Source organism: Pseudomonas sp. XP2 (genome assembly GCF_053557975.1).
The window spans coordinates 1-50643 of the sequence record NZ_JBNRIK010000034.1 but is presented as its reverse complement, the minus strand read 5'-3'; the positions used below and the strand labels follow the sequence as shown (position 1 = coordinate 50643).

The following is a 50643-nucleotide window of genomic DNA, read 5'->3' as shown; positions in this document are numbered from 1 at the left end:
GGGCCGGTACAGGTCAAACCCGCTCGATGGCCAGCGCCAGACCTTGGCCGACACCTACACACATGGTCGCCAGGCCCTTGCGCCCGCCACTTTTCTCCAGCTGATGCAGCGCAGTCAGCACCAGGCGCGCACCGCTCATGCCCAGCGGGTGCCCCAGAGCGATCGCGCCGCCATTAGGGTTCACCTGCGGTGCATCGTCGGCCACACCCAGCTCACGCAGCACCGCCAGGCCTTGGCTGGCAAAGGCTTCGTTGAGCTCGATCACGTCGAAATCACTCACCGCCACCCCCAGGCGCTCGGTCAGCTTACGCACCGCTGGCACCGGGCCAATGCCCATCACACGTGGTGCAACACCGCCGCTGGCCATGCCCAGCACGCGGGCGCGCGGGGTCAGGCCGTGCTTCTTCACGGCTTCCGCCGACGCCAGGATCAGCGCCGCAGCACCGTCGTTCACGCCCGAGGCGTTGCCAGCGGTGACTGTCTTGTCCGGGCCATTGACCGGCTTGAGCTTGGTCAGCGCCTCCAGCGTGGTTTCCGGACGCAGGTGCTCGTCACGCTCCACGATGGTTTCGCCCTTCTTGTGCGCAATGCGCACCGGGACGATCTCTTCGGCGAAGAAGCCAGCAGCCTGGGCCGCTGCAGCCTTCTGCTGGCTGCGCAGGGCGAAAGCGTCCTGGTCAGCGCGCGAAACCTGGTAGTCGTCGGCGACGTTATCGGCCGTTTCCGGCATGGAGTCCACACCGTACTGGCTCTTCATCAGAGGGTTGATGAAACGCCAGCCGATGGTGGTGTCTTCAAGCTTCATGTTGCGCGAATAGCCGCTTTCAGCCTTGCCCATGACGAACGGTGCGCGCGACATCGACTCGACACCGCCAGCAATCACCAGCTCCATTTCGCCGCTTGCAATAGCGCGGAAGGCGGTACCAATGGCATCCATGCCCGACGCGCACAGGCGGTTCAGGGTGACACCCGGGATGCTCTCCGGCAGGCCGGCCAGCAGCAGCGCCATGCGCGCCACGTTGCGGTTGTCTTCACCGGCCTGGTTGGCGCAGCCGAAGAACACTTCATCAACCTGGTCCCACTGCACGGCAGGGTTGCGCTCGATCAGCGCTTTGAGTGGCACGGCGGCCAGGTCGTCGGCACGCACACTCGCCAGCGCGCCGCCGAAGCGGCCGATGGGGGTGCGGATGGCGTCACAGATAAATACGTCGCGCATTAGGCTTCTCCTGCCACTGGCCATGGGCCGCGGCGGTACGTGTGGAGGCTACTGGTCAGGGTGCTTCGATGAGCCCAGATTAAGGAGACTGACGGTAGGCTTACAATCCGATAATCGACTATCCGTGCGATTATCGAACCATTTGTTACGCTGCTACCTATCTGCCTGCTGGGAGCGCTGCACGCCCCCCCTCGCTATTCAGGTCGCGTCGGCGTGGCTTACCAGCCCCTTCACGATCACACCTACGGTCGCCAGTGCCGCTGGCACCAGCAACGCCGTCAGTACCTGTTCGAAGTTCCAGCCCAGGCCCAACAGCGTAGCGCCGCTCCAGGCCCCCAGAATTGCACCAAAGCGGCCGATACCCAGCATCCACGATACACCCGTGGCACGGCCCTGGGTCGGGTAGAAGCGTGCTGCCAACGATGGCATTGCCGATTGCGCGCCGTTCACGCACATACCGGCAATCAGCACCAAGGTGGCCAACACGGTGATGTTGCCCAGGCTCTGCCCCACGGCGTATGCAAACACCCCGGCCAGCAGGTAGAAAATGCCGATCACCTTGTGCGGGTTGTAGCGGTCCATGGCCCAGCCCACACCCACGGCACTCAGCACGCCGCCAAACTGGAACAGCGCGCCGATAAATGCGGCCTGCTCCATGCTCGCGCCGCTGTCACGCATCAGGGTTGGCAACCAGCTGGTCAGCAGGTAGACGATCACCAGGCCCATGAAGTAGGTCAGCCACAGCAGCATGGTGCCCAGGCCATAAGTGCCGGAGAAGATCAGCGCAAAGACGCTGCGGGCGGCTACGGCCTTTTGCTCTGGCACGGTGAAGCTGCCCGCCTCGGCCACCACCTGCGGCGCAATGGGCGAAAGGGTCTTGCGTATCTTGTCGGTACCCCGGTTGCGCACCACCAGGAACCGCGCCGATTCCGGCAGCCAGACCATCAACACCAGCGCCAGAAGCAGTGGCAGCACGCCGCCGATTACCAGCAGGCTGTGCCAGCCATAGGCCGGGATCATCTTGGCGGAAATGAAGCCACCACCGGCCATGCCCAGGTTGAAGCCGCAGAACATGCTGGTCACCAGCAGCGATTTGAGGCGCTCGGGGGTGTATTCGGACAGCAGTGTGGTTGCATTGGGCATACCGGCACCCAGACCCAGGCCGGTCAGGAAGCGCAGTACCAGCAACTGGTCGACGTTGGTGGCATAGGCGGAGGCCAGGCTGAAACCGCCAAACACCAGCACCGCGCCCACCAGCACGCCTTTACGGCCGAAGCGGTCAGCCAACGGCCCGGAGCCCAGGGCACCGAACACCATACCGATCAATGCGGCGCTCATCACCGGGCCAAGGCTCGCCCGGTCGATGCCCCACTCCTGCGACAGCGCCGGGGCGATGAAGCCCATGGCGGCAGTGTCCAGGCCATCGAGGAAGACGATCAGGAAGCACAGCAACACGACCCGCCACTGGTAGCGGGAAAGCGGCTGCTGATTGATGAACGACTGAACGTCGAGGCTTTTGCCGACGTTGTTTTGCGCTTGGTTCATTGTTGTTGTCCAGAATGTTGGGCACAGCCAGACCACTGCACACGGGCAACCGGCACAGAGGACGATGATTGGGGGAATATGGCCTGCGTCAGCCTGGATACAACGGTACTGCGTGCGGGTGCGGCCGCAGCAGCAAGTGGACAGTATTCATGGTAAGTGCCTCTTGTATTTTTTGTTCGGTCGGCATGGCCGACCGTTGCGAGAGACATTAATCAGCGGGCGGCGGTGGCGCAATTCGCCCGGAGCGACACTGTGCGTTTATCGCACAAGAAACCGTTTTGCCTGTTCTAAATGTCAAAGGGGGGCGCTCCGCGGCCCCCTTCAATCTCAGCCAAACAACTGATGGCAAAGGTCCCGGCTGGCCGCCAGCAGGATCGGCAGGAAGCGCTGTTCCAGCTCACTGCGTGTCACCCGCCCCACATGGGTGCTCACGTTCAACGCCGCCAACACTTGCCCCGATGCATCGTAGATCGGCACGGCAATCGAACGCAGCCCCTGCTCCAGCTCCTGGTCCACCACGCACCAGCCTTGGGCGCGTACCTGCTGGATGCAGGCGAACAGTGACTCGGGGTCATGCAAGGTACGGCTGGTACGCGCCTTCAGGTCGGCACGCTCCAGGTATTCACGCAGGCTGGTGTCGTCCATGGCCGCCAGCAGGATGCGCCCCATGGATGTGCAGTAGGCCGGCAGGCGCCCGCCCACCGACAGGTCGACCGATATCAGCCGCTCCACCGTGGCCGAACGGGCTATATAAAGAATGTCGTCGCCTTCAAGGGTGGCCATGTTGGCGGCTTCGTGCAATTGGTCACTGATACGGTCGAGATAAGGCTGGGCAGAGATCGCCAGTGGCGTAGACGACAGGTAGGCGTGCCCCAGCGTCAGCACTTTGGGCAGCAGCGAATAGGTACGCCCGTCGGAGGTGGCGTAACCCAGCTTGATCAGTGTGTGCAGGCAACGGCGCACCGCGGCTCGGGGGATTTCGGTGCGGTGGCTGATCTGGGCGATGGTCAGGTGGCGCTTGCGTTCCTGAAAGGCCTGGATCACGGCCAGGCCACGTGCCAGGGAGGTCATGAAGTCTGGATCGCCGGTAAACGCCTGGATGCGCTTGGCCGGTGAAGCCACGATCGGCGGGGCCATGGCGGCCGATGGGGGTCGCGCCGGCTCTGGATTGACCGAATCATTGACCAGGGTTTCGTCACTCATCGCACACCTCAAAAAAAAACGCCCACTCGTTCGATTATCGAACAAACGGCCGATAATCGCAATTGACCGCTGACACGTTTGCTTATACCTTTCTCATGCCACTTGTGGCTTCTTTGGAGAGACTGGTCAGGTACCCACCGTAGAAGTCCCCAGGCAACGGCCTCGCCTCTTGGCGAGGCCGTTTTTCATTCTGGCGTCGCCCTGGCATTGCGGCGAACTTTTATCCGTCATGCCTTTCAAACTTGTACGAAGCGTCCGAACTGTTTCCGCCCCTGCCACTCGTTGCGTCAGGTGCTGTCAGGGTTCGGTAAATAACGATGTTCGGCGAATTATCGGTTGCTATAATCATTGCGCAGGCCCGGGCGCTAGCATGGCAGCGGCGTATTCCGCTGTATGTAGCCGTTGCGGCCAGCCAGGCATGTGCACGCTGCACATCGCATAACAAACGTCATCACACTTAATTCAGGTACTGCATGTGACGAAAGATGAACTGCGCGCAGAACTCGAGCGCCAGGCTGAACGTTACAAGGATGTTTACGGTGGTGAAGTCACCACTTACGCCGCACAACCGGATCCGGAACGCAAACCCTGGCGCAAACGTGCCAGCGTGCGCGACCAGGCGTTCAACCAGGAACTTGAACGCATTGAAAAGGAACTGCGCAGCGACAATCCCTGACCCGGGACCACGCCAGCGCGTCGTCGCCCGGCCAGCCCGGGCGAGGTCGATCTTTACCGCCTGACCGAAGATGAAATGGATTTTCACAAATTTCATACGACCGTTTGAATGATGACGAAACGGCCATTTCTTCGCTTTTTTGCCTGATTTCGCCAGGCTTTGCGCTTTTTAGCAGACATTTTCCTGCCTGATTGCCCCAGTTCGCATCCCATGCTCACGCCATGAAGATTGCCATCGGTCTGTAGCAGGTGCATCGATTGCCAAGGTTTTCTGGCATAATCCCGCCCCCCTATACCCGCCAGACAACCTTCATGATCGATTTATTCAGCGGACTGGATGCCTGGGTGTTGGTGAGCCTGCTGCTCGCCTTGACCTTCGTACTCGCCTTCGAGTTCATCAATGGCTTTCATGACACCGCCAATGCGGTAGCTACAGTCATCTACACCAAAGCCATGCCGCCGCACCTCGCCGTGTTCTTCTCCGGTGTGTTCAACTTCCTTGGCGTTCTGCTCGGCGGTGTGGGGGTGGCCTATGCCATCGTGCACCTGCTGCCGGTAGAGCTGCTGATCAATGTGAACACCGGACACGGCCTGGCCATGGTCTTCTCGCTGCTGGCTGCGGCCATCACCTGGAACCTGGGTACCTGGTACTTTGGCATCCCGGCCTCGAGTTCGCACACGCTGATCGGCTCCATTCTCGGTGTCGGCCTGGCCAACGCCCTTATCAACGACATTCCGTTGGGTGATGGCGTCAACTGGCAGAAGGCGATCGACATCGCCATGTCGCTGGTGGTTTCGCCAATGGCCGGCTTTGCCGTGGCGGCCCTGGTGCTGATCGGCCTGAAGTGGTGGCGCCCGCTGTCGAAGATGCACAAAACCCCCGACCAGCGTCGCAAACTCGACGACAAGAAGCACCCGCCATTCTGGAACCGCATGGTACTGGTGGTTTCGGCCATGGGCGTGAGCTTCGTGCACGGCTCCAACGACGGCCAGAAAGGCATCGGCCTGATCATGCTGGTGCTGATCGGTATTGTCCCGGCCAAGTTCGTCCTCGACCTGAACAGCACCACCTACCAGATCGAGCGTACCCGCGACGCTACCCTGCACATGAGCCAGTTCTACCAGCGCAACGCCGCCACCCTGGGCGAATTCCTGGCACTGGGCAAGGCCAAGTCCAGCGACCTGCCGGAGAAGTTCAGCTGCAACCCGCAGCAGACCGAGCCGACCATCGCCGCGCTGCAGTCTTCGCTTCAGGGCGTGACCGACTACCACAGCCTGGATGCCGACAAACGTGTTGAAGTGCGCCGCTACCTGCTGTGCCTGGATGACACCGCGAAAAAGGTCGGCAAGCTGCCGGGCCTCGAGGCCCGTGAAAAGGCCGACCTGGAAAAACTCCGCAAAGACCTTACCGCCACTACCGAATACGCACCATTCTGGGTGATCGTGGCCGTCGCCCTGGCCCTGGGCCTGGGCACCATGGTTGGCTGGAAGCGTGTGGTACTCACCGTTGGCGAAAAAATCGGCAAGCAGGGGATGACCTATGCCCAAGGCATGTCTGCACAAATCACTGCCGCCTGCGCCATCGGCATGGCCAACGTGTTCGCCCTGCCGGTATCGACCACACACGTGCTGTCGTCCGGTGTAGCCGGCACCATGGTTGCCAACAAGAGCGGCCTGCAAGGCGGCACGGTGAAGACCATCCTGCTGGCCTGGGTCCTGACTCTGCCGGCTTCGATGGGCCTGGCCGCCGGCCTGTTCTGGCTGGCATCCAAAGCCATTGGCTAAGTGACACCGCAATAGAAAAAGGCGCCTCATGGGCGCCTTTTTCACAGGAGTCATTCCTGTACCGGCGATAGGGCCGGTACAGGCAAACTACCTTTTCTTGCCCCCCAGCAACGACCCCATCAGCCCTCGCACCAGCTGTCGCCCCAACTGATTGGCCGCCTGGCGCACTGCCGACTTGATCGCCTGCCCCGCCGCACTTTGCAAGAAGTCGCCGGCCTTGTCGGCAAAGCTCTCCTCGTCCACCTTCGGTTGCGGCGCCGGCTCCAACGCCTCGCCCTTGCGCTGGGTCAGCCTCTCATAGGCCGACTCACGGTCCACCGGCTTGTCATAGCGCCCCACCAGCGGTGAAGCAGCAATCAGCGCAGCTCGCTCGGCCGCACTCAGTGGCCCGATACGCGACTGCGGCGGCGCAATCAGCACCCGCTGCACCATGGCAGGCGTGCCCTTTTCCTCCAAGGTACCCACCAACGCCTCGCCAATCCCCAGCTCGGTCAGCACCGCCAGGGTGTCGAATGCCGGGTTCGGGCGAAAGCCATCGGCCACCGCCCTCAGCGACTTCTGCTCCTTGGCGGTAAACGCCCGCAAGCCATGCTGTATGCGCAAACCCAACTGGGCCAGCACCGCATCCGGCAAGTCACCCGGTGACTGGGTGACGAAATACACCCCCACACCCTTGGAGCGGATCAGCCGCACCACCTGCTCCAGGCGGTCCTGCAACGCTTTTGGCGTACCGTTGAACAGCAAGTGCGCTTCATCGAAGAACAAGGCCAGCACCGGCTTGTCGGCATCTCCACGCTCGGGCAACTGCTCGAACAGCTCGGCCAGCAGCCACAGCAGGAAAGTCGCGTACACCTTGGGCGCCTCATGCACCAGCCGGCTGGCGTCGAGCAGGTGGATGCGCCCACGGCCATCCAAATCTGGCCGCAGCAGGTCCTCGAGCTGCAATGCCGGCTCGCCGAACAGCGCCTCGGCGCCCTGCTGCTCCAAGGTCGCCAGGCGCCGCAACAGCGCCTGGGTCGAGGCCGTGGTCATCAGCGCACTGTCTTCCCCCAGCAATTGTGGGTTGTCCTTCAGGTGCGCGAGCAGCGCCTTGAGGTCCTTGAGGTCCAGCAGCAACAGGCCCTCACGGTCGGCCACCTTGAAAGCTGCATACAGCGCCGCCTGCTGACTGTCGGTCAGTTCCAGCAGGTTGCCCAGCAGCAACGGCCCCATTTCACTGAGGGTAGTGCGCAGCGGGTGGCCGGACTGCCCGGCGATGTCCCAGAGGCTGACCGGGTAGGCCTGAGGCGTGTGCCCCAGCCACGGCATGCCGGCGATGCGTTCGGCCACCTTGCCCTGCGGCGCGCCGGCAGCCCCCAGCCCACACAGGTCACCTTTGACATCGGCCGCGAATACGGCCACCCCTGCGTCACTGAACGCTTCTGCCAGGTGCTGCAAGGTCACGGTCTTGCCAGTACCCGTCGCGCCCGCCACCAGGCCATGGCGGTTGGCCAGCCGCATCGCTTGCCCGACTGGCTGGCCATCTGGGCCAGCACCCACAACTATGGTCGAAGTTTCCGACATCTCTGCAATCCTCTGCTCAAGCTTTGCCTTAATTCGGCCGATACCTTTGGGTGATATTCGCCTTAATTAGAGAGGAACAACCGAAAAGGGACTTTTCGGGATGTTGCACTGCTTTGCGGCTCCACCCGTGCGAACGCCTGATATAACACCTTAGCGGAACCGATTACGCCATGAACAAAAGCCTTCGTTTCAGCCACAAGATTCTTTTGGCAGCATCATTGATCGTGATACTCGCCTTCAGCCTGTTCACGCTCTACAACGATTACCTCCAGCGTAATGCGATCCGCGCGGACCTGGAAAACTATCTCGCTGAAATGGGCGCCTCCACTTCGACCAACATCCGCAACCTGTTCGATGGCCGTATCAAGCTGGTGGAAAACCTGGCACAGAACATTGCCCAAAACCCAACCAACGCCGAAACCCTGATGGGCCAGAATGCGTTGATTTCCAGCTTCCTCACCGTTTACCTGGGCAAGGTGGACGGCGGCTTCAGCGTGCGCCCGGACGCAAAAATGCCCGATGGCTACGACCCGCGCACCCGCCCCTGGTACAAGGACGGCATGAACGCCACCGGCGCGACACTGACCGAACCGTACATCGACATGACCACCAACAAGATGGTCATTGGCATCCTCAGCAAGGTTTCCAGCAGTGTCGGCGTGGTCGGGGGCGACCTGGCCCTGGACGGCCTGGTGCAGATCATCAACTCGCTGAACTTCGGCGGCATGGGCTACGCCTTCCTGGTGAACGACCAAGGCAAGATCCTGGTGCACCCTGACCAAGACCTGGTGATGAAGTCGCTGTCGGACCTGTTCCCGCAGCACACGCCAAAGCTGACCGGTGAACTGACCGAAGTGCAGAGCGAAGGCCAGACCCGCCTGCTGACCTTCACCCCGATCACCGGCCTGCCTTCGGCCAACTGGTACATCGGCCTGTCGGTGGACAAGGACAAGGCCTTCTCGATGCTGAGCACTTTCCGCACCTCGGCGGTGATCGCCACGGTGGTGGCGGTGGTGATCATCATCGGCCTGCTTGGCCTGCTGATCAGCGTGCTGATGCAGCCGCTGCATACCATGACCCGCGCCATGGAAGACATCGCCGAGGGTGAAGGCGACCTGACCAAACGCCTGCGCATTCACAACCACGACGAGTTCGGCATCCTGGGCACCGCCTTCAACCGTTTCGTCGAGCGCATTCACAGCTCCATCGCCGAAGTGTCCTCGGCCACCGAGCAGGTCAACGAAGTGGCCCTGCGTGTCATCAGCGCCTCGAACTCGTCGATGACCAATTCTGACGAACAGTCCAACCGTACCAACAGCGTGGCCGCCGCCATCAACGAACTGGGCGCCGCCGCCCAGGAAATCGCCGGCAACGCTGCTCAGGCGTCGCAGCACGCCAGCTCGGCTCGCTTGCTGGCCGAAGAGGGTCAACAGGTGGTCGAGCGCAACATTGCGGCAATGAACCGCCTGTCCGACCTGATCGTCAGCTCCAGCGGTCACATCGAGACGCTGAACAACAAGACCGTCAACATTGGCCAGATCCTCGAAGTGATCACCAGCATTTCCCAGCAAACCAACCTGCTGGCGCTGAACGCCGCCATCGAAGCGGCCCGCGCCGGTGAAGCCGGCCGTGGTTTTGCCGTGGTGGCCGATGAAGTGCGCAACCTGGCGCACCGTACCCAGGAATCGGCGCAGCAAGTGCAGACCATGATCGAAGAGCTGCAGGTGGGCGCCCGCGCGTCGGTCGAGACCATGGACCAAAGCCAGCGCCACAGCCAGGACAGTGTGCAGATCGCCAACCAGGCCGGTGAGCGGCTGGACAGCGTTACCGTACGCATCAGCGAGATCGACGGCATGAACCAGTCGGTGGCCACCGCCACCGAAGAGCAGACCGCCGTGGTCGAGGCAATCAACATGGACATCAACGAGATCAACATGCTCAACCAGGAAGGCGTGGAGAACCTGCAAGCCACCTTGCGCGCCTGCTCGGACCTTGAGCAGCAGGCCGGCCGCCTGAAGCACCTGGTGGGCAGTTTCCGCATCTAAGACACTGTTTCGCGGGCACGCCCGCTCCCGCAACGGCTGACACAAACCTCAAGGTCTGTGCAGTCTCTGCGGCAGCGGGCGTGCCCACAAAGAAACCAACACCCGCCTCAGCCCTGGGCCGCCAAACCCCGATCGAACAAACTATCCTTCACACAGGTCAACCTGTAGGCGCGTCATCGCCGGATGACAAGCCCGAAGATGATCCTGGAGGGATGCTGATCGTGCACATCGCCGACATCACCATGTTCTATGCCCCGGCCAGCGGCGGCGTACGAACCTATCTTGATGCCAAACACCGCCGCCTCGACGCCATTCACGGCGTACGCCACAGCCTGCTGATACCCGGTGCCAGTGCACAGCACGCCGATGGCATCTATCAGGTGCCCGCCCCGCCTCTGCCATTCGGCAAGGGTTACCGCTTCCCGGTGCGCCTGGCCCCCTGGTGCAATGAACTGCGACGGCTCAAGCCCGACCTGATCGAGGTCGGCGACCCCTATCTGACCGCCTGGGCTGCGCTGGAGGCCCGGCGTCAACTCGATGTGCCAGTGATCGGCTTCTATCATTCAGACCTGCCGTTGTTGGTCAGCAACCGCATGGGCAACTGGTTCACGCCCAATGTCGAGGCCTACGTCAGCAAGCTATATGGCAATTTCGACCGGGTGCTGGCGCCCAGCCAGGTCATGGCCGACAAACTGCGCCGCCTGGGTGTACGCGATGTGCATGTGCAGCGCCTGGGGGTGGACCTGGCCACCTTCAACCCAGACCAGCGCGACCCGCACCTGCGCGCGCAACTGGGCATCGCTGACACCAGCCGCCTGCTGATCTATGCCGGCCGCGGCTCGCGGGAAAAGAACCTGCCAGTGCTGCTCGACTGCATGCAGCAGCTGGGTAGCCCCTACCACCTGCTGCTGGTGGGTTCGAACATGCCGGCCAATGTGCCGCGCAACGTCAGCGTGATCGACCACTTCTGCCCCGCGCCGGAAGTTGCCCGGCTGCTGGCCAGTGCCGACTTGCTGGTGCACGCCGGGGACCAGGAAACCTTTGGCCTGGTCATTCTTGAAGCGATGGCCAGCGCCATCCCGGTGGTGGCTGTACGCGCCGGTGCCTTCAGTGAAATCGTCAACGAACAGTGCGGCCGCCTGTGCCGCCCCAATGATGGCCACGCCATGGCGGCAGCCGTGCGCGAGGCGTTCGAGGCCGGCGTACGTATACTCGGGGCGCAGGCGCGCCGCCATGTGGAGCAGCATTATTCATGGGACAACGTGGTGTGCGGCCTCCTGCAGCACTACCACGCGGTGCTCGGCCACCCACTGCAGGTGCGCGCCCATGGCTGAGGCATGGCCGGCGTCGCGCAGCCTGATGCTGGTGCTGCATGACGTCGCGCCCGAGACCTGGCCAGACTATCAACCCTTCGTCGAAGCCGTCGACACCCTCGGCGGCGTCCCCATGACCTGGCTTGTGGTGCCAGACTTTCACCAGCGCAACCTGCTGCTGCGTTCGCCCACCTTCTGCCGCCTCCTTGACCGGCGCCTGGCCCAGGGCGATGAACTGGCCTTGCACGGCTACTACCATGCCGACAACAGCCCACCGCCCCGCACACCCGGCGACTACTTCATGCGCCGTATCTACACCCACGAAGGTGAATTCTACGGCCTGGACCAGCAGCAGGCCCTGCAACGGCTGGAGCGCGGCCTGGCACTGTTCCACCAGCAAGGCTGGCCTGTAGCAGGCTTTGTAGCGCCGGCCTGGCTGATGAGCGAAGGCACCCGCCAGGCCCTGCGCCGCCTTCCCCTGCGCTACACCAGCACGCCGCAGCACCTGTACCGCTTGCCGGACTTCACCGCGATCGAAGCCCCGGGGCTGGTGTGGAGTGCCCGCAGCGCGTGGCGCCGAGGGCTTTCCAGGGTGCTGTGCGACTGGCAATGCCACCGGTGGCGCAATGCCGAGACCCTGCGCCTGGGCCTGCACCCGGTGGACATGCGCCACCGTTCATCCCGGGACTACTGGCTGAACACCTTGCGCAGCTTGCTGGCTCAAGGCCGCGAGCCCCTGACCAAGTCGGCCTGGCTGGACCGCAAGGCCAGCGCATGAACCGCCTGGCCTGGCTGGGCCTGACACTGCTGGCGGCGGTGCTCGTGCCGATCCTGCTCGGTGGCAGCGAGCTGCTGCCGAGGCTACAAAGCTTCGATCCTGTGCTGATGCTCACCCTGCTGGGCATGATTCTGCTGTGCTGGGCCATCAACGCCATTCGCTTGCGCCTGTTGCTCGGCCAGCAGGGAGCCAGGCTTGGGCCCCTGCGTAGCCTGGGCGTGATAATGGCCACCGAATTTGCCATCTGCACCACCCCCGGTGGTAGCGGCGGGCCCTTGACCCTGATGGCCCTCCTGGCACGTGACCGCATCAGCGCGGCACGCAGCGGCGCTGTATTCGCCATGGACCAGTTGAACGATCTGGTGTTCTTCTTCTGCGCCATGCTGGCAATAGCTGGCTACGCGCTGTTCCACAGCCTGGGCCGCAGCCAGGAAAGCATGTTGCTGGGCAGTGCGCTGCTACTGTGCACAGCACTGGCCGGGGTGGTCGGGCTGCTACGCTATCGCCGTCAGGTCATGCGCTTGAACGGCAGGCTGCTGCGGCACCTGGGCATGAGCCAGCGGCGCAAACGTCGCTGGGCGCGCAAGCTGTTGCACTTCGTGCAAGCGCTGACGCAAACCTGGCAGCTGCCCAAGCGCACACTCAGCCTGGTGTTCACCTTGACCTGTGCACACTGGGCTCTGCGCTACAGCGTGTTGTACCTTGTCTTGAGGGGATTGGGGGTGGACCTGGCCTGGATCCCCAGTTTTCTGGTGCAGATGCTGTCGCTCAGCGCCGGCCAGCTCAGCCTGCTGCCAGGCGGCGCCGGTGCCGCCGAGCTGACCTCGGCCAGCCTGCTGACGCCATGGGTGGGCGGCTCTACCGCCGCCGCGGCCATCCTGATATGGCGGGCGGTTACCTACTACTTTTATCTGCTGGCGGGTGGGCCGGTGTTCGTGTGCCTGCTGGCGCGTCCGTTACTGGAGCGCTGGCGGCGTCAGGCGGGTTGAGCTGTTGCCAGAGTTCGGCAGCGCCGGGGAAGTCGGTGCCGTCAGTATCATCCAGGGCTTCGGGGTCGTAGCGGGCCAGGCAACCTTCGCCGAGAGTGGGAGGTGGTGAGGCATTGGGGGTGTTGCGTTGTGTGGCCATCAGTGTTCCTTTCAAGATTGCAGGGGCGCTTTGCGCCCCTGCATCATCAATCGAAAACGACAGTCTTGTTGCCATGCACCAGCACCCGGTCTTCCAGGTGATAACGCAGGCCGCGGGCCAGCACCATCTTCTCTACATCACGGCCAAAGCGGACCATGTCCTCGATGCTGTCGGCATGGCTGACACGCACCACGTCCTGCTCGATGATCGGGCCGGCGTCCAGTTCTTCGGTGACGTAGTGGCAGGTCGCGCCGATCAGTTTCACGCCACGCAGGGCGGCTTGGTGGTAAGGCTTGGCACCGACGAACGACGGCAGGAAGCTGTGGTGGATGTTGATCACTTTTTCAGCAAAGTCCCGGCACAGTTGCGGCGGCAGGATTTGCATGTAACGGGCCAGCACCACCACATCGGCGGCGTGCTCCTGAACCAGGCGCGACACTTCGGCAAAGGCCGGGGCCTTGTCCTTGGGGTCAACCGGCACGTGGAAGAAAGGAATGCCGTGCCACTCGACCATGCTGCGCAGGTCGTCGTGGTTGGAAATCACGCAAGGGATCTCGCAGTCCAGTTCATCAGTGTGCCAGCGGTGCAGCAGGTCGGCCAGGCAATGCGACTCTCGGCTGGCCATCAGAACCACACGCTTTTTCTGCGCCGAGTCGGTAATGCGCCAGGTCATGGAGAACTCTTCGGCGATCGGCGCAAACGCCTCGCGGAAGGCTTCGATACCGAACGGCAGGGATTCGGCGCGGATTTCATGGCGCATGAAGAACCAACCGCTCTGCTCGTCAGAGTGGTGACTGGCTTCGTTGATCCAGCCATTGTACAAGGCCAGGAAATTACTGACTTTCGCCACGATGCCGACACGGTCGGGGCAGGCGATCACCAGACGATAGGTGCGCATGAATGAGACTCCAGAACTTCGCAAAGGCGCCTATTCTAGCGGCACGCCAGAAAAAACGCAGTATTGATCGCAGCCACGATGGCGTATGCCGGTCGCCATACACAGCGCAGGCATTGCCTGACAGACACGTGGAAAAACAGGGTTTTTAAGTAAATTTTTGTTCACGTAGAGAAATATTGTCACAGCTTAATTAACAGTTAATCGCCCAATATCATGTTTACTTGCGACTATCGCCTGTCTATTATTGCTCCACACATTTCTGAACACGCATTAAGGAACACTCCATGTCCCTGATCAACGAGTACCGCGCTACCGAAGAAGCCATCAAGGAACTTCAGGCCCGCCTGGCCAACCTGTCGCAGGATGACAAGCTCAAAAAAGAACTGGAGTTCGAAGGCAAACTGCGCACTCTGATGGGCGAGTACTCCAAGTCGCTGCGCGACGTGATTGCCCTGCTCGACCCAGAGTCGAAACTGAGCAAGGCACCTCGCGGTGCGGTCAAGACTACTGCCACCAAACGTGCGCGCAAGGTCAAGCAATACAAAAACCCGCACAACGGTGAAGTCATCGAAACCAAAGGCGGCAACCACAAAACCCTGAAAGAGTGGAAAGCCACTTGGGGTGGTGATGTGGTTGAGAGCTGGGCAACCCTGCTGGACTGATTGTCCGCATTTGCCTTTTGCTTGTCGCAACAAAAACGCCGGCACATTGCCGGCGTTTTTGTTGCCCCGCTGTCAGCCAATTGCAAATTGTTCCTGCAGTTGCCGGGCGTGCAGTTGCCAAGCTTCCAGCACACGCCGCCCAGCCTCGTTAGCGCCTTCCCAGGCTTTTTGACGCGCCTGTTCGAAGTCGCCCAGCGTATTGGGCGCCCCCCACTGCGGGTCGCTCAGGCGCTGCTGACAAAAGCCATACCAGCGCTGACGCTCTTCGCTGGTCAAGGTTTCGGGGAAGTTGCGCGCCCGATAGCGGAACAGCAATTCCGGTAAACGCGGGTCATCGAACATCCACTGCCCACGGCCCAACTGCGCGGGTTCCAGCATACGCACTTGCTCACATAAGCGGCGGTCTCGGTCCCCTACAAAACCGTCATACAACTGTTGTTCCGGGTCTTCTGTCGGGGTGAAGTCTTCCTTGCCGTAGATGTGCGCCAGCTTGTCTTGCCATTGCGCCTGTTGATTAGCCAACTGTTCGCCGCGCAATTGTAACAACGTCAAGTCCAGGCCTAATCGTTGTTGGTCGGCCGGGCGCAATACCGACAGTGGCGCCAGTACCGGGCAGCGATTGATCTGTACCAGTTTGAGCGGCACCGGTAATTCACCCTCGGCCAGTGCTTCATGACGGGTATACAAGCGCTGGCGTAGAACCTCGGCACTTTCCCTTAGTAACGGTAGGGGTTCCTGATGCAAGTCGCAGACGATCAGCGCATTGCGATTACGTGGGTGCCACGCTAATGGCAGTACGACACCCAGGTAATTACGCGCCGCCGAAAAGCGCCCGGATATGTGCACCAGTGGCTGCAACAAACGGATCTGCTCCATCACTTTATGCTTGCTGCGCAACTGGAAGAGCCACTCATACAACTTGGGTTGTTTCTGCCGAATCAGACGGGCCAGCGCAATGGTTGCCCGCACGTCGGAAAGCGCTTCGTGGGCATGCCCATGGTCAATGCCATTGGCTTTGCTCAACAGTTCCAGGCGCAGGCTGGTGCGCCCATCCTGTTGCGGCCATTGAATACCGTCAGGGCGCAACGCGTAGGCGGTTCGCACGATATCGATCAGGTCCCAGCGGCTGTTGCCGCCCTGCCACTCCCGGGCATAGGGGTCGAAAAAGTTTCGGTACAAACTGTAGCGGGTCACTTCATCGTCAAAACGCAGGGTGTTGTAGCCAGCACCACAGGTGCCCGGGTGTGCCAGTTGCGCATGCACCCGGGTCATGAACTCGGCCTCGCACAGGCCTTGCTCGGCCAGCAACTGCGGGGTAATGCCAGTCACCAGGCAAGCCGCCGGGTGTGGCAGGATGTCATCGGAAGGCCGGCAATAAAGGCTGATCGGCTCATCGATTTCGTTAAGGTCGAAATCGGTGCGCACGCCGGCCACCTGCAGCGGCCGGTCGCAACGCGGGTTGATGCCGGTGGTTTCGTAGTCGTGCCAGAAAATGCTTGAGGTCACGGGGTCGTCCTGTATCAAGGTCGACCCGATTCTAGCGCAGCCTCAGACAGAAGCGTTGGCAGGCAGGAAACTGAAATAATCACGCAGTGAGCGCACGAACTCGTCGAATTCGCGAGGCGCCTGCAACAGCATGAAGCCGGAATCGTAGTGGCCTGGCGTCTGGTCTTCGCGGCACCACAGGCAACTGGCGGTCAGGTTGACGAACTGATGCCCGCCGCCAACCAGCGGCAAGCGCAATTGCAGTTCGTAATCGGGCCCTACCAGCACAGGCAGCTGGCTGATGACCATCAGCCCATCCTCGGAGGCATTACCCAGCTGGCCGATCTCCTGACCGGTAAAACGGTTGAATACCTTGAGGATACAAGGCAGCTGATGACGCTCGATGTGGCGCTTGTTGAACATGATCGCGTGTGTATTCCGTACCTGGTGCCAGGAATACAAGGTACTGGCGGTTGTTGTAACAGCTGAGTTACAGATTAGCGCAGGGCGCGCAGCAAATCCCGTGAAATAAACCACACCTTGGTGTTATCGCCAAGGTGCGGTGGTCACCGGGTTGGCCACAGCCGCTTCGCCGCTACGGGCATGCCCGAGTTTTTCAAGGGTCTGCAGGCGTGCCCGGGCACGATAGGCGTACTCGTTGCCCGGGTATTTCTGGATCAGGTACTGATAAGTCTGCGCGGCATCCACGTACAGCGCCTGGCGCTCCAGGCACTGGCCACGCAGCAGCGACACCTCGGGGTGGATGAACGGCCGCGAACGGCTGGTGCGATCGACCTGCGACAGCTCCAGCATGACCCGTGCGCAGTCGCCACGGTCGTAGGCGCGGTAGGCATTGTTCAGGTGGTGGTCCATGGACCAGCGGGTGCAGCCGACGGCGCTGGCCGCCAGGGCTAAAACGATCAGGGCTCGCATGGGGATCTCCTTTGATGCCTGTGTATCGGCCATCGCCAACAAATCTTCACAGGCTTTTGCAAGCATACCCCGACCGTTCAAATGCCACCCTGTCTTGGTCGCAGGTAGTGCAACGGAACAATGACTACAGCGAGATTCAGGAGTAGCCTTTCGCTGCGCTTCACTATAGGAGTCTGTGCATGACCATCCGCCGTACCAAAATCGTCGCCACCCTTGGCCCCGCCAGCAACTCGCCGGAAGTGATCGAGCAATTGATCCTTGCCGGCCTGGACGTGGCACGCCTGAACTTCTCCCACGGCACCCCGGACGAGCACAAGGCCCGCGCTCGCCTGATCCGTGACATCGCCGCCAAGAACGGCCGCCATGTCGCGCTGCTGGGCGACCTGCAGGGTCCAAAGATCCGCATCGCCAAGTTCGCCAACAAGCGCATCGAATTGAAGATCGGTGACAAGTTCACCTTCTCCACCGCCCACCCGCTGACCGAAGGCAACCAGGACATCGTCGGTATCGACTACCCCGACCTGGTCAAGGACTGCGGCGTCGGTGACGAACTGCTGCTCGACGATGGCCGTGTGGTCATGCGCGTCGAAACCGCCACTGCAGACGCCCTGCACTGCGTGGTGATCATCGGTGGCCCGCTGTCGGACCACAAAGGCATCAACCGCAAAGGTGGCGGCCTGACCGCGCCGGCCCTGACCGAAAAAGACAAGGCCGACATCAAGCTGGCCGCGGAAATGGACCTGGACTACCTGGCCGTTTCCTTCCCGCGTGATGCCAGCGACATGGAATACGCACGCAAGCTACGTGACGAGGCCGGCGGCAGCGCCTGGCTGGTGGCCAAGATCGAACGGGCCGAAGCAGTTGCCGACGACGAGACCCTCGACAAGCTGATCGCCGCCTCCGACGCGGTGATGGTTGCCCGTGGCGACCTGGGTGTGGAAATCGGCGACGCCGAGCTGATCGGCATCCAGAAAAAGATCATCCAGCACGCCCGCCGCAACAACAAGGCGGTGATCGTGGCGACCCAGATGATGGAGTCGATGATCCAGAACCCGATGCCGACCCGCGCTGAAGTGTCCGACGTGGCCAACGCCGTGCTGGACAACACCGATGCGGTGATGCTGTCGGCCGAAAGTGCTGCCGGTTCCTACCCGATCGAAGCCGTACAGGCCATGGCGCGGATTTGCCAAGGTGCCGAAAAGCACCCGACCAACCAGAAGTCCAGCCACCGCCTGCACACCACCTTCGAACGTTGCGACGAAAGCATCGCCCTGGCGGCCATGTACACCGCCAACCACTTCCCGGGCGTGAAGGCGATCATCGCCCTGACTGAAAGCGGCTACACCCCGCTGATCATGTCGCGCCTGCGTTCGCACGTGCCGATTTTCGCCCTGTCGCCGCACCGCGCGACCCAGGCTCGCGTCTCGATGTTCCGCGGCGTGTACCCGATCGCCTTCGACCCGGCCTCGCTGCCGGCCGACAAGGTAAGCCAGGCGGCAGTCGACGAGCTGCTCAAGCGTGGCCTGGTGCAACAGGGTGACTGGGTGATCCTGACCAAAGGTGACAGCTACCACACCATCGGCGGCACCAACGGCATGAAGATCCTGCATGTCGGTGATCCTCTGGTCGGCTGATCAGCTGCTCGCAGGTCGCGTGCTACAAGAGCCCCGTACAGCTTCTGTCGGGGCTTTTTTCAACGTCACGCATCTCGCCTCTCAAAGACTTATCTAGCGCCAGCCAGCTCGCCACGTGTCCTTGAATTGGGCCTCTTCACTTCGATGACGAGAGCCTGATCATGCGTGACGCTCCACTACACTCCCAAGCCGGCAACTTTCTTGATTGCTTCAAGACCGCTGTCGACAACCGAACAGGCCAGTTCTGCTTGGCCATTGCCCTGCCCGTGCCTCCCGCCAACCAGCTGTGCGGGCCAACGCTGAGCGTGACACTGGCTTTCAGCACCCTGGCCTCTTCCTGTAACCGTGGCTATGGCCTGGGCTGGAGCCTGGGGCTATCGGAAATCAACCTTGATCAGGATAACCCGCGTCTGAGCCTGTCTTCAGGCGAGCAGTTCGCCATTGATCTGATCAACTCCGACCCGTGCAGTGATGGCCGGCTGGCATTCTTCGATCAGAAACTGCCAACCTTCACAGTCACGCGTCAAGCCGATGGCAATTTTCGGGTCGACAAGCAAACCGGCGAAAGCGAGATTCTTCGCCAACAGGACGACAGCACCCGCTACTTGCTTGAGGAGATGCGCTCACCCGAAGGGCGCCGCCTGTATTTCGACTGGATGCCCTTCGCCGACGGTATATCGACGCTGGCCAGGATCCGCGATGAAACCCGTACATTGCTGGCCCTGGAAACCGAAACCAGTGAACTGCGTTTCGTGCTCAATCCACAAACGGCCCACGCCGCTACTCTGAGGGCGCTGCTGAGCAATGAGCGCTTGAGCCAGCTGTACCTCCCCGACATCGACCAGCCATTCGAAATCGAGTACGACGCCCTGAATGTGCCGGGGCAGGCGCAGCTCCTCTTGCCACGTCGCTTTATCGGCCCTCTCGGTGCCCGCGACATCGTCCACTGGTCCCAGGACAGTGAAGGCCTGCGCATGCCCGAAGGCGGCCCCCTGGCATTCCTGCCCCGCGTCATGGGATGGACCCATACCAGTGCTGGCCCGGGCAGTGAGCTCCAACGCAGCTACCAGTGGATCGGCGATCACAACCACCTGGGCTATGGCAGTGACCAGGCGTTCGAATGGCATAGCGGGCGGGACAACCTCTACCAGGTCAACAGCGACTATCAATACCAGATGGTGGAAGAACAGACCGATGGCCAGGGCAGGCTTCTGGCCACAGTCGAACGCACCTGGGACCGTTTCCACCTGCAGGTAAGTGAAGTGACCCGCCGGGGGCACTGCGAAACGCGCGAGAAAACACTCTACGGCGTCGATCCGGCACTCAGTTGGGAGGAGCAACCGGCGTGGTGCCAGTTGCCCCACGAAGTATCGGTCACCTATCTGGATCATTCCCGGCCCGGCCAAAGCCGCAGCGAGAGCACCCGCTATGTCTATGACGACTTCGGCAACCCTCTGCGCGTGCTATTCCCCAGCGGCGTCGAGGAATGTTACGAATACTACCCGGCAGAAGGTGCCGAAGGCTGCCCCGCAGACGCACTCGGCCGGGTACGTTTCCTGAAAAAAAAGACCGTTATCCCCGTCATCGCCAAAGGCGCAGCCCCTGTTCTGGCCACTACTTATATCTACCAGGCGCTACCTTCGCTGATCGAAGGCGCATTGCCCCACGTACTGGTGGCCAGCGAGCAGCTCGAAGGCCCCGAGAACCGGGTGATCGAGCATACCCGGCAGTTCTACCTGACCACTGCAGGTACCACGTATGGCCGGGAAGAAAAGAGCGTCGTCACCCTCGACGGCAAATGCACAACTACCTTTTACAGCTACAGTGCCACCGCGGATGCACTGGTGACCGAAGTCACCCTGCAGGGCTTTGAGAACGATGAAGAAAACCGCTCCAGCACCGCTCATGCACAATCGATGCTCACCGGCCAGACTCTCTGGGAGCGGCACGACAGCGGTGCCATTACCCGTTATGAATATGACCGATTAGGCCGTGTGGTATGCACCAGGTCCGCAGCAGGCAGCCCTTACCAGACCCAGCGCCTGGCCCGTTATCACCTCAACGACGAGTTCGCCAGGCAAGCCAGGCCGAACGGCCAGTACAATCCGGTATTGATCGAGCAGGTCGATATCACCGGCCGCCGACAGCGCCAATGGCTCGACGGCGAAGGTCGGGTCGTGAGCATTCACCTTGAAGACCTCGATAACAGCCCGGGCGTGTTCCGCGAAACAGGCCGCAACCAGTACGATGCCCTCGGCCGCCTGGTCAGCCAGACCTCACTGGACTGGCTCAAGGCCGACAACCTGCTCACCTTGACCCGCACAATCCGCTACGACGACTGGGGCCACGCCTGCCAGGTGACCAGCCTGGAAGGCATCGAACAGCACCTCCATCACGACCCCATCACCCGCCGCAGCGAACAGTGGCAAGCGGCAGGCAAGTTACAGGGGCCGCGCCAGGTCATCTCGCACAACGCTGCCGGCAGCCCGGTGGAACAGCAGGATTACGATACCCGCGGGCGACACACCCGCACCCTGCTACTGCTGCGCGACGGCCTCGACCGGGTCATCGAGCAGCGCATCCAGGTTGAAGGCTCACCCGACATCGTCACCCGCCTGCGCCATGACGCCTACTCACGCATCATCGAAAAGCACCTGCCGGACAATACAGTGGTGACCTGGACCTTCGCCGAGCACAGTGATGGCCATCACCCGCAAAGCATTGCTGTCAGCTCGAGCGTCGGTGAGGCGCAGGCAATGAGCGAAACCGCCTGGATACTCGGCCGCCAGACCTTCGATGGGCTCGGCCGGCAGCGCTCGGTGCAGGTCGCCGGGCGTACCACCCACTATCACTACCGCCCAGGCCAGCTGCCACCCGTCGCCAACACCTTGGCCGATGGCAAGCACGTGACCTACCGCTACGAGCCTCAGTTGGGCAATGCCCTGCTAGGCACCGCAGCCGACGGCGAAGCCGAGCAGCAGCTGACCTATCATGCCACGCTCGGCATTCCGACCAACGCCCGCGGCGGGCTCGGCAGCCTCAGCTGGCAACTCACGCCTTCCGGGCTGCCCTTGCGCGACAGCTGGAACCTCGACGAGGTCGAGCACACCACCCATTGGCGCCATTCGCTCAACGGGTTGCCAGTGGGATTCACCGACGCTGCGGGAGCCGAACACCATCGCCATCTCGACAGGTTCGGGCGCCTGCAGCGCCTTGAGGTAGACGGCGTACAAACCGAGTTCAGCTACGACGCCCTCTCCCGCCCGCTGAGCATTACCACCCACGACCCTGCCCGTGCGCGGAGCCTGACCCGGCGGATCAGCTACGACACCATGGGCCGAGAACAGCGCAGCGTCTACACCGTGAGCGATACCGAGGGGGAGCGTAGCATCACCCTGACGCTGGCCTATTCAGCCCTCGACCAAGTGATCCAGCGCAGCATCAACGGCGCCGAAGAGTATTTCGACTACGACCGGCGGGGCCGCTTGGTACGCTACCGCTCCAGCGCCGACGGCGCGCCACTCGACCCGTTCGGCAATCCCATCGTCGAACAACGCTATACCTTCAACCCGCTGGATGGTTATCAGCGAGTGGTCAGCACCTTTGCCGACGGTAGCCAGGACGCGGCTGAGTTCAGCTACGCGGCGAACGATCCGACCCAGCTCAGCGCGGTTACCCACTCCCACCCAAGCTGGCCAGCCCGCATCGAACTGACGTACGACGCCTGTGGCCGGCTCATCGCCGACAGTATGGGCCGCACCTTGACCTGGAACAGCTCCGACCGCTTGGTACAGGTCGAGCACAGTGGCTCTAGCTGCCATTACCACTACGACGCCAGCGGTAACCTCTGCGAACGTGAACTGGACCATGGCCGGGTACGCAGTTTTTACAGCGCCGGGCAACTGACCCACGAACAGCACGGTGAGCTGCGCCTGGGGCTGATTGGTGACGGCGCCGAAGTGTTTGCCGTGAGCTGCAAGGATGGCGGGGAGTCCACCATCCGCCTGCTTGGCTGCGATGGCCAAGGCACCGTACGGTTGCAAGTCGACGAGCGACTGCGCCAGTGCCATTACAGCCCGCATGGCGCCGAACCCGAAAACGACCAGCAAGCTCCGTTCGGTTTTGCCGGGCTGCGCCGCGAACCGCTGACGGGCTGGTACATCCCTGCCGGCTACCGGCCATACGATCCTGTCCTGATGACCTTCCTCAGCCCCGACAGTGATAGCCCGTTCGACCGTGGTGGGCTCAATGCCTACGCGTACTGCGCCGGTGATCCGGTCAACCGCATCGACCCCGATGGTCACAGCTGGGTCGGCTGGACGATCGCAGGCGTAGGCCTGGCGATAGGCGCAGCGGCCGCAATCAGCACGTTGGGCGCCGCCGTGCCCGCCATTGTCGCCCTGTATGGCGGCAGTGCGCTGACCGGCAGTGCGGCGCTGGCAATCGGCAATGCCGCACTGAACGCTATCTCCCTGAGCACCGGTATCGCCAGCATGACGATGCAAGCCAGTGGCGCGGACGAAAAAGCCGCCAACGTACTGGGCTGGATATCACTGGGTACTGGCTTGGCCAGTGCCGTAATCGGTATGGCGCCTGGCTCGACCAAAGTCGCCAGCAAAGCGCTCCGCTCACCTGGCAGGGCTAATGCCAAGCGTGCGTTCGCCAACCCGATGACGCCCGCCCCCCGGCAGGTACAAAACACCGCCGTGATCTACTCGGCTGACGGCATGGCCAACGACGTTGCCATGCATTACAACTTCGTGGGGCAAGGTATCCGTGCCTTCGAAACCCACGGCAGCAAGGCTGGCCAGTTGATGAACGGCGCAGGCCAGATGGAAGATGCCGTACGTGTTGCACTGCGGGAAATCGCACCGCGCCTCGCCGGCATGGCCGACAACCAACCTATCGTCTTGCTGGCCTGTTATGGCGGCAAGAGTGGAGCAGCACAACGCATCGCCAATGTGCTGCAGCGGCCGGTACATGGCTATGACAGACCCATCTGGGTACATCGTGCCGGTTTCATGCAGTCCCTTGAAGTGACAGCTCAGACCAGCAATCTACCCAGGCAGCAAATATCAAGATGGCGCCAACTGATGGGCCAGACCGGGCTGTTTTCCGCGACTCCCGACAGAGAGCTGGCGACCGGCAGGCTGTATTTTCCTCAATAGCTTACGGCAGCATGCTTCGCCCACGGGCGGGCGTCACGGTGGCGCGCGGTCAACGAAAGCATCGGCAAACAACTGGTTTCGCGGCAACCCGGCAATGAACAAGCGCCGCGCAAACTCCTCGATCCTCCCCGGTGCACCGCATGCCAAGGCCACGGTGTGCCGCGACGACAGGCGCAAGCCTTGCAGCCAAGCTTGCAGCTGCTCGGCAACGATAAACTCTACGCTCACATTCGGGTGTTCCACAGCCAACGCGGCTAGGGGCGCAGTCAGGTAATGCTGCTGCGCCGTCGCCGCCACGTGCATGACCCGGATATCCCCCTGATGCCCTTGGCGCAGCGCCTCGCGCAGGATGCCCAATAACGGTGCGAGGCCGGTACCCGCCGCCAGCAACCATAGCGGCCGCGCGTGCCAGTCCTGCTCATAATGCAGCGCCCCACCCCGCAGCTCACCCAACCGCAGTACGTCGCCAACATCAAGGCTGCGAGCCTTGTCGCAAAATAAACCAGGCCGCTGGCAGTCGATATGAAATTCGAGAAAGTCGTCTTCGCCCGGCAGGCTTGCCAGTGAATACGGCCGGGCGATCGAACCGTTCCACAGAAGCACATGCTGCCCGGCTTGATAACGCAGCGCTCGCTCTGGACGCACGCGTAGGCGCAACACATCACCGTACCAGTCCAGCGCACACACCTGAGCGGGGATGCCGTCCTGCAGAGGGTCGAATACCGCTACGCGCAGGTCCCCCACTACACGGCACTGGCACGCCAGGCGCCAGCCTTGTGCATGCTTATCCAGCGCCAGTGCCTCAGGCAAGGCATCCGCCGGTTGCCCCTCCAGGCAATGCACCAGGCAAGCGTGGCAACTGCCGGCCCGGCAGCTGTAGGGCACATTCAGGCCGGCCTCGTTCAAGGCATCGAGCAAGTTGCTGCCAGTGGGCACCGCCCAGCGGCGCTCGCCCACGCAAATTTCGGGCATTGTCAGCTCTCTCTCCTGGCGCTTTATTTTGCCGGGCCCGCTTTGCGGCCCCCGTCAAGCATCCTATCTCTCGAGCGAGACAGCAAGAACAGTGCCTGCCCGCTGCCGACCATCGTCCAGACCGGCCGAAGGTGTGCCCGGGACGGATGCGCGCTATACTGCCGCGCCTTTTTCCGCCGGCCTGACCTGCCGGCGCCTTGCAAGGCGTTTCGACATGCTGGTCGGCACCGTCGAGCGTCTTTATGAATGTTCCCGTCTTTAAGAGGAGCGCGCTGCATGACCGTGATCAAGCAAGACGACCTGATTCAGAGCGTCGCCGACGCCCTGCAATTCATCTCGTACTACCACCCCGTCGATTTCATCCAGGCGATGCACGAGGCCTATCTGCGTGAAGAATCGCCTGCTGCGCGCGATTCCATCGCCCAGATCCTGATCAACTCGCGCATGTGCGCCACCGGCCACCGCCCGATCTGCCAGGACACCGGGATCGTCACCGTGTTCGTGCGCGTCGGTATGGACGTTCGCTGGGATGGCGCCACCCTGAGCGTCGACGACATGATCAACGAAGGTGTGCGCCGCGCCTACAATCTGCCCGAAAACGTCTTGCGCGCCTCTATCCTGGCCGACCCGGCCGGTGCTCGCAAGAACACCAAGGACAACACCCCGGCAGTCATCCACTACTCGATCGTCCCTGGCGACAAAGTCGAAGTCGATGTGGCAGCCAAAGGTGGCGGTTCGGAAAACAAGTCGAAGATGGCCATGCTCAACCCGTCCGACTCGATCGTCGACTGGGTGCTGAAGACCGTCCCGACCATGGGCGCTGGCTGGTGCCCGCCTGGCATGCTCGGCATCGGCATCGGCGGTACCGCCGAGAAGGCCGCCGTCATGGCCAAGGAAGTGTTGATGGAATCCATCGACATCCACGAACTGAAAGCGCGTGGCCCGCAGAACCGCCTGGAAGAAATCCGCCTGGAGCTGTTCGAGAAGGTCAACCAACTGGGCATCGGCGCCCAGGGCCTGGGTGGCCTTACCACCGTGCTCGACGTCAAGATCATGGACTACCCGACCCACGCCGCGTCGCTGCCGGTGTGCATGATCCCCAACTGCGCCGCCACCCGTCACGCCCACTTCGTGCTCGATGGCTCCGGCCCGGCCGAGCTGGAAGCGCCATCGCTGGACGCCTACCCGGAAATCGTCTGGGAAGCCGGCCCAAGTGCCCGCCGCGTCAACCTCGACGACATCACCCCTGAAGAAGTCGCCAGCTGGAAACCGGGCGAGACCATTCTGCTCAACGGCAAGATGCTCACCGGCCGCGACGCCGCACACAAGCGCATGGTCGAAATGCTCAACCGTGGCGAAGCGCTGCCGGTGGACCTGAAAGGCCGCTTCATCTACTACGTAGGCCCGGTTGACCCGGTCGGTGACGAAGTGGTGGGCCCTGCAGGCCCGACCACCGCCACCCGCATGGACAAGTTCACCCGCCAGATCCTCGAGCAAACCGGCCTGCTGGGCATGATCGGCAAGTCCGAGCGTGGCCCGACCGCCATCGAAGCGATCAAGGACAACAAGGCCGTGTACCTGATGGCCGTTGGCGGCGCTGCCTACCTGGTGGCCCAGGCCATCCGCAAGTCCAAGGTCCTGGCCTTCGCCGAGCTGGGCATGGAAGCGATCTACGAGTTCGAGGTCAAGGACATGCCGGTTACCGTCGCGGTAGACAGCAATGGTGAATCGGTGCACATCACAGGCCCTGCCCTGTGGCAGAGCAAGATCGCCGAAAGCCTGGCAGTAGAAGTTAAGTGAGGCAGCCTTGAGGCTTGAGTAACCGTTTCTCGAAGGTCGGTTGCTCGCGATTGAAATCAACACCCTGCGATGGCTACGCTTTCGCAGGGTGTTTTTTTGTGCAGGCATTGGCAAAAAATCGCCGTTTCGGTGTTGCTGCAACAGGGGGCAAACGCTGAACTGATTCATTTATGTACCATCCGGTAGCGATTGGAATGGCTTTAACTGGGCACTCCCCCCTCAACGAGTGTCTCAAAATGAATGGGTTCAAGCTCGACAACCAATGGCTCAACCGCTTTCGCCTGGATATCACCTCAAGCTCCAATCGCCTTTATGCCAATGGTCGGCAGCAAGTGGAAGTGACTGTCACCCTGGAGCCACGTAAAGGGGAAACCCTTAGCGAAGAGAGCCTCAATAGCCTGTCGCTGGTGTTAATTGATGAAGACGGCGAACCACGCCTGCTGGATCACCCCGACCTGTTTGCGTCCAAGGCGCGCGATAAACGGTTTGTTTATCATGCCGCCTACGGAGGCGCCCCCAGCGCGCTCACCGAAAAAACCGCAAACAGCATTCGCCGCAGCTTCTACGTCACGTCCCAACGCCCTGGCGGCACGCTCACCCAGATCTACGCATTAATGTTGAAAGATGAGAATACCTACGCCATAACCAACACCAGCCCCTTCGTGTCATCGGTGGTCATTGAGTCCATCACGCCACCGCCACCGCACGACAAGGTGTTCCACCTTGAGCCGGGCACGCCCTTCAAATACAAGTCGAACAATGCCAATAGCCATTGGGACGACGAAGTCGAAGAGACAGTCAGCTATTTTGGTTTTGCCGATCCCAAACTCATCATGGTAGAGAGCACCGCACTGGAGACGCCCTCGAACACGCCATTTTATGAGCGGCACAATCATGACCACGCGCTTATCTCATTCCAGCTGACTAACGACTACAGCCAAGCGTCAACAGTAACAGCCCTGGGGGTGGGAGAAGCGTTCGAGGCGGTCTCCCCTGATTCAGGCGAAGCCTATGTACAGCGCCCTAACCACATGACGCTTCATCATTACTACAGACGCTTTTACGCAAAGCATTACAACTCGCTCAATGAAGCGCCCAGTGTGTGGCTGCTACGCGACCAACACGGCAACCCGTACCACGTCGAATTCCTCGTCAGCAATGGCGGCCACGCACTGAAATACCATGTCAGCGAAAACAAGCTGAACCTTGGCCCCTGACGACAGGTTCATGCCATCAGTGCCTTCATCCAGAACGACATGATTTTCTCGGAAGTGACCTGCTCACCCAGGTCGCGCCAGGCACATGTGGTGCGTAACGACGGCTCGTGCAAAAAACCCCGGTTGCGCCAGAAACCCTGCAAGGGTTTGTAACCGGCGGGGCGCCTTGGATGCACGCCCGGGCGCTCGACGGCACAGAAAACGCAGTAATCGAACGCGGCAAGTGTGTGCGCATAGGATTCACGCTCGATAAAAAAACGCACCCCGAGGCCTTGCCCGCGGTACTGCGGCAGGACAAACGACTCACCGAACAGATAGACGCTCGCAGGATCGCGGCCCTGAGCCCGGAACAGCTGAAGGAATTCAGGAGCTCCATCCATCAGCGGCAAAGCGGTTGAGGCTCCGACTACCTGGCCGTCGTCCACGGCCAGCACGACCAGGCTGCGCCCGGAGCGGACATGGCTGGCCAGATAGTCGACGTCAGAGTCCGGGCTGCCGTCGTACAGGTAGGGAAATTCGCGCATTACGGCCAGGCGCAGGCGAGCGAGGTCATCGATGTATGGCGCGATAGCGGCGCCGTGCAACAGGCGTATTTCCATGCTTGGCGGTCGTTTTGTCGATGTGGATGACGCGCTCGGCTAAGCCGGGCTTGAGGGGAAACCCTATCATCCGAGGCAACGACCCGCCTTTTCCATACACGACAGGTACTGTTCCATGACCGCTACCGAGCGGGTAAATGCCTACTAGGCCGCGTTCAACGCCGGCGGCAGTCGCGCGGTGGCGGCGTTCACCGTGCATGGCGAATACCGGGTTCCCCCGCGAAAAGGCCGTATCAGGCAATACGGGTGCCCAGCACCTTCAGAAATGCCGCCAGCCAAGCCGGGTGCGCTGGCCACGCCGGTGCGGTCACCAGGTTGCCATCCACATGGGCCTGGTCCACGGCGATATCGATGAACGTGCCGCCCGCCAGACGCACTTCCGGGGCACACGCCGGATACGCGCTGCATTCGCGCCCCTCCAGCACACCCGCCGCCGCCAGCAGCTGGGCACCATGGCACACCGCCGCAATCGGCTTGCCAGCCTGGTCAAATGCCCGCACCAGCGCCAGCACTTTTTCATCCAGGCGCAAATACTCCGGCGCACGGCCACCCGGGATCAGCAGGGCGTCGTAACTCTCGGGCCGCACCCGCACAAAGTCATAATTCAAGGCAAAGTTGTGCCCCGGCTTTTCGCTGTAGGTCTGCTCACCCTCAAAATCATGGATGGCAGTGCGCACGGTCTGCCCCGCCAGTTTCTCCGGGCACACCGCGTGCACCGTGTGGCCCACCATGCTCAAGGCCTGAAACGGCACCATCGCCTCGTAATCCTCGACGTAGTCGCCTACCAGCATAAGAATCTTCTTCGCCGTCATCGCACCCACTCCTTCGGTTAACCGTAAACAGTCAATGCACGATAGCCGCTGTCAGTCACGGCGGTCGAGCACGTTGACTACCAGTCGGTCGATCCAGCCCCAGATTCGTTGTTTAACCCGGCGCCACAGGGGGCGGGCATGCCAGTGGTCGAGGTCGACTTCCTCGCTCAAGGCAAAGTCGCGCTCGAAGCTGGCCACCACCGCGGCCGTCAACGGCGGGTCCAGCGCCTCAATGTTGGCCTCAAGGTTGAACCGCAGGTTCCAGTGGTCGAAGTTGCACGAACCGACGCTGACCCAGTCGTCCACTACAACCATCTTCAGGTGCAGGAAGCACGGTTGGTACTCGAAAATCCGCACACCGGCGCGCAGCAGGCGGGGGTAGTAGCGGTGCCCGGCGTAGCGGACCGACGGGTGGTCAGTGCGTGGGCCGGTCAGCAACAGCCGCACGTCAAGCCCCTTGCTGGCAGCACGGCGCAAAGAACGGCGCACGCTCCAGGTCGGCAGAAAGTATGGCGTGGCCAGCCATACCCGCTGCTTGCCACTGTTCAGCGCCCGCACCAGCGAATGCAGGATGTCCTGATGCTGGCGGGCGTCGGCATAAGCTACCCGCCCCATGCCCTGGCCCTGCGCAGGCACCTTGGGCAAACGGGGCAGGCCGAAGCCCTCGGCAGGGCGCCAGGCGGTGCGGCGGTTGTTGGCGCCCCACTGGCGGTCGAACAGCAACTGCCAGTCGGTTACCACCGGCCCCTGAATCTGCACCATCACCTCATGCCATTCGCTGGTCGCGTCGCCCGGGGTCCAGAACTCGTCGGTAACCCCTGTGCCGCCCACCACCGCCCAGCGTTCGTCCACCAGCAGCAGCTTGCGGTGGTCGCGGTACAGGTTGCGCAAGCCGCGCTTCCAGCGCAGACGGTTATACCAGCGCACGTACACACCAGCCTCCAGCAAGCGTTGGCGCAGGGCGCTGTTGAAGGCCAGCGAGCCGTAATCATCGAACAGGCAGCGCACCCGCACGCCACGCCGTGCGGCCTGCTCCAGCGCCTCGACCACCGCCTCGGCACAGGCGCCAGCCTCGACCAGGTACAGCTCCAGGTCAACCTGGAACTCGGCACGCACGATGGCTGCGAGCATGCGCGGAAAGAACTCGGGGCCGTCGATCAGCAGTTCGAACTGGTTGCCATCCCGCCAGGGGAAGACCGGGCCCGGCATGTCAGCGGGCGGTGAAAATCAGCGCCGCGCTAACCGGCACCGACGGGTTGATGGACGTGAGCCCGGCAAACTTGCGCAAGGTTTGCAGCCCTGGCAGCAGCCCGAAATCCTCGGCACGCAACACCAGGGGTTCGAGTGTCACGACCTGAAAGCGCCGCTCGTCCAGGCGGGTGGCCAACAACAGGGCGTTGTAGCTGTGCGACTGGCCATGCAGGGTAACGGTGAGCGGCAGGCGCAGTTCGATCTGGGCACCGTTGGCCAAGTCGTTGATCGGCCGCAGGTCCAGCTGCGCCCGCACCTTGGCTTCGGCAAAACGCTCGACCTCGAACAGGTCCTCACGCATGCGCTCGTCACGCAGTGCAATGCCACTGCTCACCGAATCCATCTCGATGCTCAGCCCCGCCACGCCTTTGCGGTCGACCGTGCCATGCAGCACCAGAAAGCGGTGCACTTCGGCAGTGTCACCGTTTTTGCCGGTAATGAACGACAGGCGCGACGATTCGCCATCGAGGTGCCAATTGGCGTGGGCAGGCAGGCACAAAGCCAGCAACAAGGCGGGCAGCAGACGGGGCAGCTTGAACATGACAGATCTCGTGAAACCAGGCCGCCAACCTTACCCGCCCGCCTTCATGGCAGCAAGCGGCAGCCCTCGTGCGGGCCCTGCCAGCTAGCCTGATTGCGCCGCCCCAACCCCTCGGCAGTGACTCGTCGCTGCGGGCTGTTTTCCTCCAGCAGGCTCAGCGGCAGCCATTGCTTTACATAGCCTTGGCAGTAGGCCTGCCCGAAGCCCATGACGAAGCGGTACGAGCAGTATTACTTGGCCGAGTAGGCCGAGAGGATGCCGGGGAAATCAGCCAACGCCTGACGCTCCTGCCAGGCCCAGAACACAAGGCCCAGCAACACCAGCAACAAGGCCCGCTTCATGTGCCCTCCCGGGGCACTGCCGCCAGTACCCGCTTGAGCAGTTCGTCGTGCTGGTAGCTGCCGTCGCGGTCATCGGCATAGCGCACGATCACCAGCTTTTGCGCGGGCAGCACGTACAGCGCCTGGCCCCAGTGGCCAAGGGCGGCGTAGGCGTCTTCGGGTGCACTCGGCCAAGGCCGTTGGGCGCCGGCCAACGGCCGGTTGAGCCACCAGTGGCCGCCAGGGTTGGCCTCACCGGGCACAGGTTCGGCATGGGTAAACGCTGTTCGGTTGAAGGCCACCCAGGCCGTGGGCAGCAGTTGCCGGCCTTGCCAGCGCCCGTCACGCTGCATCAGCAAGCCGATTCGCGCCAGGTCGCGAGCGCTGAGGTACAGATAGGAAGAGCCCACGTAGGTGCCCGCCCCGTCACGCTCCCACACCGCGCTGTCGATACCTAACGGGCTGAACAGCGCGTGCCAGGGGTAATCGGGGTACTGCCCGGCATCGAGCATGCCGCGCAGTGCAGCCGCCAGCAGGTTGCTGTCACCACTGGAATAGAGAAAACGCTCACCGGGGCTGGCCGCCGCACCCCGCGCCGCCGTATAGGCCGCCATGTCCTCGCGGCCACGGGTGTATAGCATGGCCACCACTGATGACTTGAGGGGGGCGTATTCGTAGTCTTCCTGCCAGTCCAGGCCACTGGCCCAGTGCAGCAGATCGGCCATGCGTATGCCCGGATGGCCGCGCATGGCGGGATAGAAACGGGTGACCGGATCTTCCAGCTGGAAGCGCCCTTCGCCTTGGGCCACGCCCATCAGCGTGGCGAGTACGCTCTTGCTTACCGACCAGGTCAGGTGCGCGGTGGCGGCAGTGGTGGGGGCGGTGTAGCGCTCGTGGAGGATACGGCCATCGCGGATGATCAGCAGCGCGTCGGTGCGGATGCCGCTGCGGTCGGGGGCAGTGCGAGGGGGGAAGGCGTAGGCGTCGACGGCTTGCCAGTCGAAACAGGCAGGATCGTTCTGCCAGTCAGGGTCAGGCCAGTCCTCGGCTTCGGCGGTTGCCAAGGCCAGGCAAAGAACCAATAGCAGACCTTTCAGCATTGTGTTTCAGCTCGAAATTTTGGGGCCGCCTTGCGGCCCCCCGGGATCATCGGTTCACAAAAACCTATCAGGCCTTCATGACAATCCCGCAGCCGCCCAAGCCTTGTTCAGGCGCTGCTCGCGCGCCGCCGCAGCCAACGCCATCACCCCTTGGTCACGCTGCCAGATTTGCGCCCAATGCACCGGCCCGGCCGCCAATGCTGCGTCGATCGCCCCCCGCAACGCCTGGAACTGCGCAAACAAACCACCCAACAGCAAATGGCCATCCGTGCAGTCGGCACACTGCCGGCTACCCTCGGCACACCCGGCCAGCAGCCCAAGCAGTTGCAGGCGTAAAGCCTGCGGCCAGGCGCTTTCCTGCCCCACGCCATACAACCAGGCCGTCAGTGCCGTGAGCACATACAAGTCCTCCAGCGAGCGAAACGGCTTCACATAAGCATCCCAGCCGTCACCGGCCAGCAGCTCGCACGCCGCCTGTTCCAGCAGCAAGCGCCCATGGCCCACCTCCGGCATCAACGGCAAGGTCGGCAATGGCTCCAGGGTCACGCCGGGCTCCCCGGGGTACACCACCGCCAGGTTCAATTTTGGCGCCGCGCCTGCGGTTTCGCTGCGCGCCGCCACCAGCAGCCACTCCGCCTCCAGCCCGGCGGTGACGAAGTCCTTGCTGCCGGTCAGGCGCAAGCCGTCCAGGCGCGTGTGCATGTCCGCCGGCCGCACGCTGCGCCGCTCGGTCGCGCACAGCGCGCCGAGGCTGGACGGTGCACTGGGCCACAGCACGCGCAAGGCGGCCTGGTAACCCACCAGAAAAGCCAGGCCCGGCGTGGCCATCGCGCGCCCGCCCAGTGCCGCCAGTTCGAAGGGGGCAACCGGGCCGAGGCGCTCGAGCAGCGCGGCATAGGTTTCGCCCAGAGTGCCCGCCGGCGCGTGGCGAAGCGGGTCGTTCAATCGTTGCAACCAGGCCATGGGACGGCTCCTTGCTGGGGCTTTCTGGTCAAGGTTTGGGGGGTGTCACGCAAGCATCACCAAAGATTCACAGGGGTGACACCGCGTCTACCTAGGCTGACTTTGCACAACAAAGCCGACCGGCCGCAACCCTTCATGGCTGGCTTATGGAGACTCGTAATGACTCGGATCGCTCATTCTGGCGACAACAGCACTGAACGCCGTCTGCAAGCCGAACGCCTGGTTGGCGCCGCGGCGCTGCAAGAGGCCCAGGCCCTGCGCTTCAAAGTGTTCAGCGCAGAATTCAAGGCCAAGCTCAAGGGTGCCGAGCACGGCCTGGACATGGACGACTACGACGTGCACTGCCGCCACATTGGTGTACGCGACCTGAGCACAGGCGAGCTGGTGGCCACCACCCGCCTGCTCGACCACCAGGCCGCCAGCAGCCTGGGCCGCTTCTACAGTGAAGAAGAATTCCGCCTGCACGGCCTGTTGCAGCTGCAGGGCCCGATCCTCGAACTGGGCCGCACCTGCGTAGCCCCCGACTACCGCAACGGCGGCACCATCGCCGTGCTGTGGGGTGAACTGGCCGAGGTGCTCAACGAGGGCCGCTACAGCTACCTGATGGGCTGTGCCAGCATCCCGATGCAGGACGGCGGCGTGCAGGCCCATGCCGTGATGCAGCGCCTGCGTGATCGCTACCTGTGCAACGAGCACCTGCGGGCCGAGCCAAAGAACCCGCTGCCAAGCCTGGCGTTGCCGGGCAACGTCATCGCCGAAATGCCACCGCTGCTCAAGGCCTACATGCGCCTGGGCGCAAAGATTTGCGGCGAGCCTTGCTGGGACGAGGACTTCCAGGTGGCCGACGTATTCATCCTGCTCAAGCGCGATAATCTCTGCCCGCGGTACGCCCGGCACTTCAAGGCGGCGGTCTGATGCAGAAGCTGCGGGTAGTAGCCCGCCTGACCCGACTGCTGCTCGTGCTGTTGCTGGGTATGTTCATGGCCAGTCTTATTGCCCTCGGCGAACGCCTCGGTTTCAAAGCTCCCCTTGAGCGCCGCCAGCGCTGGACCTGCCTGTTCATGAAACGCCTGGTCGCCGCCCTGCCCTTCAACGTGCGTGTAGTCGGCGAACTGCCGCAGCGGCCGATGCTGTGGGTCAGCAACCACGTTTCGTGGACCGACATCCCCCTGCTCGGCATGCTGCTGCCGCTGTCGTTCCTGTCCAAGGCTGAAGTGCGTCATTGGCCGGTGGCCGGTTGGCTGGCGGAAAAAGCCGGCACACTGTTCATTCGCCGTGGTGGTGGCGACAGCCAGCGCCTGCACGAACAGATCGCCGGGCAACTGGGGCTGGCGCGCCCCCTGCTGATCTTCCCCGAAGGCACCACTACCTGCGGTCGCAACTTGCGCACCTTCCATGGCCGCCTGTTGGCAGGTGCCATCGACCGGGGCGCGGCGGTGCAGCCGGTGGCTATCCAGTATCTGCGTGATGGCCAGATCGATCCGATTGCGCCGTTCATTGGCGACGATGATCTGGTGTCGCACCTGATGCGCCTGTTTGCCCAGCCGCGAGGCGAGGTGTGCATTCACTTGCTGCCACCTATCGGCAGCGTGGGCAAGGAGCGTGCGGTGCTGGCGTTGCAAGCACAGCAGGCGATTCACCTGGCGTTGTTCGGGGTTGAAGAAGTTGAAGCAGTGCCAAGGCGGCCGGCGCGGGCTGCCTGAGCCTGGCGCAGGCGCTACAAGTCCTCAGCCCTACGCTGCGCCGCCGCAAAAGCCTGTAACTGGGGATAGAACTCGCGAAAATCCGCCAGCAGCGGCTCATACAGCCGCTCCAGTTCCACCATTACCCCGGCCATCCCCTCAGGCCGCGACAAGCGTCGGGCAATGCCGTTGAACACCTGTTCCAGCGTGGCAAAATCGCCATACGCCCCTAGCCAGTCATCCGCTGCCATGAACGGCGCAATCCGCGCCAATCGCCCCGGCAGTTCGGGCTGCGCCAGCAGCACCCTGTAAAACGCGCCAGTAAACTGCGCCAGTGGCTGCTCGGCGTAGTGGCCCCAATGCCGCGCCAGGCAATGGTCGAAGAAGACATCCAGCACGATGCCGGCAAAGCGCCGCCGCTCGCGCGGAAAGCGCGCCAGTGCCGCCAGCACCAGCGGATGCTGATCGGTGTAGCTGTCGATATGCCGGTGCAGCCGGATAGCCGCCTCCAGCGCAGGAGGGAAGCGCCCTTCCAGCGAGCCTTTGACAAAATCGCCATACAGGCTGCCAAGCAGTTGTTGCGGCGCCGGGCCGCCCAGGTGCAGGTGTGCGAGGTAGTTCATGGGCGAAGTCTACCACCGCTCTGCCTTATATCGTTGTAACGCGATATACCGATTCGCGCTCAGCTCAGAACCTCTTGGTATTTGTATATCGGGAACAGCCGATTTACATTTCGCTCTATCGCGATATACCGCTACAACGAGCCTCCACCCATGCCTCTTGATCTCGACGAAATCATAAAAGCGCTGGCCCATCCGGTCAGGCGAGAAATCCTCAGCTGGCTGAAAGACCCGGCAACGCAATTCCCCGACCAGTACCACAGCACCGAAAACGGTGTGTGTGCCGGGCAGATCGACCAACGCTGCGGCCTGTCGCAGTCGACCGTCTCCGCCCACCTGGCTACCTTGCAGCGCGCCGGGCTCATCAGCAGCCAGAAGATTGGCCAATGGCACTTCTTCAAACGCAACGAAGCCACCATTGAGGCATTCCTCGAACAACTTCGCCAAACACTTTGACAAGGCAGGTAACCGCTATGACCACGCTTTTCAATCCGATCACCCTGGGCGACCTGCAACTGCCCAACCGCATCATCATGGCCCCGCTCACCCGCTGCCGTGCCGACGAAGGCCGCGTGCCCAATGCGCTGATGGCCGAATACTATGTACAGCGCGCCAGCGCCGGGCTGATCCTCAGCGAAGCGACTTCGGTCACTGCCATGGGCGTCGGCTACCCGGATACCCCCGGTATCTGGAACGATGAGCAGGTGCGTGGCTGGAACAACGTCACCAAGGCCGTGCACGCCGCCGGCGGGCGCATCTTCCTGCAGCTGTGGCACGTTGGCCGTATTTCCCACCCCAGCTACCTGAACGGCGAGCTGCCGGTGGCCCCCAGCGCAATCCAGCCCAAGGGCCATGTAAGCCTGGTGCGCCCGCTAAGTGACTACCCCACCCCGCGCGCGCTGGAAACCGAGGAAATCAACGACATCGTCGAGGCCTACCGCAGCGGTGCCGAAAACGCCAAGGCTGCCGGTTTCGATGGTGTAGAGATTCACGGCGCCAACGGTTACCTGCTCGACCAGTTCCTGCAAAGCAGCACCAACCAGCGCACTGACCTCTACGGAGGGTCGCTGGAAAACCGTGCACGCCTGCTGCTGGAGGTGACCGATGCGGCCATCGAAGTGTGGGGCGCAAACCGCGTAGGCGTGCACCTGGCGCCGCGTGCCGATGCTCACGACATGGGTGATGCCGACCGCGCCGAAACCTTCACCTACGTGGCTCGCGAGCTGGGCAAGCGAGGCATTGCCTTTATCTGCTCGCGGGAGCGGGAAGCCGATGACAGCATCGGCCCATTGATCAAAGAGGCATTCGGCGGCCCGTACATCGTCAACGAGCGGTTTGACAAGGCCAGCGCCAATGCGGCCTTGGCCAGTGGCAAGGCCGATGCAGTGGCGTTTGGCGTACCGTTCATCGCCAACCCCGACCTGCCGGCGCGGCTGGCGGCGGATGCGCCATTGAACGAGGCGCGGCCAGAGACTTTCTATGGCAAGGGGCCGGTGGGGTACATCGATTATCCGCGGTTGTAATCACGATTGCCGGGGCCGCTTTGCGGCCCATCGCGACACAAGGCCGCTCCCACAGGGATAAGCACAGCCCTCAAGGTAGCGTCGAACTTGTGGGAGCGGCCTTGTGTCGCGAAAGGAGGGCAAAGCCCTCCCGCGCTCTGTTACGGCCGGGCGTTGATCTGCTGCTGCAGGTTCTGAATCTGGCTCTGCAGCGTATTCAGGTTGCGCGTCGTCTGCGCACGGAAGGCATCGAATTCCTGCACCGACGCACCACCGGACGCTGCCGCAGCCGGGCGGTTGTCGATCTGGCTCTTCAACACCAAAATATCCTGTTCCAGGCCCTGGATTGCCGCGCTCGGGTTGCCCTGCTTCTTCAGCGCCGCCACATCGCTGCCCAGGCTCTTGAGCTGCCCGTCCAGCGTGCCGCCATCCACCTGCGCGGCCTTCAGCGCGGCAACCTGCTCGTTCAGGCCCTTCAACTGGGCATCCAGCTTGCCGCCATCAACCTGCCCTGAACGCAACGCGGCCAGCTCGCCATTCACCAGCTTCAACTGCGCCTGCAGCTGGCTTTGCAGCTCGGTCACAGCCTTCTGCTGTTCACGGGTATCGGCCAGCACCTGCTCCAGGCGCTTACCCAGGTCGCCGGTCTGCCCGGCTACGCCTTGCTGCAACTGGCGCAACTGCTGCTTCAGCGCCTCGCTGCTGGTATTAACACCGGACTCGCTGGCCTCAACCTTGCCACTGATCGCCTGCAAGCGCCCGGCTGCTTCTTCACTGATGCGGGCAAAGCTCTCCTGGGTCGCCACCAGTTGCTGCTCCATCAGCGAGATCTGCTGGAAGCTCCACCAGCCCAGGCCCGCCAACGCGATGAACGAAGCGCAAAGCAGCGCCCACAACGGCCCCGTGCTGGCACCACGGGCGGCTTTCTGCCGGCTGCGCACCACGTGCGCCGGTATCAGTTCGTCATCATCAACGGTGCCCGCCCGCAAGGTAGGCACATCATCGTAGTCATCGTGAGCATGGTTACGCATGGATACATTCAACCGCGGTAGTCGCACAGAGGCACGAGTATAAACCGCAAGCGCGGCGCATTGATGACCATTGTCAGCCAGACGGCCTCACTGCGCAGGCGGCAAATGCTTCCACCAGCCGCAGAATTCATCCAGTGCCGTCCACAGGCTGACCTTGGGCTGGTAGTCCAGGTACTGCCGGGCGCGGCTGATATCCAGGGTGAAGTCACGGCTCATCACCTGCATCCCCAGGCGCGACAAGGTCGGTTGCGGGCGCCCCGGCCACAACATGCAAGCGGCCTCATTCAGCGCGGCCAGGCTATAGGCCAGGCCGTAGGAGCGGTAGCGGGTCACCTGTGGCAGTTGCATCTGGCGCATCACGTAGTTGACCACGTCCCACAGCGGCAGCGGCTGGCCGTTGCTGATGTTGTAGGCCTGGCCCAGCGCACGCTCGTCGGCGAACAACGCGCTGAGCAGTGCTTCGTTGAGGTTGTGCACGCTGGTGAAATCGACTTTGTTCAAACCGTTGCCGATGATCGCCATGCGGCCTTTGCGCTGCATCTGCATCAGCCGCGGAAAAATGCTGGCATCGCCGGCACCGGTGACAAAGCGCGGGCGCAGCGCCAGTACTTCGAGGCCGAACTCCTGGGCCCCGAACACTTTTTGCTCGGCCAGGTGCTTGGTTTGCCCATAATGGTCGTGAAAACGGCGCGGCACTTGCTCTTCACGGATGTCCAGGCGCGAACGGCCATTGAAATAGATCGAAGGCGACGACAGGTGCACCAGGCGCCGCACATGTTCCTTCAGGCAGCCCTCGACCACGTTTTCGGTGACGACCACATTGCCTTGGTAGAAGTCCTGGTAGCGCCCCCAGTTGCCCACTGCGCCGGCGCAGTGCACCACCGCCTCGATGCCTTGGCACAGGCGGCGGGCCAACTCGGGGTCGCCCAGGTCGCCAGGGATGAACTGGGCGCCGCGCTTGACCAGGTGCTCGACCCCTTCGGCGCGGCGGCCGCTGACCCGCACGTCCAGGCCCTGCTCCAGGGCGTAGCGCGCAAAGCGCCCGCCAATGAAGCCACTCGCGCCGGTGACCAGAATTCGCATGTAAGACTCCGTCTTGCCAGATTTCAGATGCAACTGACGCCAGCCGTGGCTACAAGGGCACCAGCCATTGCCGTGCGGTGTGCCGCAGGTGGTCGGTCAGTTGCGCGAGCAATTGCCCGCCATTGCGCCAATGATGCCAGTACAGCGGCACGTCGATGGGGGTATCGCTGCAGATTTCCACCAACTGCCCGTTGGCCAGTTGCTCACGGGCCTGCAATTCGGGCACCAGCCCCCAGCCCAGCCCGGCCTCGGTCATGCGCAGGAAGCCTTCGGATGACGGGCACAGGTGGTGCAGGAAACCATCCTCGATGCCCAGTGAGGCCAGATAGCGATGCTGCAGGAAATCATCCGGGCCGTACACGATCGCCGGGGTGCGGGCCAGGCGGCTGGCGACAAAGCCTTGGGGGAAATGCCGCGCCATGAACCCGGGGCTGGCCAATGCCCGGTAGCGCATGGCCCCCAGCAGCAGGCTGCGCGCCCCGGCTACCGGGCGTTCACTGCCACACAGGCAGGCCGCCACTTCGCCAGCACGCATGCGCTTCAGGCCCACTTCCTGGTCTTCTACGACCAGGTCGGTCAATACGTTCTGCTGCGCACAGAAGTTGCCCACCGCACCGGCCCACCAGGTGGCCAGGCTATCGGCGTTGAGCGCAATGCGCAGGCGTTCCGGCATGCCCTCCTCGTCCAGCGCCGGCACCTGGCGCTGCAAGTCTCGTTCAAGCAGGCGCACCTGCTGCACATGGTTGAGCAACTGGCGACCGACTTCGGTTGGGCTGGGCGGCGCGGCACGTACCAGCACGGGCTGCCCGACCCGCGCTTCGAGCAGCTTGATGCGCTGGGAGATGGCCGACTGCGACAAGCCCAGCACTTGCGCGGCACGCTCGAAACCACCCTGTTCGATCACCGCCGCCAGGGCGGCCAGCAACTTGTAGTCGAACATCGATTTTCCTAATGACGGATCAGCTTTATTTGTTTTTCTTATACAGCGCAAGCCACCACAATGGCCAGCATCTTTAAGGTTCCTTTTATGGAGAGCACGCCATGTGGCAAAGCTATCTCAACGGCATGCTGGTGGCCTTCGGCCTTATCATGGCCATTGGCGCACAGAACGCCTTCGTCCTCGCCCAGAGCCTGCGCCGTGAGCACCACTTGCCGGTAGCAGCATTGTGCATCGTCTGCGATGCCCTCCTGGTGGCTGCCGGGGTATTCGGCCTGGCCACGGTGCTGGCCCACAACCCGACCTTGCTGGCGGTGGCGCGTTGGGGCGGCGCCGTGTTCCTGGTCTGGTACGGCGCCAAGGCGCTGCGCAGCGCCTGTTCCAGCCAGAGCCTGAAGCATCAGCAGGGCCAGGGCGTACGCTCGCGCCGTGCGGTGCTGCTCAGTGCCCTGGCGGTGACGCTGCTGAACCCGCACGTCTACCTCGATACGGTGTTGCTGATCGGTTCGCTGGGCGCCCAGCAGACTGAGCCTGGCGCCTATGTGGCCGGGGCGGCCAGTGCCTCGCTGCTGTGGTTCTCGACCCTGGCGATTGGCGCGGCCTGGCTGGCACCGTGGCTGGCACGGCCGGCGACCTGGCGCATGCTCGACCTCATGGTGGCGGTGATGATGTTCGCAGTGGCGGCGCAACTGATCTTTTCCTGAACAGACACCACCGGTCGGTATCGTGTAACCGCTCTGGAACCTCTATTCCCTATCTTTGTTGCGTGGTTATGCGCCGGGGCTGGTGCTATGATCGGCCCCTTGCGTCGCAAAGAGTACAAACTCGCCGACGCTCATAGGGCCGCCCGTGATCGGCCCTGCGCAAACCGCGAACTAGACCTGAATCAGGAGATCCACCATGGCTTTTGAATTGCCGCCGCTGCCGTACGCCCACGATGCCCTGCAGCCGCACATCTCCAAGGAAACCCTGGAGTTTCACCACGACAAGCACCACAACACCTATGTCGTGAACCTGAACAACCTGGTCCCAGGCACCGAATTCGAAGGCAAGACCCTGGAAGAGATCGTCAAGAGCTCTTCGGGCGGCATCTTCAACAACGCCGCTCAGGTCTGGAACCACACCTTCTACTGGAACTGCCTGTCGCCAAACGGCGGCGGCCAGCCTATCGGTGCCCTGGCTGAGGCCATCAACACCGCTTTCGGTTCCTTCGACAAGTTCAAGGAAGAGTTCACCAAGACTTCGGTTGGCACCTTCGGTTCCGGCTGGGGCTGGCTGGTGAAGAAAGCTGACGGTTCCCTGGCCCTGGCCAGCACCATCGGCGCCGGCTGCCCGCTGACCAGCGGCGACACCCCGCTGCTGACCTGCGACGTCTGGGAACACGCCTACTACATCGACTACCGCAACCTGCGTCCGAAGTACGTCGAGGCGTTCTGGAACCTGGTCAACTGGGCCTTCGTTGCCGAGCAGTTCGAAGGCAAGACCTTCAAGGCCTGAGTCATCCAGCCTTGATCAAAAAACCCGGCCATGTGCCGGGTTTTTTTGTGCCTGTATCAGACGCGAAGAGGCCTGCACGGTTTTGCTTGCTCAGCCTGCATAGCGCGCTAACATCAAACCTCTGGAAGATTGACACAGCGCACTCAAGTTGCGGGGGCAGGCAACCGATACACTGCTCATGATCGGCCGATAGTGTATCGTCATCGTTGATGGCAAAATGATGCCATGCGCATGGATTAAGGAAACCCCATTGAAGCTGGAATTGCGGAACAGCTTGTCGGTCAAGTTGCTCAGGGTCGTGCTGCTGTCGGCGTTGGCGGTTGGCGTCGTGCTCAGCTGTGCGCAAATTGTCTACGACACCTACAAGACCCGCCAGGCCGTGAACAACGATGCCCAGCGCATCCTCGACATGTTCCGCGACCCCTCCACCCAGGCGGTATACAGCCTCGACCGCGAAATGGGCATGCAGGTGATGGAAGGCCTGTTCCAGGACGAATCGGTGCGCATGGCGTCCATCGGCCACCCCAACGAAACCATGCTGGCCGAAAAGTCCCGCCCGCTGCAGGACATGCCCATGCGCTGGCTGACCGACCCGATCCTCGGCCAGGAACGCACCTACACCACGCAACTGGTTGGCCGCGGCCCCTATAGCGAATACTACGGCGACCTGAGCATTACCCTCGACACCTCGTCCTACGGCGAAGACTTCCTGATCAACGCGGTGATCATCTTCATTTCCGGCGTACTGCGGGCCTTGGCCATGGGCCTGGTGTTGTACCTGGTCTACCACTGGCTGCTGACCAAACCGCTGTCCAAGATCATCGAGCACCTCACCCAGATCAACCCCGACCGCCCGAGCCAGCACCAGATCCCGCTGCTCAAGGGCCACGAGAAGAACGAACTGGGTCTCTGGGTCAACACGGCCAACCAGTTGCTGGCGTCGATCGAGCGCAACACTCACCTACGCCATGAAGCCGAAAACAGCCTGCAGCGCATGGCCCAGTACGATTTCCTCACAGGCCTGCCCAACCGCCAGCAACTGCAGCAGCAACTGGACAAGATCCTCGTCGATGGCGGTCGCCTGCAACACCGTGTGGCAGTGTTGTGCGTGGGCCTGGACGATTTCAAGGGCATCAACGAACAGTTCAGCTACCAGGTTGGTGACCAACTGCTACTGGCCTTGGCCGACCGCCTGCGCGCCCACAGCGGCCGCCTGGGCGCCCTGGCGCGGCTGGGTGGTGACCAGTTTGCCTTGGTACAGGCCAATATCGAGCAGCCCTACGAGGCGGCCGAACTGGCGCAGAGCATCCTCGACGACCTGGAAGTGCCGTTCGACCTCGACCACCACCAGCAGATCCGTCTGCGCGCCACCATCGGCATCACCCTGTTCCCCGAAGACGGCGACAGCACCGAGAAGCTGCTGCAGAAAGCCGAACAGACCATGACCCTGGCCAAGGCCCGTTCGCGCAACCGCTACCAGTTCTACATTGCCAGCGTCGACAGCGAGATGCGCCGCCGCCGCGAGCTGGAAAAGGACCTGCGCGAAGCCCTTCCGCGCAACCAGCTGTACCTTGTGTACCAACCACAGATCAGCTACCGCGACCACCGTGTGGTCGGCGTCGAGGCGCTGCTGCGCTGGCAGCATCCAGAGCTGGGCATGGTGCCGCCGGACCAGTTCATTCCGCTGGCCGAACAGAACGGCAGCATCATCAGCATTGGCGAATGGGTACTGGACCAGGCTTGCCGGCAACTGCGCGAATGGCACGACCAGGGCTTCAGCGAGCTGCGCATGGCGGTCAACCTGTCCACCGTGCAGCTGCACCACAGTGAACTGCCACGGGTGGTCAACAACCTGCTGCAGGCCTACCGTCTGCCGCCACGCAGCCTGGAGCTGGAAGTCACCGAAACCGGCCTGATGGAAGACATCAGCACTGCCGCCCAGCACCTGCTGAGCCTGCGCCGCTCCGGGGCGCTGATTGCCATCGACGACTTCGGCACCGGCTATTCGTCGCTCAGCTACCTGAAATCGCTGCCGCTGGACAAGATCAAGATCGACAAGAGCTTCGTCCAGGACCTGCTGGACGACGATGACGACGCCACCATCGTTCGCGCCATCATCCAGCTGGGCAAGAGCCTGGGCATGCAGGTGATCGCCGAAGGCGTGGAAACCGCCGAACAGGAAACCTACATCATTGCCCAAGGCTGCCACGAGGGCCAGGGCTATCACTACAGCAAGCCGCTGTCAGCCCGTGAACTGACCCACTTCCTCAAGCAGGCGCAGCGCAATCAGGTTTCGATGCTCTGAGCCGGCAGGCCTGGTTACAGGCTGTGACCTGCATTTACATGAATTGCGCGCCCGCCCCTTTACAGCAAATGCAAATCTTTCGCATGATGTTGCGCTTTCGCGTGCCACGGCGCACGGCCCACCCCTTGGTCCAACCACACGACGCAGGAAAACCAACAATGATTCGAATGCCTCTGGCCTCCGCCAGTCTGCTGGCCATTGCCATCGCTCTCGCCGGTTGCGGTGAAGGCAAGGACGACAAAGCCGCCGCGCCGCAAGCTCAGGCACCTGCCGCCGCCAGCACCACCGCTGCTGCGCCTGGGGCTGTTGACGAAGCCGCCGGCAAAGCCGTGGTCAAGCACTACGCCGAAATGGTCTACGCCGTGTACAGCGACTCGCTGAGCACCGCCAAGACCCTGCAGAGCGCAGTCGATGCGTTCCTGGCCAAGCCCAACGACGAAACCCTGAAAGCCGCCAAGCAAGCCTGGGTCGCCGCGCGCGTACCGTACCTGCAGACCGAGGCCTTCCGCTTCGGTAACACCATCATCGACGACTGGGAAGGCCAGGTGAACGCCTGGCCGCTGGACGAAGGCCTGATCGACTACGTCGACAAGAGCTACGAGCACGCCCTGGGCAACCCGGCTGCTGGTGCCAACATCATCGCCAACACCGAGATCCAGGTGGGCGAAGAGAAGGTCGACGTCAAGGACATTACCCCTGAAAAACTGGCCAGCCTGAACGAGCTGGCTGGCTCCGAGGCCAACGTTGCCACCGGCTATCACGCCATCGAGTTCCTGCTCTGGGGCCAGGACCTGAACGGTACCGGTCCAGGCGCTGGCAACCGCCCGGCGTCCGACTACCTGGAAGGCCAAGGCGCTACCGGTGGCCACAACGACCGCCGCCGTACCTACCTGAAAGCGGTCACCGACCTGCTGGTCACCGACCTCGAAGAGATGGTCGGCAACTGGGCACCGAACGTGGCCGACAACTACCGCGCCAAGCTGGAAGCCGAGCCTGTCAACGACGGCCTGCGCAAGATGCTGTTCGGCATGGGGAGCCTGTCGCTGGGTGAACTGGCGGGTGAGCGCATGAAGGTTTCGCTGGAAGCCAACTCGCCGGAAGACGAGCAGGACTGCTTCAGCGACAACACTCACTACTCGCACTTCTACGACGCCAAGGGCATCCGCAATGTCTACCTGGGCGAGTACACCCGCCCGGACGGCACCAAGGTCAGCGGCCCGAGCCTGTCGTCGCTGGTGGCCAAAGCCGATCCTGCTGCCGACGCCACCCTCAAGGCCGACCTGGAAGCCACTGAAGCCAAGATCCAGGTGATGGTCGACCACGCCCTTAAAGGCGAGCACTACGACCAGTTGATTGCAGCTGACAATGCTGCCGGCAACCAGATCGTGCGTGATGCCATCGCGGCCCTGGTCAAACAGACCGGCTCGATTGAACAGGCCGCTGGCAAGCTGGGCATTGCCAATCTGAACCCGGACACTGCGGACCACGAGTTCTGATCCTGTTGTAGCGCCTCATCGCAAACGCCCGGCCTAGTGCCGGGCGTTTTCATTTGTAGGCCTGGTAAAGCGCTTCCTGCTGCCTGAGGTACACGCAAGTGCCCATCCTGTAGCCCTTCAAGCAACCCAAACAGGAGGCAAAGTGCTGCAGATTCTTGATGTCTGGGGCGAAGGCCGAATCGTCCAGCGTGTAAATGGGAGGAACCTTGTTACCGGATTCACCCATGCCTACAACCTGAACAAGGCGGGCCAGCTCATCTCCAACGGGCCGTTTACGGGTAGGCATATTCCCAACCTGATTGTCGTATACGAATACGATGCTCCGGATTTTCCCCTCGACGATCACGCAGTCCCTCACGTAACGCTGATGGGCGCTCCGATCACCCACCATGTGGCCGAGGAAATCTGCCGGGTCGTTGCTCGCCCCGGCAAGGTTTACCTGTACGACCCCAACGAAACCGACCGCAAAATGTTCGAGGCCGTTGCCTTCGCCCAGGGGCTGCAGCCAATGGGCCGCTTCGTGCCCGCTGAACTCGCGCCCCCTTTCAACGAGATCACCCTGCTCGCAGCCTACGTCTACCGCACCCCGACGGCCCCGTTGCCACGCCCGGAAATCCAACACTAGAAGGAAACGCCAAATGGCCAGCCTCACCTACCTGCACTCCATCGCCAACAACACGCCCTATACCCTGACCCTGATCGACGGTGAAAACCGCAGCCAGAGCCTGGCAATAGGCGCCCAGCAAGCATGGAATGGCTCGCTCGCCGTGCCCTGGATCGGCAAATCGAGTGAAAACCACAAGGCCTTGCGCTTGATCCTCGGCCCGAATGCCGAGACCAACATCTGGGTATTTCAGGATTACTGGCAGCCCGCGCACAAGGATGCAATCAAGTGCCTCACCGCCTCATCCATGGAGTACGCCAGCGAGGAAGTCATCGAGGTCCCAGGCGACAACCGTGATGGCGGTAGCAAGAACCTGATCATCAGCCTGGTCAACAGAGAGTTCAAACTGTTGATGGCCTGAGCCCCCTCGGCAGCGACGATTTCATCAAGCAAACGCAAATTGCTCTTATTCAATGATCCTGGGCCTGCTAAGCTTGCACGCCGGTTTTTCGCTCACGCCCAGGATCCTTGATGTCCTCGTCGCTGTTCCGACTCTCTCCTCTGCTGCTGGCCTTTGCCCTCGCCGCCTGTGACGACGCCCCGCGTTTCACCCAGGCCGAGCCTGGCGAAGCATTGTCGGCCGGCAAGGCGACCGTGCAGCGCGCTGACCGCAACGCCTATTCCCTGCCTTCGGCCAACCTCTCGCCCGAGCGCCGCGTGGACTTCGCCGTGGGCAACAGTTTCTTCCGCAACCCCTGGGTCATCGCGCCGTCCACCACCACCGCCCGCGATGGGCTGGGCCCGCTGTTCAACACCAATGCCTGCCAGAACTGCCATGTTCGCGATGGCCGTGGCCACCCGCCAGCGCCGGGTGACAGCAACGCGGTGGGCATGCTGGTACGCCTGTCGATCCCCGACCAGCCCTACCTGGCCAAAGTGATCGAGCGCCTCGGCGTGGTACCGGAGCCGGTGTACGGCACCCAGCTGCAGGACATGGCCATCCCCGGCGTGGCGCCTGAAGGCAAGGTGCGGGTCAGCTATACGCAGCAAACCGTGTCGTTCAAGGACGGCCACCAGGTCGAACTGCGCAAACCTGCCCTGCAGATCACCCAGCTCGGCTATGGCGTGATGCACCCCGACACGCGGTTTTCGGCGCGGGTCGCCCCGCCCATGATCGGCCTGGGCCTGCTCGAAGCCATTCCCGAAGCCGACCTGCTGGCCAACGAAGACCCGGACGACCGCAACCACGATGGCATCCGCGGGCGGGCCAACCGGGTGTGGGACGATGCCCAGGGCAAGACCGTGATCGGCCGCTTCGGCTGGAAAGCCGGTCAGCCCAACGTCAACCAGCAGAACGTGCATGCCTTTGCCGGTGACATGGGCCTGACCAGCACCCTGCAGCCACACGATGATTGCACCCCGGCCCAGGCCGACTGCCTGGCCGCACCCAACGGCGACGGCGCCAACGGCGAGAAAGAAGTCAGCGACAACATCCTGCGCCTGGTGACCTTCTACACCCGCAACCTGGCCGTGCCGGCCCGCCGCGATGTGGGCGCGCCGCAGGTGCTGGCGGGCAAGAACCTGTTCTACCAGGCTGGCTGCCAGGGTTGCCACACACCGCAGTTCACCACGGCTGCCGAGACTACCGAACCAGAACTGGCCAACCAGGTCATCCGCCCCTACAGCGACCTGTTGCTGCATGACATGGGCCCAGGCCTGGCCGACGAACGCACCGAATTCGCCGCCAACGGCCAAGACTGGCGTACCGCGCCACTGTGGGGCATCGGGCTGAGCGAAACAGTGGCAGGCCACAGCCAGTTCCTGCATGACGGCCGCGCCCGCAACCTGCTTGAAGCCGTGCTCTGGCATGGTGGTGAAGCCGAGGCGGCACGCAACTTCGTACTCACTTTCAATGCCGAGCAACGCACTGCGTTGCTGGCGTTCCTGAACTCACTTTAAAACGCGCTAAGGAGCCGGGCATGTTCCGACCCAAACTGTTGTTCACCAGCCTCGCCGCACTCGCCCTCGGCGCCTGCTCGCCGCAGGACCCGCAAGCCGTGACCTCCGCCGCCATCGCCAAGCAAGTGATCCTGCCCACCTACAGCCGCTGGGTCGAAGCCGACCGCACGCTGGCCGCCAGCGCCCTGGCCTACTGCGAAGGCAAGGAAGACTTGGCCAAGGCCCGCGCCGACTTCCTCAACGCGCAGAAGGCCTGGGCCGAGCTGCAGCCGCTGCTGGTCGGCCCGTTGGCCGAAGGCAACCGCGCCTGGCAGGTGCAGTTCTGGCCCGACAAGAAGAACCTGGTCGGCCGCCAGGTCGAACAGCTCGTCAATGGCGACAAGCCGGTCGATGCCGCGACTCTGGGCAAGGCCAGCGTGGTGGTACGTGGCTTGTCAGCCTACGAGTACATCCTGTTCGACAGCAAGCCGGACATCGCCACTGCCGAGCAGAAAGCCCGCTACTGCCCGCTGCTGGTGGCCATCGGTGAACACCAGAAGGTCCTGGCCGAGGAGATCCTCAAGGGCTGGAACAGCACCGACGGCATGCTTTCGCAGATGACCAAGTTCCCGAACCAGCGCTACGCAGACTCTCACGAGGCAATCGCAGACCTGCTGCGCTCCCAGGTCACCGCCCTGGATACCCTGAAGAAGAAGCTGGGTGCGCCGATGGGTCGCCAGAGCAAGGGCATCCCGCAGCCGCTGCAAGCCGAAGCCTGGCGCAGCCACAATTCGCTGAAGAGCCTGGAGGCCACCCTCAAGGCCGCCGAAACCGTTTGGGTCGGGGTCGACAACCAGGGCCTGCGCGGCCTCCTGCCCAGCGATCAGAAAGCGCTGGCAGACAAGATCGACGCCGCCTACGCTACCTCGCTCAAACTGCTGGCCGACAACCAGAAAACGCTCGGTGAGCTGCTGGCCGACGACGCAGGCCAGCAAACCCTCAACCAGCTCTACGACAGCCTCAACGCCGTCCATCGCCTGCACGAAGGCGAGCTGGCCAAGGCGCTGAACATCCAGCTGGGCTTCAATGCCAACGACGGTGACTGATCATGCTGCGACGCCAGGCACTCAAACTCGGTAGCGTATTGCTCAGCGCCCTCACCTTGGGCGGCTGGAGCCTGTTCCGCAACAAAGGCAGCGAACCTTTGCTGCTCTCGGCGCGTGACGATGGCGACGGCAAGCACTATGCCGTCGGTTTTCGCCTGGACGGCACCCAGGTATTCAGCACCCAGGTCGCCCAGCGTTGCCATGCCATCGTCCACCACCCCGAGCAGCCGATCGCCTTGTTCGTCGCCCGCCGCCCCGGTACCGAAAGCTACCTGGTCGACTTGCGCGACGGGCGCCTGCTGCAAACGGTGGTTTCGCAGCCTAACCGGCACTTCTACGGCCACGCGGTGGTACACAAGGGCGGCGAATGGCTGTATGCCACCGAGAACGACACCACCGACCCGGGGCGCGGCGTGCTTGGCGTATACCGTTTCGAGGGCGAACGCCTGGTGCACACCGGCGAGATCCCGACCCACGGCATTGGCCCGCATGAGGTCGCCTGGCTGCCCGATGGTGAAACACTGATCGTGGCCAATGGCGGTATCCGTACCGAAGCCGAAAGCCGGGTAGAGATGAACCTCGACGCCATGCAGCCAAGCCTGGTGCTGATGCAGCGCGACGGTACCCTGCTGAGCAAGGAAACCTTGGCCCAGCAGATGAACAGCGTGCGCCACCTGGCGGTGGGCAGCGATGGCACCATTGCTGCCTGCCAGCAGTTCATGGGCGATGCCGACGAAACTGCCGAGCTGTTGGCGATCAAACGCCCGGGCGAGCCGTTCAAGGCCTTCCCGGTGCCGGAACGCCAGTTGCAGGCCATGGCCCAGTACACTGCCAGTGTCGCCATCCACAGCGAACTGCGACTGGTGGCGCTGACTGCGCCAAGGGCCAACCGCCTGTTCGTCTGGGACCTGGACAGCGGCGCGGTGCGGCTGGACGCGCCCATGCCCGATTGCGCGGGGGTTGGCGCGGTGAAAGACGGCTTTGTCGTCACCTCCGGGCAGGGCCGTTGCCGCTTCTACGATTGCCGCAAGGCCGAGCTGGTCGGGCAGCCGATGAACCTGCCGTCCGGTTTCTGGGACAATCACCTGCATCTTGTCTGATTGATCCGCTGCCTGCACCGGCCCTATCGCCGGCAAGCCAGCTCCCACAGGTACACCACATTGCCTTCAATTAGCTGCGCAGACGGCCATCAGGTCGTCAGCGTCCGCAGCAGGTTCTTGTAGTCCTCGCGGATGT

At 62.6% G+C, this 50643-nt stretch carries 43 protein-coding genes and 2 pseudogenes; 25 read left to right on the top strand and 20 right to left on the bottom strand.

The features are described from left to right. Positions 1-13: 13 nt before the first annotated feature. The 3 genes from pcaF to pcaR form a co-directional block, all read right to left on the bottom strand. On the bottom strand, positions 14-1216 hold the full coding sequence (pcaF, locus tag ACK1VC_RS26170) for a 3-oxoadipyl-CoA thiolase (protein ID WP_016488883.1): 1203 nt from the start codon (positions 1214-1216) through the stop codon (positions 14-16). A gap of 198 nt (positions 1217-1414) precedes the next feature. Continuing rightward, complete coding sequence (locus tag ACK1VC_RS26165; RefSeq protein WP_191086934.1) at positions 1415-2761, bottom strand: MFS transporter; 1347 nt, start codon at positions 2759-2761, stop codon at positions 1415-1417. A 327-nt stretch (positions 2762-3088) separates the two neighbouring features. Beyond that, the gene (gene pcaR / locus ACK1VC_RS26160; protein WP_016488885.1) at positions 3089-3964 is read right to left on the bottom strand and encodes a pca regulon transcriptional regulator PcaR; all 876 of its coding nucleotides are present in this window, start codon (positions 3962-3964) and stop codon (positions 3089-3091) included. 475 nt (positions 3965-4439) lie between these two features. On the opposite strand from pcaR, the gene ACK1VC_RS26155 reads away from it, so the two are divergent. Both ACK1VC_RS26155 and ACK1VC_RS26150 read left to right on the top strand, forming a co-directional pair. Further along, complete coding sequence (locus ACK1VC_RS26155; protein WP_016488886.1) at positions 4440-4640, top strand: hypothetical protein; 201 nt, start codon at positions 4440-4442, stop codon at positions 4638-4640. 311 nt (positions 4641-4951) lie between these two features. After that, on the top strand, positions 4952-6424 hold the full coding sequence (locus ACK1VC_RS26150; RefSeq protein ID WP_024717454.1) for an inorganic phosphate transporter: 1473 nt from the start codon (positions 4952-4954) through the stop codon (positions 6422-6424). An 87-nt stretch (positions 6425-6511) separates the two neighbouring features. Here ACK1VC_RS26150 and ACK1VC_RS26145 read toward each other — a convergent pair whose 3' ends face one another. Beyond that, the gene (locus tag ACK1VC_RS26145; protein ID WP_023048374.1) at positions 6512-7987 is read right to left on the bottom strand and encodes a helicase HerA-like domain-containing protein; all 1476 of its coding nucleotides are present in this window, start codon (positions 7985-7987) and stop codon (positions 6512-6514) included. 170 nt (positions 7988-8157) lie between these two features. Between ACK1VC_RS26145 and ACK1VC_RS26140 the strand changes: the two are divergent. The 5 genes and pseudogenes from ACK1VC_RS26140 to ACK1VC_RS26120 form a co-directional block, all read left to right on the top strand. Further along, positions 8158-9174: pseudogene (locus tag ACK1VC_RS26140) on the top strand (cache domain-containing protein); the annotation flags it as partial. 93 nt (positions 9175-9267) lie between these two features. Continuing rightward, on the top strand, positions 9268-10032 hold the full coding sequence (locus ACK1VC_RS26135) for a methyl-accepting chemotaxis protein (protein WP_371262295.1): 765 nt from the start codon (positions 9268-9270) through the stop codon (positions 10030-10032). A gap of 212 nt (positions 10033-10244) precedes the next feature. Beyond that, positions 10245-11366, top strand: coding sequence for a glycosyltransferase family 4 protein (locus tag ACK1VC_RS26130; protein WP_016488891.1), 1122 nt, complete (start codon positions 10245-10247; stop codon positions 11364-11366). Then, complete coding sequence (locus ACK1VC_RS26125; protein ID WP_016488892.1) at positions 11359-12123, top strand: DUF2334 domain-containing protein; 765 nt, start codon at positions 11359-11361, stop codon at positions 12121-12123. The genes ACK1VC_RS26130 and ACK1VC_RS26125 overlap by 8 nt, the downstream gene beginning before the upstream one ends. After that, on the top strand, positions 12120-13112 hold the full coding sequence (locus ACK1VC_RS26120; protein WP_191086935.1) for a lysylphosphatidylglycerol synthase transmembrane domain-containing protein: 993 nt from the start codon (positions 12120-12122) through the stop codon (positions 13110-13112). Before ACK1VC_RS26125 ends, ACK1VC_RS26120 begins: the two co-directional genes overlap by 4 nt. 185 nt (positions 13113-13297) lie before the next feature. On the opposite strand, the gene purU is transcribed toward ACK1VC_RS26120, so the two are convergent. Then, positions 13298-14149 carry a formyltetrahydrofolate deformylase gene (purU, locus tag ACK1VC_RS26115; protein ID WP_016488894.1) on the bottom strand — a complete coding sequence of 284 codons (852 nt, stop codon included), beginning with the start codon at positions 14147-14149 and terminating at the stop codon, positions 13298-13300. A gap of 284 nt (positions 14150-14433) precedes the next feature. Here purU and mvaT point away from each other — a divergent pair, with 284 nt between their 5' ends. After that, on the top strand, positions 14434-14811 hold the full coding sequence (gene mvaT / locus ACK1VC_RS26110; RefSeq protein ID WP_012273998.1) for a histone-like nucleoid-structuring protein MvaT: 378 nt from the start codon (positions 14434-14436) through the stop codon (positions 14809-14811). A 72-nt stretch (positions 14812-14883) separates the two neighbouring features. On the opposite strand, the gene sbcB is transcribed toward mvaT, so the two are convergent. The 3 genes from sbcB to ACK1VC_RS26095 all read right to left on the bottom strand — a co-directional run bounded on the left by sbcB (position 14884) and on the right by ACK1VC_RS26095 (position 17229). Continuing rightward, positions 14884-16317, bottom strand: a complete 1434-nt coding sequence (gene sbcB / locus ACK1VC_RS26105) for an exodeoxyribonuclease I (RefSeq protein WP_191086936.1) — start codon at positions 16315-16317, stop codon at positions 14884-14886. Between the two features lie 42 nt (positions 16318-16359). Continuing rightward, a complete protein-coding gene (locus tag ACK1VC_RS26100; RefSeq protein ID WP_016488896.1) occupies positions 16360-16719 on the bottom strand; it encodes a PilZ domain-containing protein in 360 nt (119 codons plus the stop codon). A gap of 123 nt (positions 16720-16842) precedes the next feature. Continuing rightward, entirely contained in the window at positions 16843-17229 is a 387-nt protein-coding gene (locus ACK1VC_RS26095) for a tetratricopeptide repeat protein (RefSeq protein WP_016488897.1), read from the bottom strand. 179 nt (positions 17230-17408) lie between these two features. Between ACK1VC_RS26095 and pyk the strand changes: the two genes are divergently transcribed. Beyond that, positions 17409-18863, top strand: a complete 1455-nt coding sequence (gene pyk / locus ACK1VC_RS26090) for a pyruvate kinase (protein ID WP_016488898.1) — start codon at positions 17409-17411, stop codon at positions 18861-18863. Positions 18864-19024: 161 nt separating this feature from the next. Then, positions 19025-24031 carry an RHS repeat-associated core domain-containing protein gene (locus ACK1VC_RS26085; protein ID WP_449118145.1) on the top strand — a complete coding sequence of 1669 codons (5007 nt, stop codon included), beginning with the start codon at positions 19025-19027 and terminating at the stop codon, positions 24029-24031. 33 nt (positions 24032-24064) lie between these two features. On the opposite strand, the gene ACK1VC_RS26080 is transcribed toward ACK1VC_RS26085, so the two are convergent. Further along, positions 24065-25003 carry an iron-sulfur-binding ferredoxin reductase gene (locus ACK1VC_RS26080; protein WP_023049233.1) on the bottom strand — a complete coding sequence of 313 codons (939 nt, stop codon included), beginning with the start codon at positions 25001-25003 and terminating at the stop codon, positions 24065-24067. Between the two features lie 276 nt (positions 25004-25279). On the opposite strand from ACK1VC_RS26080, the gene ACK1VC_RS26075 reads away from it, so the two are divergent. After that, entirely contained in the window at positions 25280-26803 is a 1524-nt protein-coding gene (locus tag ACK1VC_RS26075; RefSeq protein ID WP_016488901.1) for a fumarate hydratase, read from the top strand. Between the two features lie 236 nt (positions 26804-27039). Continuing rightward, positions 27040-28020, top strand: a complete 981-nt coding sequence (locus ACK1VC_RS26070) for a hypothetical protein (protein WP_191086938.1) — start codon at positions 27040-27042, stop codon at positions 28018-28020. An 8-nt stretch (positions 28021-28028) separates the two neighbouring features. Here ACK1VC_RS26070 and ACK1VC_RS26065 read toward each other — a convergent pair whose 3' ends face one another. The 7 genes and pseudogenes from ACK1VC_RS26065 to ACK1VC_RS26035 all read right to left on the bottom strand — a co-directional run bounded on the left by ACK1VC_RS26065 (position 28029) and on the right by ACK1VC_RS26035 (position 33606). Further along, positions 28029-28619, bottom strand: a complete 591-nt coding sequence (locus ACK1VC_RS26065; protein WP_191086939.1) for a GNAT family N-acetyltransferase — start codon at positions 28617-28619, stop codon at positions 28029-28031. A gap of 233 nt (positions 28620-28852) precedes the next feature. Continuing rightward, positions 28853-29431, bottom strand: a complete 579-nt coding sequence (locus ACK1VC_RS26060; RefSeq protein WP_016488904.1) for a DJ-1/PfpI family protein — start codon at positions 29429-29431, stop codon at positions 28853-28855. Positions 29432-29482: 51 nt separating this feature from the next. Further along, positions 29483-30640: a phospholipase D-like domain-containing protein gene (locus ACK1VC_RS26055; RefSeq protein ID WP_191086940.1), complete on the bottom strand. Its 1158-nt coding sequence runs from the start codon at positions 30638-30640 to the stop codon at positions 29483-29485. A gap of 1 nt (position 30641) precedes the next feature. After that, positions 30642-31223 (bottom strand): YceI family protein, encoded by a 582-nt coding sequence (locus ACK1VC_RS26050; RefSeq protein WP_191086941.1) that lies wholly within the window; start codon positions 31221-31223, stop codon positions 30642-30644. A gap of 44 nt (positions 31224-31267) precedes the next feature. Further along, positions 31268-31564, bottom strand: a pseudogene (locus tag ACK1VC_RS26045) (amidase). Beyond that, positions 31561-32643: a serine hydrolase domain-containing protein gene (locus ACK1VC_RS26040; RefSeq protein WP_191086943.1), complete on the bottom strand. Its 1083-nt coding sequence runs from the start codon at positions 32641-32643 to the stop codon at positions 31561-31563. Before ACK1VC_RS26040 ends, ACK1VC_RS26045 begins: the two are co-directional and overlap by 4 nt. A gap of 75 nt (positions 32644-32718) precedes the next feature. After that, positions 32719-33606: an acyl-CoA dehydrogenase gene (locus tag ACK1VC_RS26035; RefSeq protein ID WP_191086944.1), complete on the bottom strand. Its 888-nt coding sequence runs from the start codon at positions 33604-33606 to the stop codon at positions 32719-32721. Positions 33607-33765: 159 nt separating this feature from the next. On the opposite strand from ACK1VC_RS26035, the gene olsB reads away from it, so the two are divergent. Both olsB and ACK1VC_RS26025 read left to right on the top strand, forming a co-directional pair. Further along, a complete protein-coding gene (gene olsB, locus ACK1VC_RS26030; RefSeq protein WP_016488910.1) occupies positions 33766-34521 on the top strand; it encodes an L-ornithine N(alpha)-acyltransferase in 756 nt (251 codons plus the stop codon). Continuing rightward, positions 34521-35309 carry a lysophospholipid acyltransferase family protein gene (locus tag ACK1VC_RS26025; RefSeq protein WP_016488911.1) on the top strand — a complete coding sequence of 263 codons (789 nt, stop codon included), beginning with the start codon at positions 34521-34523 and terminating at the stop codon, positions 35307-35309. Before olsB ends, ACK1VC_RS26025 begins: the two co-directional genes overlap by 1 nt. Before the next feature lie 14 nt (positions 35310-35323). Here the strand turns inward: ACK1VC_RS26025 and ACK1VC_RS26020 are convergent, their stop codons facing one another. Then, a complete protein-coding gene (locus ACK1VC_RS26020; protein ID WP_016488912.1) occupies positions 35324-35911 on the bottom strand; it encodes an acyl carrier protein phosphodiesterase in 588 nt (195 codons plus the stop codon). A 150-nt stretch (positions 35912-36061) separates the two neighbouring features. Between ACK1VC_RS26020 and ACK1VC_RS26015 the strand changes: the two genes are divergently transcribed. Together ACK1VC_RS26015 and ACK1VC_RS26010 are read left to right on the top strand one after the other, a co-directional pair. Then, the gene (locus tag ACK1VC_RS26015) at positions 36062-36364 is read left to right on the top strand and encodes an ArsR/SmtB family transcription factor (RefSeq protein WP_016488913.1); all 303 of its coding nucleotides are present in this window, start codon (positions 36062-36064) and stop codon (positions 36362-36364) included. Between the two features lie 17 nt (positions 36365-36381). Continuing rightward, positions 36382-37431: an alkene reductase gene (locus tag ACK1VC_RS26010; protein ID WP_191086945.1), complete on the top strand. Its 1050-nt coding sequence runs from the start codon at positions 36382-36384 to the stop codon at positions 37429-37431. A gap of 140 nt (positions 37432-37571) precedes the next feature. Here the strand turns inward: ACK1VC_RS26010 and ACK1VC_RS26005 are convergent, their stop codons facing one another. The 3 genes from ACK1VC_RS26005 to ACK1VC_RS25995 form a co-directional block, all read right to left on the bottom strand. Beyond that, positions 37572-38441: an ATPase gene (locus ACK1VC_RS26005; RefSeq protein WP_102689317.1), complete on the bottom strand. Its 870-nt coding sequence runs from the start codon at positions 38439-38441 to the stop codon at positions 37572-37574. A gap of 87 nt (positions 38442-38528) precedes the next feature. Beyond that, on the bottom strand, positions 38529-39524 hold the full coding sequence (locus ACK1VC_RS26000) for an NAD-dependent epimerase/dehydratase family protein (protein ID WP_060517495.1): 996 nt from the start codon (positions 39522-39524) through the stop codon (positions 38529-38531). A 49-nt stretch (positions 39525-39573) separates the two neighbouring features. Beyond that, positions 39574-40464, bottom strand: a complete 891-nt coding sequence (locus tag ACK1VC_RS25995) for a LysR family transcriptional regulator ArgP (protein ID WP_016488917.1) — start codon at positions 40462-40464, stop codon at positions 39574-39576. Between the two features lie 101 nt (positions 40465-40565). On the opposite strand from ACK1VC_RS25995, the gene ACK1VC_RS25990 reads away from it, so the two are divergent. From ACK1VC_RS25990 to ACK1VC_RS25950, 9 genes are all read left to right on the top strand, one after another. After that, positions 40566-41165 carry a LysE/ArgO family amino acid transporter gene (locus ACK1VC_RS25990; protein WP_016488918.1) on the top strand — a complete coding sequence of 200 codons (600 nt, stop codon included), beginning with the start codon at positions 40566-40568 and terminating at the stop codon, positions 41163-41165. Positions 41166-41361: 196 nt separating this feature from the next. Next, positions 41362-41958 (top strand): superoxide dismutase, encoded by a 597-nt coding sequence (locus tag ACK1VC_RS25985; protein ID WP_449118144.1) that lies wholly within the window; start codon positions 41362-41364, stop codon positions 41956-41958. A gap of 250 nt (positions 41959-42208) precedes the next feature. Further along, positions 42209-44263: a putative bifunctional diguanylate cyclase/phosphodiesterase gene (locus tag ACK1VC_RS25980; protein ID WP_016488920.1), complete on the top strand. Its 2055-nt coding sequence runs from the start codon at positions 42209-42211 to the stop codon at positions 44261-44263. Positions 44264-44421: 158 nt separating this feature from the next. Beyond that, a complete protein-coding gene (locus ACK1VC_RS25975) occupies positions 44422-45759 on the top strand; it encodes an imelysin family protein (protein ID WP_016488921.1) in 1338 nt (445 codons plus the stop codon). 142 nt (positions 45760-45901) lie between these two features. Further along, positions 45902-46384: a hypothetical protein gene (locus ACK1VC_RS25970; protein WP_024717456.1), complete on the top strand. Its 483-nt coding sequence runs from the start codon at positions 45902-45904 to the stop codon at positions 46382-46384. 13 nt (positions 46385-46397) lie between these two features. After that, positions 46398-46784 (top strand): hypothetical protein, encoded by a 387-nt coding sequence (locus ACK1VC_RS25965; protein ID WP_016488924.1) that lies wholly within the window; start codon positions 46398-46400, stop codon positions 46782-46784. A 110-nt stretch (positions 46785-46894) separates the two neighbouring features. Beyond that, on the top strand, positions 46895-48322 hold the full coding sequence (locus tag ACK1VC_RS25960) for a di-heme oxidoreductase family protein (protein WP_016488925.1): 1428 nt from the start codon (positions 46895-46897) through the stop codon (positions 48320-48322). A 20-nt stretch (positions 48323-48342) separates the two neighbouring features. Continuing rightward, positions 48343-49407, top strand: coding sequence for an imelysin family protein (locus tag ACK1VC_RS25955; RefSeq protein ID WP_060517493.1), 1065 nt, complete (start codon positions 48343-48345; stop codon positions 49405-49407). 2 nt (positions 49408-49409) lie between these two features. Beyond that, positions 49410-50507: a DUF1513 domain-containing protein gene (locus ACK1VC_RS25950; protein ID WP_016488927.1), complete on the top strand. Its 1098-nt coding sequence runs from the start codon at positions 49410-49412 to the stop codon at positions 50505-50507. Positions 50508-50643 lie beyond the last annotated feature (136 nt).

What these genes read in the sequence shown, in the direction of transcription:
- pcaF (WP_016488883.1), bottom strand. Translation starts at nt 1,216, where the DNA reads ATGCGCGACGTATTTATCTGTGACGCCATCCGCACCCCCATCGGCCGC.
- ACK1VC_RS26165 (WP_191086934.1), bottom strand. Translation starts at nt 2,761, where the DNA reads ATGAACCAAGCGCAAAACAACGTCGGCAAAAGCCTCGACGTTCAGTCG.
- pcaR (WP_016488885.1), bottom strand. Translation starts at nt 3,964, where the DNA reads ATGAGTGACGAAACCCTGGTCAATGATTCGGTCAATCCAGAGCCGGCG.
- ACK1VC_RS26150 (WP_024717454.1), top strand. Translation starts at nt 4,952, where the DNA reads ATGATCGATTTATTCAGCGGACTGGATGCCTGGGTGTTGGTGAGCCTG.
- ACK1VC_RS26145 (WP_023048374.1), bottom strand. Translation starts at nt 7,987, where the DNA reads ATGTCGGAAACTTCGACCATAGTTGTGGGTGCTGGCCCAGATGGCCAG.
- ACK1VC_RS26135 (WP_371262295.1), top strand. Translation starts at nt 9,268, where the DNA reads ATGACCAATTCTGACGAACAGTCCAACCGTACCAACAGCGTGGCCGCC.
- ACK1VC_RS26130 (WP_016488891.1), top strand. Translation starts at nt 10,245, where the DNA reads ATGCTGATCGTGCACATCGCCGACATCACCATGTTCTATGCCCCGGCC.
- ACK1VC_RS26125 (WP_016488892.1), top strand. Translation starts at nt 11,359, where the DNA reads ATGGCTGAGGCATGGCCGGCGTCGCGCAGCCTGATGCTGGTGCTGCAT.
- ACK1VC_RS26120 (WP_191086935.1), top strand. Translation starts at nt 12,120, where the DNA reads ATGAACCGCCTGGCCTGGCTGGGCCTGACACTGCTGGCGGCGGTGCTC.
- purU (WP_016488894.1), bottom strand. Translation starts at nt 14,149, where the DNA reads ATGCGCACCTATCGTCTGGTGATCGCCTGCCCCGACCGTGTCGGCATC.
- mvaT (WP_012273998.1), top strand. Translation starts at nt 14,434, where the DNA reads ATGTCCCTGATCAACGAGTACCGCGCTACCGAAGAAGCCATCAAGGAA.
- ACK1VC_RS26100 (WP_016488896.1), bottom strand. Translation starts at nt 16,719, where the DNA reads ATGTTCAACAAGCGCCACATCGAGCGTCATCAGCTGCCTTGTATCCTC.
- ACK1VC_RS26095 (WP_016488897.1), bottom strand. Translation starts at nt 17,229, where the DNA reads ATGCGAGCCCTGATCGTTTTAGCCCTGGCGGCCAGCGCCGTCGGCTGC.
- pyk (WP_016488898.1), top strand. Translation starts at nt 17,409, where the DNA reads ATGACCATCCGCCGTACCAAAATCGTCGCCACCCTTGGCCCCGCCAGC.
- ACK1VC_RS26085 (WP_449118145.1), top strand. Translation starts at nt 19,025, where the DNA reads ATGCGTGACGCTCCACTACACTCCCAAGCCGGCAACTTTCTTGATTGC.
- ACK1VC_RS26080 (WP_023049233.1), bottom strand. Translation starts at nt 25,003, where the DNA reads ATGCCCGAAATTTGCGTGGGCGAGCGCCGCTGGGCGGTGCCCACTGGC.
- ACK1VC_RS26075 (WP_016488901.1), top strand. Translation starts at nt 25,280, where the DNA reads ATGACCGTGATCAAGCAAGACGACCTGATTCAGAGCGTCGCCGACGCC.
- ACK1VC_RS26070 (WP_191086938.1), top strand. Translation starts at nt 27,040, where the DNA reads ATGAATGGGTTCAAGCTCGACAACCAATGGCTCAACCGCTTTCGCCTG.
- ACK1VC_RS26065 (WP_191086939.1), bottom strand. Translation starts at nt 28,619, where the DNA reads ATGGAAATACGCCTGTTGCACGGCGCCGCTATCGCGCCATACATCGAT.
- ACK1VC_RS26060 (WP_016488904.1), bottom strand. Translation starts at nt 29,431, where the DNA reads ATGACGGCGAAGAAGATTCTTATGCTGGTAGGCGACTACGTCGAGGAT.
- ACK1VC_RS26055 (WP_191086940.1), bottom strand. Translation starts at nt 30,640, where the DNA reads ATGCCGGGCCCGGTCTTCCCCTGGCGGGATGGCAACCAGTTCGAACTG.
- ACK1VC_RS26050 (WP_191086941.1), bottom strand. Translation starts at nt 31,223, where the DNA reads ATGTTCAAGCTGCCCCGTCTGCTGCCCGCCTTGTTGCTGGCTTTGTGC.
- ACK1VC_RS26040 (WP_191086943.1), bottom strand. Translation starts at nt 32,643, where the DNA reads ATGCTGAAAGGTCTGCTATTGGTTCTTTGCCTGGCCTTGGCAACCGCC.
- ACK1VC_RS26035 (WP_191086944.1), bottom strand. Translation starts at nt 33,606, where the DNA reads ATGGCCTGGTTGCAACGATTGAACGACCCGCTTCGCCACGCGCCGGCG.
- olsB (WP_016488910.1), top strand. Translation starts at nt 33,766, where the DNA reads ATGACTCGGATCGCTCATTCTGGCGACAACAGCACTGAACGCCGTCTG.
- ACK1VC_RS26025 (WP_016488911.1), top strand. Translation starts at nt 34,521, where the DNA reads ATGCAGAAGCTGCGGGTAGTAGCCCGCCTGACCCGACTGCTGCTCGTG.
- ACK1VC_RS26020 (WP_016488912.1), bottom strand. Translation starts at nt 35,911, where the DNA reads ATGAACTACCTCGCACACCTGCACCTGGGCGGCCCGGCGCCGCAACAA.
- ACK1VC_RS26015 (WP_016488913.1), top strand. Translation starts at nt 36,062, where the DNA reads ATGCCTCTTGATCTCGACGAAATCATAAAAGCGCTGGCCCATCCGGTC.
- ACK1VC_RS26010 (WP_191086945.1), top strand. Translation starts at nt 36,382, where the DNA reads ATGACCACGCTTTTCAATCCGATCACCCTGGGCGACCTGCAACTGCCC.
- ACK1VC_RS26005 (WP_102689317.1), bottom strand. Translation starts at nt 38,441, where the DNA reads ATGCGTAACCATGCTCACGATGACTACGATGATGTGCCTACCTTGCGG.
- ACK1VC_RS26000 (WP_060517495.1), bottom strand. Translation starts at nt 39,524, where the DNA reads ATGCGAATTCTGGTCACCGGCGCGAGTGGCTTCATTGGCGGGCGCTTT.
- ACK1VC_RS25995 (WP_016488917.1), bottom strand. Translation starts at nt 40,464, where the DNA reads ATGTTCGACTACAAGTTGCTGGCCGCCCTGGCGGCGGTGATCGAACAG.
- ACK1VC_RS25990 (WP_016488918.1), top strand. Translation starts at nt 40,566, where the DNA reads ATGTGGCAAAGCTATCTCAACGGCATGCTGGTGGCCTTCGGCCTTATC.
- ACK1VC_RS25985 (WP_449118144.1), top strand. Translation starts at nt 41,362, where the DNA reads ATGGCTTTTGAATTGCCGCCGCTGCCGTACGCCCACGATGCCCTGCAG.
- ACK1VC_RS25975 (WP_016488921.1), top strand. Translation starts at nt 44,422, where the DNA reads ATGATTCGAATGCCTCTGGCCTCCGCCAGTCTGCTGGCCATTGCCATC.
- ACK1VC_RS25965 (WP_016488924.1), top strand. Translation starts at nt 46,398, where the DNA reads ATGGCCAGCCTCACCTACCTGCACTCCATCGCCAACAACACGCCCTAT.
- ACK1VC_RS25960 (WP_016488925.1), top strand. Translation starts at nt 46,895, where the DNA reads ATGTCCTCGTCGCTGTTCCGACTCTCTCCTCTGCTGCTGGCCTTTGCC.
- ACK1VC_RS25955 (WP_060517493.1), top strand. Translation starts at nt 48,343, where the DNA reads ATGTTCCGACCCAAACTGTTGTTCACCAGCCTCGCCGCACTCGCCCTC.
- ACK1VC_RS25950 (WP_016488927.1), top strand. Translation starts at nt 49,410, where the DNA reads ATGCTGCGACGCCAGGCACTCAAACTCGGTAGCGTATTGCTCAGCGCC.